Origin of the sequence: Pseudomonas sp. NKUCC02_KPG, assembly GCF_019345465.1 — a bacterium.
Classification (GTDB): Bacteria; Pseudomonadota; Gammaproteobacteria; order Pseudomonadales; family Pseudomonadaceae; genus Aquipseudomonas.
Genome location: NZ_JAHKRC010000004.1, coordinates 285726 through 342090 on the forward strand (window position 1 = coordinate 285726; position 56365 = coordinate 342090).

Sequence of the window (56365 nt, forward strand, 5' to 3'; positions counted from 1 at the left end):
ACATCCCCTGCACAACCAGTGCCGACATTAAAGTGTCATCTGCCGGGCTTAAATTGGCTCAGGTATTGCTGACCTAGACCAACCCACCGCAAAAGAGCAATAAAACCCAGCGTTGAAAACGCCCAAGGAGCTTCGGATGAAACGGTTTTTCCTGGCATCACTGTTAGGTTCAAGCATCGCCCTGTGCACATCGGCCATGGCCGCCGATGTGGATTTAAAAGCCCTGGAAGCCGCAGCAAAGGCAGAGGGAACGGTCAACAGCGTCGGCATGCCCGATGACTGGGCCAACTGGAAAGGCACGTGGTCAGATCTGAACAAGCTCTATGGCCTCAAGCACATCGATACCGACATGAGTTCGGCCCAGGAAGTGGCCAAGTTCGCCGCTGAAAAAGACAACGCCAGTGCCGACATCGGTGACGTAGGCGCGGCCTTCGGCCCGATTGCGGTGGCCAAGGGCGTGACCCAGCCGTACAAGCCGACCACATGGGACCAGATCCCGGACTGGGCCAAGGACAAAGACGGTAACTGGGCGCTGGCCTACACCGGCACCATTGCGTTTATCGTCAACAAAAAGCTGCTGCACGGCTCTGAAGTTCCAACCAAGTGGGCTGACCTGAAATCCGGCAAATACAAGGTTTCCATCGGTGACGTCAGCACCGCAGCGCAAGCCACCAACGGCGTACTGGCTGCTGCACTGGCCAATGGCGGCAGTGAAAAGAACATCCAGCCTGCCCTGCTGATGTTTGCCGACATCGCCAAGCAAGGCCGCTTGTCATTGGCCAACCCGACCATCGCCACCATGGAAAAAGGTGAAGTGGAAGTGGGCGTGGTCTGGGATTTCAACGGCCTGAGCTACAAAGCCAAAATGGTCAACCCGGATGACTACGTGGTGCTGATTCCATCGGACGGTTCGGTGATCTCGGGCTACACCACCATCATCAACAAATACGCCAAGCACCCGAACGCGGCCAAGCTGACTCGCGAATTCATCTTCAGCGATGCCGGGCAAACCAACCTGGCGCGGGGCAATGCACGGCCGATTCGTGCCGAGCACTTGAAGCTGCCTGATGACGTTCAAGCCAAGCTGCTCTCCAACGATCAGTACAAAAACGTGACCCCGATCAAGGACGCTGACGCCTGGGAAAAAACCTCCAAGGCCCTGCCGCAACTGTGGCAGGAAGAAGTCATCATCAATATGCAGTAACCCGCTGAACCAAGACCTGTAGTCGCTGCCAAGGAACGCAGGCTGCGAGCCTTTGATTGCGAAAGGCTCGCAGCCTTCGTTCCTCGGCAGCGACTACGCAGTTGGCATGCTACTTCTGTTTGCGGAGTCGCCGGACATGAAACACAACGTTATCCTGGTAGTCCTCGATGGCTTGAATTACGAGGTAGCCCGCCAGGCGATGGGCCATCTGCAAGCCTACGTCGGGGCGGGTCGTGCTGCACTCTACAAGCTCACTTGCGAATTGCCCGCGCTGTCACGCCCTCTTTACGAGTGCATCCTCACCGGCGTGCCGCCGATTGAAAGCGGCATCGTGCACAACCATGTGTCGCGCCTGTCCAACCAGCGCAGCGTGTTCCATTACGCTCGCGACGGTGGCCTGAGCACGGCCGCCGCGGCTTATCACTGGGTCAGCGAACTGTATAACCGCTCGCCATTTGTGATGGTCCGGGACCGCCATACCGTTGCCGCCGATTTGCCGATTCAGCACGGGCACTTCTACTGGAGCGATCACTACCCCGACTCCCATTTGTTCGCCGACGCCGAAAGCCTGCGTCTAGCGCACACACCGAATTTCTTACTGGTTCATCCCATGAACATTGATGATGCCGGGCACAAGCACGGCCTCGATACCCCGCAATACCGCAACAGTGCACGCTCGGCCGACATCATTCTGGCCGACTACCTGCAAGGCTGGCTGCAGGCCGGTTATCAGGTGTTGGTGACAGCCGATCACGGCATGAACAACGACCGCTCACACAACGGTTTGCTGCCCGAAGAGCGTGAGGTCCCCCTGTTTGTACTGGGCGATGCGTTCAGCCTCAACCCGGATGTCACCCCCAAACAAACCGAGTTGTGCGGCACGATCTGCGAATTGCTGGGTGTGACCCATGACAAACCGTTGTGTCGCGACCTGCTGAGGCCAGCGCCATGAGCCGTGGCAAATGGCTTGCGTTGCTGTGCCTGGTGCCCTTCGCCGTTTTTTTTATCGTTTTTCAAATTGCCCCGCTGGTGTGGGTGCTGATCCACAGCGTGCAATCTGAAGAAAGCGGCTGGGGCATGGCCAACTTCATCAAGATCTTCAACTCGAAATTCTACTTGCAAGCCATCCAGCACAGCCTGGAGATCAGTTTCTGGTCCAGTCTGTTCGGCATTGTGATCGCCATACTGGGCAGTTACTCCTTGCGCAAGGTGGATTCGCGGCTGCGCAATTTCGTCAACGCGTTCGCCAACATGACCAGCAACTTCTCCGGGGTTCCGCTGGCCTTCGCCTTCATCATTCTGCTGGGGTTTAACGGCAGCATTACGATCATGCTCAAACAGGCCGGGATCATTGAGGATTTCAACCTTTACTCCAAGACCGGCCTGATCATCCTGTACACCTACTTCCAGATTCCCCTCGGCGTACTGCTGCTTTACCCCGCCTTTGATGCCGTACGCGAAGACTGGCGCGAGTCGGCGTCCTTGCTGGGGGCCAGCAGTTGGCAGTTCTGGCGCCATATCGGCCTGCCCGTCCTCACCCCGGCATTGCTCGGTACTTTCGTGATCCTGCTGGCCAACGCACTGGGCGCCTACGCCACGGTGTATGCATTGACCACGGGCAACTTCAACGTACTGCCGATCCGTATTGCTGCAATGGTCTCGGGGGATATCAGCCTGGACCCGAACATGGCCAGTGCCCTGGCGGTGATTCTGGTGGGGTTGATGACCCTGGTGACCCTGGTGCATCAGTGGCTGTTAAAGAGGAGCTACCATGTCGCGCGCTGAATCGGGTTCCCCCGGCATTTACCACCGCAGCGTGGTCTGGCTGCTGTTTCTGATCTTGTTGCTGCCGCTGCTGGGCACACTGATTTATTCCATTTCCAGCAGTTGGTCAGCGACCATCATGCCCAGCGGTTTTACCTTCAAGTGGTATGACCAGCTCTGGAGCGACCCGCGCTTCCTGAAGGCCTTCGGCCAGTCGCTGCTGGTGTGCGTTGCTGCGCTGGTGCTGTCCGTCGTTCTGATCCTGCCGCTGCTGTTTGTGGTGCACTACCACTTCCCCAGGCTCGATGCGCTGATGAACATCCTGATCCTGCTGCCTTTCGCCGTACCGCCAGTGGTGTCATCGGTGGGCCTGTTGCAGCTCTACGGTTCAGGCCCGCTGCAAATGGTCGGTACCCCCTGGATTCTGATCGGCTGCTATTTCACTGTAGCGCTGCCCTTTATGTACCGGGCAATTACCAACAACCTGCAGGCAATCAATCTGCGCGACCTGATGGACGCAGCCCAACTGCTGGGTGCCAGCACCTGGCAGGCGGCGTTTTTGGTGGTGCTGCCCAATTTGCGCAAAGGCTTGATGGTTGCCCTGCTGCTGTCGTTCTCGTTCCTGTTTGGCGAGTTTGTGTTCGCCAATATTCTGGTGGGCACCCGCTACGAAACCTTGCAGGTGTTCTTGAACAACATGCGTAACAGCAGTGGCCACTTCACCAGCGCCCTGGTGATCTCCTATTTCCTCTTTGTATTGGTGCTGACCTGGGTTGCCACCTTCCTGAACAAGGACAAAAGCCAATGAGCTTCGTCAGCGTCGAACACCTGCAAAAATCCTATTCCGGCACGGCGATTTTCAGCGATATCAACTGCAGCATCGCCAAGGGCGAGTTCGTGACCCTGCTGGGGCCATCCGGTTGCGGCAAGTCCACGCTGCTGCGCTGTATCGCGGGATTAACGCCCGTGGACGGTGGCAAAATCCTGCTCGATGGCCAGGACATCGTGCCGCTGAGCCCGCAAAAGCGTGGCATCGGCATGGTGTTTCAAAGCTATGCGCTGTTCCCCAACATGACCGTCGAGCAAAACGTCGCGTTCGGCCTGCGCATGCAGAAGGTCAGCACTGATGACAGCAACAAGCGCGTGGCCGAAGCATTGCAACTGGTGGAACTGAATGATTTTGCCAAGCGCTACCCGCATCAGCTGTCGGGTGGTCAATGCCAGCGCGTGGCCCTGGCGCGCTCGCTGGTCACGCGTCCGCGCCTGTTGCTGCTGGATGAGCCGCTGTCGGCGCTGGATGCGCGAATTCGCAAGCACTTGCGCGAGCAAATCCGCACTATTCAGCGCGAGCTGGGCCTGACCACGATTTTCGTCACCCACGACCAGGAAGAAGCACTGGTCATGAGCGACCGGATATTCCTGATGAACAAGGGCCACATCGTTCAAAGCGGCAATGCCCAAACCCTCTATGCCGCGCCAGTGGATGCATTCGCCGCCGGGTTTATCGGCAACTACAACCTGCTGGACCCCGAAACTGCCAGCCGCCTGCTGCAACGCCCGATCAACAGCCGCATCGCCATACGCCCTGAAACCGTGGGTCTGAGCCTGCAGGGCGAACTCGACGGGGTGATCCTCAACCACAGCCTGCTGGGCAACGTCATCCGCTACCGGGTAGAGGCACGTGGTGTGCAACTGATCGTCGATGTACTCAACCGGGCACCCGGTGATCTGTATCCGGATGGTCAGCGTGTGGCGCTGTCCATCGATTCAAGCACCCTTTGTGAGGTAGCCTGATGTTCTTGAATTCACTGAAGAGCGAGTTGCGCTGATGGCTTTGGCAATTTTTGACCTGGACGAAACCCTGATTCATGGCGACTGCGCCACCCTGTGGAGCGAGCAGATGGGCCGCCTGGGCTGGGTTGATCCCGCGTCGTTCATGCAGCGCAACAACGAGCTGATGGACGCCTACAGCCAAGGCAAGCTGGCCATGGAAGAGTTCATGGCCTTCAGCCTGGAACCGTTGATAGGCCGCACCCCCGAAGAGGTTGAACACTTGGTCGGGCCGTGGGTTGAAGACTTCATCGAACCGATCATCTTCAGCGACGCCACAAGAACCATTGCGGCCCATCGCAAGGCAGGGGACCGGATCCTGGTGATTTCGGCCTCGGGCACCCATCTGGTAAAGCCGATTGCAGAGCGACTGGGGATCGATGAAGTGCTGGGGATCGAGCTGGAAGTTGCACACGGCTTTTACACCGGCAACACCGTGGGAACCTTGACGTACCGCGAAGGCAAGATCACGCGCCTGCTGGAATGGCTGGATGAGCAGGAAGAAAACCTTGAGGGCGCGAGCTTTTACTCCGACTCACGCAATGACTTGCCGCTGCTGCTCAAGGTTGATCACCCGCACGTGGTGAATCCTGATCCGGTATTGCGTGAACAGGCAGAAAAAGCCGGGTGGCCGATCCATCACTGGAAGTGACACCTCAATACCTGTGGGAGCGGGCTTGCTCGCGATACAGACGCCGCGCCTTGTCAGGCACGCCGGGTCGATACCATCGCGAGCAAGCCCGCTCCCACCAGGATCAGCTCAGGCTGCTGTCTATCACCAGCACCAGCTTGCCCGACACCTGATTGCTTGCCAGTTCGGCAAATGCCGCCTGAGCCTCTTCAATCGGAAAGGTTTTGGCCAGTTGCGGGCTCAAGCGACCTTCAGTGAACAATGGCCATACCTGCTGCCCCAGATCACTGAGCAGGTCAGCCTTGAATTGATCGCTGCGGCTACGCAGAGTCGAACCCAGCAGCTGGATACGCTTGCCCAGTACCAGTGCCAGATCCAGTTCGGCCTTGCGACCGCCCATCAAGCCGATCAACACCCAACGCCCGTCCAGCGCCAGCAACTTGAGGTTGGACTCGGCGTAATTGGCGCCCACCGGGTCCAGTACCACATCGAAAGGCCCCATGGCCTTGAGGCTGTCCAGCCCCTCGGTACGCACCACACCGCCCTGTGCACCCAACGCCTGACAGTAAGACAGACGATCAGCCGAACCCACAGTGACCCAGCACGGGCTGCCGAAGGCCTTGCACAGCTGAATGGCCGCTGAACCAACACCGCTTGCGCCGGCATGCAGCAGCACTTTTTCACCTGGCTGCAAAGCGGCCAGCTGGAACAGGTTCAGCCACGCAGTGCTGTACACCTCAGGCAAGGCTGCCGCTTCGATCAGCGACAGACCTTCAGGCACTGGCAGGGCGTGACGGGCATCGACCACCACCTCTTGCGCCATGCCGCCGCCCGCCAGCAGCGCGCAAACCCGGTCGCCCACCTGCCAAGACGAACCCGGCCCCACTTCAGTGACCACTCCGGAGCACTCCAGGCCCAACACCTGACTGGCGCCCGGCGGCGGCGGATACAACCCGGCGCTCTGCAACAGATCGGCCCGATTGAGCCCCGCAGCCGCCACACGAATTCGAATTTGTCCTACATCACATGCCGGGCTTGGCTCTTCAACCCATGTCACTTGACCTTCAACGCCTTGCAATGCTTTCACAGTGCCTCCATAGTGAGTCTGGACTGAGCCCGGAGCTGTTGCGCCGGGCTTTTTGCATTATGCGACCGGTCCTTGATGGAACCGGCGACTTCAAAGACGGCCTAATATGCGTTATCAATTGCCCCCGCGTCGAATCAGCATGAAGCATTTATTCCCTAGCACCGCACTTGCCCTATTCATTGGCCTAGGCGTTTTGCCGTTTTCGGCCAATTCGTTCGCCGCTAACAGTTGGGATAACCTTCAGCCCGATCGTGATGAGGTAATTGCCAGTCTTAACGTTGTTGAGCTGCTCAAGCGCCATCATTACAGCAAGCCGCCACTGAATGACGCGCGCTCCGCGATCATCTATGACAGCTACCTGAAGCTGCTTGACCCTTCTCGAAGCTATTTTCTGGCCAGCGATATTGCCGAGTTCGACAAATGGAAGTACCAGTTTGACGACTTCCTGAAAAGCGGCGACCTCAATCCCGGCTTCATCATCTACAAGCGCTACCTGGACCGCGTCAAATCACGCCTGGACTTCGCCCTTGCAGAGCTGAACAAAGGCCCGGACTCTCTGGACTTCACGGCTCGCGAAACCTTGCAGATTGACCGCAAGGACGCTCCGTGGCTCAAGACCGAAGCCGAACTCAATGACCTGTGGCGCAAACGCATCAAGGACGAAGTCCTGCGCTTGAAGATCGCTGGCAAAGAGCCTGCAAAAATTCAGGAGCTGCTGACCAAGCGTTACAAGAATCAGTTGTCGCGCCTTGATCAGACCCGCAGCGAAGACATCTTCCAGGCCTACATCAACACCTTCGCCATGTCTTACGATCCGCACACCAACTATCTGTCGCCAGATAACGCGGAGAACTTCGACATCAACATGAGCCTGTCGCTGGAAGGCATCGGCGCCGTGTTGCAGAGCGATAACGACCAGGTGAAAATTGTCCGGCTGGTGCCCGCGGGCCCTGCCGACAAGACCAAACAGGTCGCACCGGCTGACAAGATCATCGGTGTTGCCCAGGGCGACAAGGAAATGGTCGACGTCATCGGCTGGCGTCTGGACGAAGTGGTCAAATTGATTCGTGGCCCTAAAGGCTCCGTGGTGCGCCTGGAAGTGATTCCGGCCAGCAACGCGCCGAACGACCAGACCAGCAAGATTGTGTCCATCACCCGCGAAGCGGTGAAGCTTGAGGAACAGGCTGCCAAAAAGTCGATCCTCAACCTGAAACAGGATGGCAAGGACTACAAGCTCGGCGTCATCGAAATCCCGGCCTTCTACCTGGATTTCAAAGCGTTCCGCGCTGGCGACCCGAACTACAAGAGCACCACCCGCGACGTCAAAAAACTGCTGACCGAGTTGCAGAAAGAAAAAGTCGATGGCGTGATTATCGACCTGCGCAACAACGGTGGCGGCTCGTTGCAGGAAGCGACCGAACTGACCAGTCTGTTTATCGACAAGGGTCCGACGGTTCTGGTGCGTAACGCCGACGGCAAGGTGGACGTTCTGGAAGACGAAAATCCGGGCGCGTTCTACAAAGGCCCGATGGCGTTGCTGGTCAACCGCCTCTCGGCTTCAGCTTCGGAGATTTTTGCCGGCGCCATGCAGGACTACCATCGCGCGCTGATCATCGGCGGCCAGACGTTCGGCAAAGGTACGGTGCAAACCATCCAGCCACTGAACCACGGCGAGCTGAAACTGACTCTGGCCAAGTTCTACCGGGTTTCCGGTCAGAGCACCCAGCATCAGGGCGTACTGCCTGACGTTGCCTTCCCGTCGATCATCGACACCAAGGAAATCGGCGAAAGCGCACTGCCTGAAGCCATGCCCTGGGACACCATCCGCCCTGCCATCAAGCCGGCGTCTGATCCGTTCAAGCCTTACATTGACCGGCTCAAAGCCAACCATGATGCCCGCGCGACCAAGGATGCCGAGTTCATCTTTATCCGCGACAAGCTGGCCCTGGCCGAGAAGTTGATGGCCGAGAAAACCGTCAGCCTGAACGAGGCCGAGCGCCGTGCACAGCACGCCGATATCGATGCCAAGCAATTGGTGATGGAGAACGCTCGCCGTCAGGCCAAAGGCGAAGCACCGCTCAAGGAAATGAAGAAAGAAGACGAAGATGCGTTGCCGGTAGAGCCTGAAAAGACCAAACCGGAAGATGACGCCTACCTGAGTGAAACCGGGCGGATTCTGCTGGACTACCTCAAGCTCAGCTCGCAAGTGGCAAAGAAGTAAATCAAGGCTGAAAAAAAAGGGCGGGCCGCGTTATGCGTCCCGCCCTTTTTATTGGCTATTGGTAAAGCCGGGCCAGTTGCGGATCAGCCAGCAATCCCGGGCCACCGTCCTGATACAACATCGCCAGCTTGTGCGCGGCCAGTGGATGTCCCGCCTTTACCGCCATCGTCCACCAGCGCGCCGCTTCTGCAGCATCCGGGGTCTTGCCGAGCGAACCCGCCAGGCTGAAAACACCCACTTGATAAGCTGCCTTCGCGTCGCCGCTCAACGCCGCCAGACGCAACAGGCGTACGCCCTCCTCCTTCGCTCCAAGGCCTTGACCGCGAAAGGCCAGAATGTGCCCGTAGAAGCTTTGGGCACGGGTATCGCCCAGGTTGGCCATACGTGCAAACTGCCCTTCCATCCAGCCCCAGACGCGCGGCTGGCGCACGCACCAGGGCCAGCGAAACAACTTGCGCGCCAGCCAGTAGCTCAGGCGCGCCTTAAACCGCCAGAGCACTCAAGCCTCCTCGTGCTCATAAGCATGCTCAAACACGCGCACCACCTCTGAGGCATGCCATGACGCGGCGGCAATGCCATCCGGCGGGCCGGGAAAACGCCCAAGCCGCTCAACGCACTCAAAAAAGCCCGTGCGTGGCAGACGACTTGCGCCCTGGCTGATCACCAGCGAACTGCGCAAGGGCTGCTCGGCCTTGGCATCCATCGCCGCTAGGTGCTCAAGTGCTGCGGTAAGGGTCAACATTGCAGGGCTCGGTAATTGCAACCGTTCCAGTAGCGCACGGTAAGTCAGCAAGTGGCGCTGTCGGCGCGCCTGATCGAGCTCAGCCAACAACCCATCCCAGTGTTGACGACTGATGCGAACGCTCATGGTGCTTCCCTCCAGCCCGGGATACCAAGCTCCCAGGCCAAGCTTCGACGAATGGCGAGGTCGGGGAGACGCTCACCGGTTTCTATCATTCCCAGATAGGACGGACTGATACCGACTGTGCGAGCCAGCACTTCAAGGGCCAGGCCCTTGTTCTCGCGCAGGCTGCGCAGTTGATCGAGTCCGGGATGCACCTGCTCGGGGGCAGATGCCTGCAGTACAGGGTCAGGCGCTGCAGTTCGCTCCTTGAGGCCTGCAGCCTTGAGCAGCGCCTGATAACTTTCCCATGAAAGAACGGCGTATTCAGGCTCACCATTACGCTTGATGATTTGAAGATCCATTACTAAACCCCGTCAGACTTTTAAATAAATCGAGTCAGAACTTTCCCTTGAAGCTTAATCCTATCAGCCACCAAGGTCTCTCGGGTTTTCACTCGCAAGTGAAATTTTTGTGAAAACAGCCCTGAACGCCCCACCGGGAGGAAAATGTTATCCACACAAATTGTGGATAACCTTGTGAACAGAGCTGTTTTTTAAGGCTGAAAGGCCCGTCCCATAAGGGCTGGAGTCAGATCGGGCGTTTTTTACACACATAAAAAAACCCATAAATTCATTGACTTGGCAGTCAGCAACCACTAGCCAAGGGAACTTATGGGCGATTTGAAAGGGTGCAGGACAACACTGACGCAAACAAAAACCTGACTGCAGATACGACAACGCCCCGTCGAGACGGGGCGTTACGCGTACAACATGCTACTTACTTGGCAGCGTCTTGCTCTGCTTTGGCAGGATCTTTGATGCCCAGCAGTTCCAGATCGAATACCAGCACCGAGTTGGCCGGGATCGACGGGCTTGGGCTTTGTGCGCCGTAGGCCAGTTCGCTAGGGATGTACAGCTTGTACTTCTCGCCAACATGCATCAGTTGCAGACCTTCAACCCAACCCGGGATCACGCCGCTAACCGGCAGATCAATCGGGCTGCCGCGCTCAACCGAGCTGTCGAACACCTTGCCATCAATCAATTTGCCTTCGTAGTGAACAGTCACCACGTCGGTGGCTTTAGGCTGAGGGCCATCGGCTTTCTTGATGACTTCGTACTGCAGGCCAGAAGCGGTAGTGACAACACCTGCTTTCTTGCCATTTTCTTCCAGGAATTTTTTGCCAGCAGTAGAAGCTTCTTCGCTCATCTTGGTCAGACGCTCTTCAGCACGTTTCTGCAGTGCTGCAAACGCTTCGATCAGCTCATCGTCCTTCAGCTTTTGCTCTTTCTTGCCGACGGCATCTTCGATGCCCTGGGCTACGGCCTTGGAATCCAGATCATCCATGCCTTCTTGAGCCAGGCTTTTACCCATGTTCAGGCCAATGCCGTACGAGGCTTTTTGCGCTGGAGTTTTCAGCTCTACGCTGGTCTGCGAATCACAACCCGCCAGTACCAGGCTTACCAGAGCCACAGCTGCCGCCAACCGATGCTGTTTCATGCTATTTCCTTGTTCATGCGCCAAATGGGCAATCGAATAAAGCCGCGAGCTTATCAGGCGGCCGCGACCAATGGCTACCGGCATAAGAGGGGCGAAATGCCGATAAGTTCATGCATTAATAACAATTCACGATTACAGCAACTTTTATTAACACATCTGTAAACCCGACAATGCCATCGGGTCACTTGATGCCTGCCCCTACCTGAGGCATAAGGCTGTAATTATTTTTACAAGGAGCGTTACTGTGCGTCTGTTTTACCGTGTTCTGCTGGGACTGCTGCTGGCGTTGGTCCTGGGGCTTGGCCTGGTGATCTACTTCATTGCCAACCCAAAACTGCCTGCCTACGAGCCCCCTCAGCAACTGCACTATCTGGATCAGTGGACCCCTGCCGAACGCCAGACCTATTACTACACCCCCCAGGGGACCCAGGTTAAAGGCCTGCATTACGACTGGTTCAGCGCCCTCGAACTGCCCTTTTCAAAACAGCCTTTCGCAGCGCCCGAGTATCTGGCGCGCTTCGGGTTTCTGGTCGATCCCAAGCAACAGGCCACTACCGCCAACCCGGGCAACCTGCCAGTGGGCTTTACTCGCCACCAGAACCCGGGCAGCCAGGTCGAGTACCTGGACATCACCTGCGCCGCCTGCCACACCGGTGAACTGCGCTACAAAGGCCAGGCACTGCGCATCGATGGTGCCCCGGCACAACACGTGCTGCCATCCAGCGTACCGACCTTGCGCGGCGGCAGTTTTGGTCAGGCGCTGGTAGCCAGTCTCGCCGCGACCTACTACAACCCCTGGAAATTCGAACGCTTCGCACGCACGGTGCTGGGCGAGCAGTACGAAGCTCAGCACAAACAACTGCGCAAAGACTTCAAGGCATCCCTGGATACGTTTCTGGCGGTGGCCTGGAATGACACCCATCGCGGCCTCTATCCCACACTCGAAGGGCCGGGCCGTACCGATGCTTTCGGAAGGATCGCCAACGCCAGTTTCGGTGATGCCATTTCCCCGTCCAACTACCGCGTAGCCAACGCTCCGGTTGACTATCCGCACCTGTGGGATATGTGGACGTTCGACTGGGTGCAGTGGAACGGCTCGGCCAAGCAGCCGATGGCACGCAATATTGGTGAAGCCCTTGGTGTTGGCGCCACCCTGAATTTTTTCGATGAGCATGGCCAGCCACTGCAGGGCGATGCCCGCTACCCGTCGAGTGTTCGGGTAAACGACTTGCACCTGATTGAAGAGACCCTGCAAAAACTCAAGCCCCCGGTCTGGCCCGAGGCACTGTTCGGCAACATCGATCGCCCCCTGGCAGCCAAAGGCCGTGCGCTATTCAACGAAAACTGCGCCGGGTGTCATGTACCACCGGTGGTCGAGGAGAATGGGCGCCTGGTCAAGCAGCTCAAAATGTTGCCGGTCGAGGTCATCGGCACCGATCCCAATACCGCGAACAACATTGCCGACAATCGATACGATCTGAGCCCCTTGCAGTGGGATCCGGCTGAACTGGCTGGCATGAACGTGGATTTGTACCCCAAAACCGATACGCCTCTGGACATGAGCAAACTGTCAGTGGCCAAGGGCCTGGCCTACGTCACTGCGTTTGTTGAAAAACGGGCCTACCATGACGCCAGCATTGGCCCACAAGAGCAGGCGCGTCTCAACGGTTTCGGCCTGCCTATCGGTGTTCTGGAAGTGCGTGCCTACAAGGCGCGGCCCCTCGACGGGATCTGGGCCACTGCGCCCTTCCTGCACAACGGCTCAGTGCCTACGGTGTACCAACTGCTTTCGCCACAGGCCGAGCGCGACCAGACCTTCTATCGCGGCAGCTTTGAGTACGACCCGCGGCATTTGGGCTACCGCACCGAAGCCTTTGACGGTGGTTTTGTGCTCGATACGCGTATCAGCGGCAACCACAACAGCGGGCACGAGTTCCGCCCCGGCCCTCGCGGCAATGGCGTCATCGGACGCCTGCTGCAACCCGAAGAGCGCTGGGCGTTGCTGGAGTACTTGAAAGTGCTCGGCGGGCCCCTTGAACACCCGTTGCCCAACGAATGAAGTTTGTTCGACACACCGAAGATTTCCCTAAAAGGATGTTTGCATGCTGACCGCTTTCTGGCTTCGACTCGGCAAATGGCTGGGCACGTTACTGCTGGCACTGATCGCTCTGGGGTTGCTTGGCTGGGGATTGGCCACGGGCTGGTACGCCTGGCAGCATCGCGGCCCGGTCTCGGCCCAGGAACAGATCCCCGCGGGTGAAGCCGCCATGACCCAGGACACTATCCAGACGGCGATCAGGATCGTTGACCAGCACCGCGAGAACACCCGTTATCTGCGCGATGCCCACGCCAAGGCCCACGGCTGCGTCAAAGCCCAGGTCCAGGTGCTCGACGATCTCGATCCGGCATTGCGCCAGGGCGTATTCACCGCACCGGGTAAAACCTGGCAAGCGGTGATGCGTCTGTCCAATGGCAATGCTTACCCGCAATTTGACAGCATCCGGGATGCCCGGGGGATGGCGATCAAGTTGCTCGACGTACCGGGGGCTCAGTTACTGCCAAGCCAGCAAGGGCGTGGCGAACAGGATTTTGTCATGTTCAACCATCCCAACTTCTTCGTCAGCGACGTAGCCGAATACCGTCAGAACATCGGTGCCCAGGCAGATGGCAAAAAGGTGCTGGCCTTCTTCCCGTCGTGGGATCCTCGCAGCTGGCAGGTCCGTCATTTGTTTATCGCCCTGGCGACACTGGCACCCGCCCCCGCCAGCCCCACGCAAACCACGTACTTTTCAGTGTCGCCCTACAAGTTCGGCACGGCCAATGCCAAATACCGTGTGGCCCCCGACCCTGAGAGCTGCCCGGTATACACATTGCCGGCGCAAAATGAGGCACTGCCCAATTTCTTGCGCAATGCCTTGAACCAGCAACTTTCCACCGACCGGGTACCTGCCTGTTTTGTCTTGCAGGTGCAACGCCAGAACGCCAATCGCTTCATGCCGATTGAAGATACGAGCATCGAATGGAAAGAGTCTGACGCGCCCTTCGAGACGGTGGCACGGGTCAGGATTGCCCCTCAGGACTTCGACACCCCAAGCCAGAATCTGGCGTGTGACAACCTGTCGTTCAGCCCGTGGCATGGCATCGAAGAGCATCGTCCGATTGGCGGGATCAACCGCCTGCGCAAGGCGGTGTATGACGCCGTGAGCGAGTATCGGCATACACGCAATGCGCAGCAATAACATGCCCGGATAAATGTAGGAGCGGGCTTGCTCGCAATGAAGGCGACGCGGTCTTTGAATCAGATCGCGTCGATGCCATCGCGAGCAAGCCCGCTCCCACAGGATTTGGCGCACGCTGTAATTAAGATATCTCCCACACTTAAAAATTATATATCTGTCATACGCACAACTTGACACCCATCAAACAGCACATAATGTGCCGCTCACAAAAACAACGAACAACGCACCGCACATCCAAGCCCCCTAATTAGCCACTATGCGCAACAAGTTGCACACTTGAATGTGGATAACCCTGTGAATAGATCCTTGTAACTCCTGCAAATCTTGATGTACAGCCAAGTGCGCAAGAAGTTGCACACTACTGCGCAACTTCTTGCGCACTTTTATCGGTACTTTTCATTACGCCAGCAAATTAAATCCAACTAGCAACACTACATCCCTGATAAACAAAGACTTTATTTTTTCTGGCATGGGCTTTGATAGCAAATAGGAGCCCGCCATTAAAAAAGCCTGCGGGTTTCTATATTGATCAGTAAGGAAATCATCCATGGCAACGCCAGCGTATATGTCCATCAACGGTACCAAACAGGGTCTGATTACCGCCGGTGCTTTCACCGCCGACTCGGTCGGCAACACCTATCAGGAAGGTCACGAAGACCAGGTCATGGTTCAGGGTTTCAGTCACGAAGTGATCATTCCTCGCGATCCGCAATCGGGTCAACCGACCGGTCAACGCGTTCACAAGCCGGTCAAGATTACCAAGGTCTTCGACAAGTCTTCGCCGCTGCTGCTGGCTGCACTGACGTCCGGCGAGCGCCTGACTGAAATCACTATCGAGTGGTATCGCACTTCATCGGCAGGCACTCAGGAGCACTACTTCACCACCAAACTTGAAGACGCGATCATCGTCGACATCAAGGACTACATGCATAACTGCCAGGACCCGTCGAATTCGCACTTCACCCATCTGGAAGACGTTGAGTTCACCTACCGCAAAATCACCTGGACCCATGAAGTGTCCGGTACTTCCGGTTCTGATGACTGGCGCACCCCAGTTGCAGGCTGACACTGACTGAGTGTTTCACGGTATCAATCGTTGTTTAACGGTTGATACCGCTCATGACTTTTTGAGGGTCAGGCTTGAGGAAAAAAACATGTTCAATCCTGCTAACGAAACGCTGTTCACGCTCACTATCGAAGGGTTTGAACACGATCTGCGCGTGCTTGAGTTTCAAGGGCCGGAGGCCATCAGCACACCGTTTGCGATCAAGGTAGAACTCGTCAGCGAACGCCCGAATCTTGACCTTGAAAGCATGCTTCACAAACAAGCTTTTCTGGCTTTCAACAACAGTGGTAACGGTATTCATGGGCAGATATATCGTATTGCCCAAGGCGATTCGGGCAAACGTCTGACACGTTACAGTCTGACGCTGGTCCCGCACCTTGCCTATCTAAGGCATCGCACCAATCAGCGTATTTTCCAACAGCGCACGGTTGCGCAAATCATCAGCAAGATCCTTGAAGAACACGCAATCCTTGGCGATGCCTACCAGTTTCGACTGAACGCGATCTACCCGCCGCGAGAATACTGCGTTCAGTACAACGAGTCGGACTTGCACTTCATCCAGCGCCTGTGCCGCGAAGAAGGTATTCATTACCACTTCGAACACTCCAGGCAGGCCCATTTACTGGTGTTCGGCGATGACCAGACGGGGTTTCCCCAACTGGACAAACCCACCGCCTACCTGCAGGACAGCGGCATGGTGGCCGATGAACCTGCCATCAAGCACTTCAACCTGCGCGTTGAGGCCCGTACCAGTCGCACCACGCGCAGGGATTACAACTTCGAGAAAGCCGGCTTTACCGTCCAGGCCGCCCACAACCCTGAAGCCCAGAGCCCTCAGCCCGATCTTGAGGACTATGACTATCCAGGTTTGTTCGTCCAGGGTGAGCGCGGCAAGCCCTTGACCCGGCGCGCCCTTGAGCGTCACCGAGCCGATTACCGTCAATCCGAAGGCAACAGCGATCAGCCAACGCTGGTCAGCGGGCACTTCATGTTGCTCAGCGAACACCCGCGCAAAGAGTGGAACGCGCTCTGGTTACTGACTGAAGTCCATCACCAGGGCTATCAGCCGCAGGTACTGGAAGAGAGCATCAGCCATGCCCCCTCACCTGATTCAGAACAGCTTGAACAGGGCTATCGCAACCGTTTCGTGGCAACGCCCTGGGATGTGTTTTATCGCCCGCAACAGCCATACCCCAAACCCCGCGTGCTGGGCAGCCAAACGGCCCTGGTCACCGGGCCAGCCGGCGAAGAGATCTATTGCGACGCCTATGGCCGGATCAAGGTCAAGTTCCACTGGGACCGCGAAGGCAAGGCTGATGACAAGTCCAGCTACTGGCTACGGGTGGCCTCCAGTTGGGCGGGCGGCAGCCACGGCGGGGTCACGATTCCGCGGGTCGGGATGGAGGTGCTGGTCACCTTCCTTGAGGGCGACCCCGACCGGCCCGTGGTCAGCGGCTGCCTGGCCAATAGCCTGAACCCGGTGCCTTATGAGTTGCCAGCACACAAGACCCGCAGTGTCTTGCGCAGCCGCAGTTCACCGGGAGGCCGGGGTTTCAACGAACTGCACCTTGAAGATCGCGCCGGTCAGGAGCTGATCTATCTGCGTGCCCAGCGCGACATGGAACAGAACATCGGGCATGACAGCCGCCTTGAAGTTGGCAACGAGCGCCATGAAACCATCAAGGGCAACAGCATCGCGGTGCTCGAAGCGCAGGACCAGCGCACTGTAACGGCAGATCGAAAAGTCGCGCTCCAGGCCAGCGACTACTTGCAGGTCGCCAGCAGCAGCCATACCCGGGTCGGGCAGACCGTGGTCGTGGAGGCAGGTCAGGAAGTTCACCTCAAGGCCGGAGCCAATCTGATCCTGGACGCGGGTGCCAGCCTTACCTTGAAAGCCGGGGGGCACCACCTGGTCATCAGCCCCGCAGGCATCTTCAGCAGCACCCCGATTGAAACCGGCGGCGCCCCCCTCAGCGGAACGGCGGCGGTGTCGCTATTGCCCGACTTGCTGGGGCTCTCAAGCATTCCGTCCTTGCTTGATCCGGAGGCTACAGACGCCCAGGCAAACGAGCCCCCTGCGTCGCCCAAAGGGGTGTGCAAGGGCTGCTTGCTGGCTGCACAGGCCAGGGCCGAGGCATTAGTGGCGCAGTAACACTTCATCAGCGAACCTCTTGAAACAAGGAAGCAACATGTCAACAACCGCAAAGGACTGGTTTCAACTTTTGACCGTAGAAGCCCGCAAGGCGAAGCTCGACCACCTGGATGTTCTGATCGACTGCACGACACTGCCTGCCCAGCTATTGCCGCCTCTGCTTGAACTGACACCGGCGCCTGCCAGCGCCTGGTTGTTCGAGCAAACGCTGGAGCACGAAGTGGCCCGTTTTGGCCCACTGCTGCTGCGCATCGAATTGACCCATGAGCAACAGTGCGCCGGGCTATTTGCGCTGCTTGAAGCGGTACACCACGACTTTTGTGTGCTGGCACTGACCAGTCGCTGGCCTTTCGACGCCTTGGTCGCGCACTTGCGTGGGGCTACCCGGGCTTGCTGGAACCAGAATACGTGCAGCGGTGTACTGCGTTACTACGACACCCGCCTGTTCAAGTCTTTTTGCGAACAGCTTGATCCCCCTCAACTCAAGTTGTTTCACGCCCCGGTGAGCCGGTGGCACTGGATCGATCGCGACAACAAAGCTGCAGCGCTATCAGGGTTCGACACCCGCCCGGGCGATCAGGCTGCGCAAACCGGCATGAGCCTGAGCAATGAGCAAGTGCTGCACTTGCAAGCTGTCAGCGCGGCACTTCGCTGGTTCAAGGAGCACGCCAAGACGCCCCATGAGCATGGCTTCACTTCACGCGAAGCCATGATTCGTTGCCTGATTGAAATCCATCTGGATATCAGCCGGCAGAAACTGGAAAAACATGAACACGAAGACTTTATTGCCTCGGCGCTGAGTACCCACCTTCCAATCACCTCGACCTGGCACAAGGCCCACTCGTGAGTCGCTTGCCTCTTTTGCTGTTAATCAGCGGTCTCTCGCTACAGGGCTGTGCCGACTCCATACCTGACCGGTTAGGCGCGCCAATCGAGGGCTATAGCCATACCTCGGCGGCGATCAACCGGTTTTCGGTGAATGGCAATGGCGGACCCAATCTGGCGCCCTACGGATACGGCGGCGGCCAAATGTGCTGCGCCACGCTTCCCGTGAAATGGCACCCCGGCTTGACCGTGGTTGTCGAGTGGGAGAAAGACCCTGATCCGCACGCCTCTGCACATTGGCCGCCCCTTGGGACCGATGGCTACCGGGCTGTCTACAAGTTGCATGCGGCCAAGTACACCCGCCATCGCGCCGTTGTCGCAGTGGCTCCGTATGAAGAGCTGGGGGCAATAGATGTGCATTTTCTGCCCTGTAATCAGGTGGCTGTATCAGCCGTTGCCGCTCTTCCCGGCCAGCCGGGTTACCCATTTAATTTCCCTCAAAAAATGCAGGAGCCCGCCACATGTCCGAAACCATGACTCGCTCACTGCTGGTGATGTTTATCGCCGGGATGGCGCTACAGGGCTGTGCCGACTCCCTGCCTGACCGCCTCGGCGCGCCAATCGAGGGCTATAGCCATACCTCGGCGGCGATCAACCGGTTTTCGGTCAATGGCAATGGCGGGCCCAATCTGGCGCCCTACGGATACGGCGGCGGCCAAATGTGCTGCGCCACGCTTCCCGTGAAATGGCACCCCGGCTTGACCGTGGTGGTCGAGTGGGAAAAAGACCCTGATCCGTATGATTCCGCCAACTGGCCCAAGCCCCGCTATTCCGATGCCTGGTTCAAAGCCGCTCGAGAGAAAGAAGCTCAATACACCCGCCATCGTGCCGTTGTAGCAGTGGCGCCGTATGAGGAGTTGGGGCTTGTAAACGTGCATTTCTTACCATGTAACCAAGTTGCGGTATCAGCTGGAGCGACCTATCCCGGCCGGCCGGATTATCCGTTTCATTACCCTCAAAAAATGCAGGAGCCTGCCACATGTGCGAAACCATGAAACCGCGCCCCAAAAGATCCACTGGCGAATTTCTCAGCCTGACCCCCGACTTCAAAATGGGCGGGCTTCTCCCGCAAACAGCGGGAGATGTGCTTTTCAATTATCGAAAGCAACAGCAAGCCTTCGACCCGTTCGAACAACAAGCAATGGACGCTGCTCATGCAGCCGGATGGGCTTACGCGGGCCGGCCCTGTATGCAAATCGTGACGATCACCCTTTGCTTTGACGGCACCAACAACCATGAACCGACGGACAACCTGGCTTTACCTTCGACCACTACCAATGTGGCACGTCTGTTTCATGCGAGCTTGGGAGACTCTGAACATGAAGCCGAGCAGAGAGAGGGTTTTTATCGCTATTACATGCAAGGCGTCGGCACCGAGTTCAAGGAAATAGGCGAATTCAAACCGGATAGCCAAGGTTTGACGATGTCGACAGGCGGCGAGAACCGGATCAACTGGGGGCTGACCCGTTTGATAGATGCACTGAAAAAAGCGTGCAATCAAAAGCCTCCGACCATGTCCGAAAGCTACGCCCTCGTACAAAAAATGGGCACCAGTCTCACCGAAGATATGCTCGCAGCTTCGGTCTTCAAAAACAGCTATACCCGCCGCCAAGAAGTACTGGCCCAGCCCCTGGCCGAACTCAAAGCCCAGATCGACGCTGCCCATGCCGGCAAGACCATCCCGACCATCAAGGCTGTACGCCTGTTCGTGTACGGCTTTTCACGGGGCGCCGCCCAGGCTCGGGCATTTGCCAACTGGCTGGAAGCCCTGACCAAGGTCGAAGTGGAAGGCACCACCTGCTACCTGTTTGCCGGGCTGCCGATCAAGATTGTGTTCATGGGGCTGTTCGACACCGTGGCCTCAGTGGGTATCCCCTATCTGGCGCCATTTGCCGCAGGCCACATGGGCTGGGCCGACGGCACCCTGCGCCTGTCCGACTCCGAAGAATTTCTGGAGCGCTGCGTGCATATGGTGGCAGCCCACGAGCAGCGCAGTTGCTTCCCCCTGGACTCGATCCGGCGCCAGGCCAACCCCGACGATCCGGACTGCCTGTCCACCTATCGCAGCGGCACCAGGGAATACATCTACCCCGGCATGCACTCCGACGTTGGCGGCGGTTATCCGCCCGGCGATCAAGGCAAAGCTGCAGCAGGTGGAAAAGAGGTGCTATCGCAAATTGCCCTGCACCATATGTATGACGAAGCCTACAAAGTTGGCGCGCCGTTGCAGGCACCTCCAGAAGCTTTCAACATGGCATTGAAACATGATCGACCTTGGCTGGTGATGAGCGACTCAACGTCTATCGAATTCCAGGTCGACCCCACCTTGATCGAACGTTTCAACACCTGGCTTGACAATATGGACAACGGCCCGCTGGAAGAGGTCATGGCCCGCGAGGCCGGAGTGATTACCGGTTGGCGCATCAGCCGTTACGCCATGAACTGGATCAAGTGGACGAGTCTCAATCGGCGGGTGCTGCAAAACGGCCCCGCGAGCGATATGAACGGCGACGAAGTCGACGCGTTCGAGGCCCTGCACGCCATGCAGCTCGAAGAAGATGCCGCCATGCGCGCTGGCTCTAAAGCGCCGGTCTGGTCCGAAGCCGAACTGGCGTCGCAAAAAAAACATCAAGCCACAAAAGAGGCTTATGAAAAGCGCACCGGCACCCAACCTGCCGCCTCGTTCAACACCAGCAAAGTGTTCGAGCCCAACCTGGATTATCGCCAGTTGCGCAACGCCATGGCCGACTTTCGGCGCGACTACGTGCCGGAGTGGAACCTGACCTTGAGCGAGATGATCAGCTTTGGCACCCTCGCCAACACCCTGGTGGGCGGGCTGGTGTATATGACCAACGGCCAGGATGAGGCCGAGCACTATGCCAAACTGCGCCAGGCCGGTGAAGAGAATTACGCCCTGCTGTTCGGCGCCAACGGCAAGCCGGTGAACGACAAAGCCTGGGCGATCGTGGGCCTGTTTGACGAGCATGTGCATGATTCCCGCGCCTGGTTCATGAACGCGGCCTTGAACGAGCGGGAGGTGTTCAGCGACTACTTTCGGTACCGCGGGATCTTCTTCGACACTCAATCCAACAACGAACTGTCGCTGCTGGTGAACTTTGGGCGCGTGGTGGGCGTGGCCCTGGCGGTGGCCAGTGTCGGCCTGACGATCAGGCGCCAGAACCCGCGTTATCTGGTGGGGCTGATTCTGCCAAGCCTGGGCACCCCGGTGCTTCGCGGCAAGGTGGAGTTCCCGTTTATCAATGCGTTTGACACCGTGACCCGCCTGTCACTGCCGATGATCGAAAACATAGAAACCGTATGCGCCTTTACCAAAAACACCGGCGACGCGGTGAAAGCGGCCCAGGCGCTGCCCGTGCCACCTGCATTGACCGAAAAAACCGCCACTACGGATAATTTGATTTCGATCCTCAAGGCCGCGCAAGCACTTGAAGCCAACAACCTGCTGGAACACGCGCTGCAAACACAAACGCCCCAGGCTGAGCCAACCAGGGGCTGGCTGGATCAGGCAAAGGGCGTGGCGGGAAGCTTCTAACTGGAATGCTCACATAGGTCGTGACAAGCACCCCGCAGGCGCCGCACAAAGCCACACCTACGGGGTAAACGCTGCACTCAATGCACCGGCAGCTCGACCCCTTCAAACAGCTCTTCGAGCTCTTGCTTGTTGTGGCAGGCAATGGCCTTTGCCATTACTTCACGGGTGAGGTGCGGGGCAAATTTCTCGATAAAGTCGCACATGAATCCGCGCAGGAAGGTGCCACGGCGGAAACCGATCTTGGTGATGCTGGACTCGAACAGTTCGCTGGCATCCAGGACCACCAGGTCGTTGTCGAGCTTGGTGTCCACGGCCATTTTGGCCACGATGCCAACACCCAGGCCCAGACGTACATAGGTCTTGATCACGTCAGCATCAGCCGCGGTGAACACCACCTTGGGGGTCAGGCCGCGATGACTGAAGGCTTCATCGAGCTTGGAACGGCCCGTAAAGCCGAATACGTAAGTCACGATCGGGAATTCAGCCAGGGCTTCGAGGGTCAGCTTTGGCAGTTTGGTCAGCGGGTGACCTTGTGGCACGACCACGCAGCGATTCCAGCGGTAGCACGGCATCATCACCAGATCGCCAAACAGCTCCAGGGCCTCGGTGGCAATTGCAAAGTCGACGGTGCCATCAGCGGCCATTTCGGCAATTTGCATGGGCGAACCCTGATGCATGTGCAACGCGACATCCGGGTACTGCTTGATGAAATTGCTGATCACCGGCGGCAAGGCGTAACGCGCCTGGGTGTGGGTGGTGGCAATCGACAGCGTGCCTTTTTTCTCGTTGGAAAACTCTTGAGCGATCTGCTTGATGCTTTCGACCTTGCGCAGGATCTCGCCAGCCGTCGTGATGATGCGCTCGCCCGCCGGTGTCACTCGGGTCAGGTGCTTGCCACTACGGGCAAAAACTTCGACCCCCAGTTCGTCTTCAAGCAGGCGGATCTGTTTGCTGATACCCGGCTGTGAGGTGTAAAGGCTCTGTGCAGTAGCCGAAACGTTGAGGTCGTGGTGCGCCACTTCCCAGATGTAGCGCAATTGTTGAAGCTTCATATGCATCCCTCAAAGCTGATAGACGCCAAGGGTATCGGCGGCGATATATAACTATATGGAAGGTTGGAATAAGAAATCTAGAACTTTTTATCGTTTTTATCGATTCATCAGCCTTACACATCAGCGCTGCGCCGACGCTGTGTCAGCGGCACCAGATACACCGGCATCTGCGCCAGCTCGATCACCCTGGTTGCGGTTCGCCCCAAATGCGACTCGCCCCCCGTGGGCTGGGCGTGACTGCCCAGGATCAGCAGATCTACGCACAACTTTTTCGACTGCTCCAGAATGACCTGTGAGGGTTCACCCTGAATAACCTTGACCGAGCGAATCAGGGCCAGTTCCAACTCCCACCCTGCCAACTCCTCACGAAGATTCTCAAGGACACGCAATTCAATATTCGACAGCATGGTGTGCATGCCCTGGCGGTGCAGTTCGTTCAACGCATGCTCATCGAGATAACTCTGCAGGACTGACTCGGCAAACAGCCCCATGGGTTCGACTACATGCACCACAAACAGATCGGCGCCGAAGCTGCGGGCAAGCCCCAGCGCATGCTGCATTACAACGGGCGCATAAACGCCGAGGTCAGTGGCATAGAGAATTGAGCGAATCATGCGACCTTCCCGACAGCTTTGATGAACGAGGTAGATTCAGCTTAGCAGCGCCCGGACAACTACGAAGCCCCCTCGACCACCTGCATGCAGGCTTACTCGGGCACCGAATCCCGGGATTCATTGCTGATGCCGTGTGGAACATGACCGGTAGCGACAACCTGGCGCGCCCTTTCGCAATGACCCGCCTGATCATCAAAAAACACATCGGCAGCAAAGGCCTCCAGAAACGCCGACTTGTCCAGTCCTCCGAGAAACAGCGACTCGTCCAGGCGAATATCCCAATCGCGCAGCGTACGGATCACCCGCTCATGGGCTGGGGCCGACCGTGCGGTGACCAGAGCGGTACGAATCGGGCAGGCGTCATCAGGAAACTCGCGCTGCAGCAGGTTCAGCGCCTCCAGGAAACCCTTGAACGGCCCGCCACGCAGCGGGTTGCGGGCAGATTCGCGTTCAAGAGACTGAAAAGCCTCCAGGCCACCGGACTGGAAAACCCGCTCCGATTCATCGGAAAACAGCACCGCGTCACCGTCGAAGGCAATGCGCAACTCGTTGCTCTCGGCCCGCAGTGCACCCCCCGACAGGATGGTCGCCGCCGCAAAACCTGCATCCAGTGCACTGCGCACATCCTCGGCATGGGTCGACAAAAACAGGTCACAGCCAAAGGCATTGAGGTACGGATGGGGATTGCGCCCGCCGCTGAAGGTTGCACGGGAAATATCCAGGCCGTAATGCTGGATGGAATTGAATACCCGCAACCCGGTATCGGCACTGTTGCGTGATACCAGCACCACCTCGACCCGGTCACGCCCAAGGCTTGCGTTGAAACTGAGGAGCTTTTTGACCAGCGCGAAGGCATCCCCCGGCGCCAGTACTTCATCTTCATGCTCGATCTGGTATTGCCGGTAGGCCTCGATCCCCTTGTTCAGATACACCTGATGGCTATCACTCAAATCGAACAGGGCCCGAGAAGAAATGGCCAGCACCAGCTTGCCCTTTAAGCCTTTGCTCATGTTGCCTCCACAGGTTTCAAGCGGATTCGGACACCGCTTCACGGTAGCTCGTCAGGCTCATGCATCAAGGCGAGTCGAATATGGTGCGCCAGTTCGCCCTCACTCAGGCGGGACTTCAACTCACCGTAGAAGGCCCCGTCGTGCACCACAAACAGGGTGGGCAAATGAAAAATCTCGTAACGTTCGACCAGACCACCATTGTCACCGGCATCGATCCAGCACAACCGGTCAACGGGCAACTGCATAGCGGGCAACATGCGCCGCGCAGTACGGCAGGCCGAACAACCCGCGCTGGTGAAGATCACCAGTGAAGTCCCGGGCAACGCCAGCAGGCGCTGATCGGCATCAAAGTCTGTCAGTTCCATTTCAGTCACTATACTCAAAAGACAATACTAATTTGATGGCACTTGGAGTCAGCTTTCATGGGTCGTTTTTTACCTCACCCTGACGATATTCCCGTTGAGATAACGCGACGCAAACAACCTTCACTTTCGCGCCACAAGCTGCACTCTATCAGCCTCGCAGGCGTGTCGTGCAACACCGATAGAGCCTGGCGACGGGGTACCGCCGTCGACATGTACATGCCCACCCTGGGGGAAAGCGCACACTATCCGGGCTATATAGCCTGGTGCGAGAAACACCTGGACGGCTATCGCATCGGGGTGGCCCTGATCGACGAACAAGCGCTGTTCGGGGCGCGCATGGGCGAACAGATCTGCCAGATCGAGCACTACTCCCGCCTCCAGCAACAACAGAGTTCATGTCCGCAAGACCTGGAAGCCCTTGCCCTGGAATGGGTCAGCCACCACGCCGTAGAGTTCTCTCAGGCAACCCTGGATCACGCAATGGCGCAGGCGGTACTGGATTAAAGCTGTGCCTGCCCATTGTCGACTTACCGGATAACGCGTTAAGGTTCGGCTCCCCGATGCGCTCAATCAAGCTGTGCTCCGCCGCACGGGGATCGCTGGCGGCCGGCACCCGTGACCTGACGAGTAACACGATGGCTGATTTACCGATCGACGACCTAAACGTTGCCTCCAACGAAACCCTGATCACACCTGAACAGCTCAAGCGCGAAATGCCTTTGCGTGAAACGGCTCTGCAGACGGTGACCAAAGGGCGTGAGGTGATTCGCAACATCCTGGATGGCACTGACCATCGACTGTTCGTTGTCATCGGGCCTTGCTCGATCCACGATATCAAGGCTGCCCACGAGTATGCCGAGCGTCTGAAAGTGCTCGCCGCAGAAGTCAGCGATACGCTGTATCTGGTCATGCGCGTTTATTTTGAAAAGCCACGCACCACTGTAGGCTGGAAAGGTCTGATCAACGACCCGTACCTGGACGACTCGTTCAAGATCGAAGACGGCCTGCACATCGGCCGCAAGCTGCTGCTGGACCTGGCTGAAATGGGCCTGCCAACGGCCACTGAAGCCCTTGATCCGATCTCCCCGCAGTACCTGCAGGACCTGATCAGCTGGTCGGCCATTGGCGCACGCACCACCGAATCCCAGACCCACCGCGAAATGGCCTCTGGCCTGTCTTCGTCGGTAGGCTTCAAAAACGGCACCGATGGCGGCCTGACCGTTGCCATCAACGCCCTGCAGTCGGTCTCCAGCCCCCATCGTTTCCTGGGTATCAACCAGGAAGGCGGCGTGTCGATCGTTACCACCAAGGGTAACGCCTACGGCCACGTGGTATTGCGCGGTGGCAACGGCAAGCCGAACTATGATTCGGTCAGCGTTGCGCTCTGCGAGCAGGCACTGAACAAGGCGAAAATCCGCCCGAACATCATGGTCGACTGCAGCCACGCCAACTCCAACAAAGACCCGGCACTGCAACCGCTGGTAATGGAGAACGTGGCCAACCAGATCGTCGAGGGCAACCAGTCGATTATCGGCCTGATGGTTGAAAGTCACTTGAACTGGGGCTGCCAGGCAATCCCTAAAAACCTGGAAGACTTGCAGTACGGCGTGTCGATTACCGACGCCTGCATCGACTGGGCGTCCACCGAGAGCACCCTGCGCAGCATGCGCGCCAAGCTCAAGGATGTACTGCCCAAGCGTGATCGCGGCTAAAGCGCACTGACAGGTGGGAGCGGGCTTGCCCGCTCCCACGTTGGTTTCAGGTTATGTGTTCTCCAGCAACCGCTGACTCGCCACTCTCTGTTCCCGCCCCTTGGCCACCATCCAGCGATGAAAGTCGCGACAGTGCGCCTTGTCAAAAGCCCCCTTTGCACCCACCAGAAAATACGCCGAAGGCAAGGGCAAGCCGTGGGCGAACGGCATGATCAGGCGCCCTTGCGCCAACGCATCAGCCACCATCGAATACTGCGCCAGCACCACGCCCTGCCCCGCCAGCGCCGCATGGATCGCCATGGACGACAGTGAATAGACCCGATAACCATCACGCAGGCCTTCACAGTCCACCTGCCGGTCCTTGAACCAGTCGCGCCAGGACGGTGGCGACGCAAACTTGGGCAACCAGTCAATCGACATCAAGGGATACGCCAACAAGTCCTTGGGACTATTGAGCGCAGCGTCGGCGCGTAATAACTGCGGGCTCAGCACGGGCACCACGCAATCGCGGTACAGCTCGATAGCGTTTTCGCCCGCCACGTAATCGCCGTAGGTGAAACGAAAGTCGATGTCATACCCCTCAGTCGAGGGCTCGGCATGGCTGGCGTCGAGAAACACATTGAGCTGCGGATGCTCGTCCTGCCAGGCATAGACGTGGGGTGCCAGCCACTCCGAGAGCAACGACGGCAAAGCACTGATGCGCAGGTTGCTGGCATTTTTCGAGCGTTCGACCTCGGTCTGGGCAACGCGCAGACTTTCAAAAGCCGCAGCACAACTCTCGTGGTAACGCTGACCGGCAACGGTCAGGCGGATGCGCTTGCCGACCTTGTGGGTCAGGCTCAAACCCAGAGTGTCTTCCAGCAGCTTCATCTGCTGGCTCACCGCTCCTGCCGAAATCCCGAGGCGCCTGGCCGCCTCAACAATCCCGCCGAAACGTCCAACGGCTTCAAAAACCTGCAGGGCACGCAGGGAAGGCAAGCTGTTCATCAGCATCTCCTGAGGCAAATCGACGGGTTGATACTTTAGCTCAGCTATAGGAAGCCGCAGCTTTCACCCTCTTTTAGAAAAATGAAAGCCTCGTATTCTGGTCTTGCCACCCCCGCAGCAGAACGAGGAAATTTCCCACACGAATGTAACTCTACGTAACGACACACCGTTGTTGAGTGACATGTCCCGTGCATTCCTGGCCCTAGCCTATCCAGGCAACTGCTCTGGCACGCCATCCAGCGGAATTGGCCTGTAAATTGCTCATCATGTATATACAGGTACGATCAATGCACGACGTATTTGTAGCACGGTCATCACGCCGCCCCCGTCAGACAAAGGAAAATAAAAATGAAAAAACTTGTCCTCGCAGCTGTCTTAGCCCTGACATCCACCGGCATCCTGGCCAAGGACTTGACCGAGATTCGCTTCGGCGTCGACCCGACCTTCGCACCCTTCGAATCCAAAAACGAAAAGGGTGAACTGGTGGGTTTTGATATTGATCTGGGCAATGCCATCTGCGCCGAACTCAAGGTCAAGTGCAAATGGGTAGAGACCCCGTTCGACAGCAGCATCCCTGCATTGCGGGCGAAGAAATTCGACGCGGTGTTGTCGGCCATGACCGTTAACGAGCAGCGCAAAAAGAACGTCGCGTTCTCGGACCGTCTCTACAACTCCCCTAACCGATTGATCGCCAAAAAAGACAGCGGCTTGCTGCCGACCCCGGAATCGCTGAAAGGCAAACGCGTGGGCGTCGCCCAAGGCACCACTCAAGAGGCTTACGTCAAAGCCATCTGGGCGCCGCAAGGGGTGATCATGGTCACTTACCCCAACCAGGACCTGCTGTATCCCGACCTCGTCAGCGGCCGGATCGACGCCAGCCTGACCGATGCGGCAGTGGCCGATATCGGCTTCTTGCAAACCAGCAAAAACAACGGCTTCGCCTTCGCCGGCGACGCGGTGTCCAACATCGAGATCCTCGGCGAAGGCATCGCCATCGGTCTGCGCAAGGACGACCCGGTACTGCTCGAAGCCATCAACCGGGCATTGGCCGCCATGCACCAGGACGGCACCTACGACACGATCCAGAAAAAGTACTTCACCTTCGACATCTATAACTGAAGCCCGCGTCTGAACGGCGCCGGATCACCTGCATGCAGGTAATCCGGTGCCTTGCAGTTCACTTTCGTGCAACCGGTCTGCGGACCGTCGTTGCCCATGGAGCGACAGAACATGTTCTTACAGGGCTATGGCTCACTGATCGTCGACGGGACGCTGGCAACAATCCAGCTGGCACTGCTGTCGATGCTGCTGGCCGTCACGCTGGGACTGATCGGCGCGTCAGCCAAGCTGTCCAGGCAACCGGCCGTGCGCTACCTGGCAGCGGGCTACACCACGCTGATCCGTAGCGTGCCGGATCTGGTCATCATGCTGCTGCTGTTCTTCAGCCTGCAAATCTGGCTGAACAACCTCACCGAATGGCTGCAGGTCGAGCAAATCGATATCAACCCGTTCGCCGCCGGGGTACTGACCCTGGGCTTCATTTACGGGGCGTATTTCACCGAAACCTTTCGCGGCGCCTTTCAGTCCGTGCCGGCAGGCCAGCTTGAGGCAGCCGTGGCGTACGGCATGAATCGGCGCCAGGTCTTCATCCGCGTGCTGTTCCCGCAAATGATGCGCTTCGCGCTGCCGGGCATCGGCAATAACTGGCAGGTACTGATCAAGGCGACCGCGCTGGTGTCGATCATCGGTTTGATCGATATCGTCAAAGTCACCCAGGATGCCGGCAAGAACTCGATGGACCTGTTCTTTTTCAGCGTGATCGGCGGGCTGATTTATCTGGCCCTGACCACGGTGTCCAACGGTGTATTGATGTGGCTTGAGCGCCGCTATTCGGTCGGCGTCAGAGGTGCCCAGCTATGAACGAAATCATCCAGGAATACTGGAAATCCTACCTGTGGTTCGATGGGTATCAACTCTCGGGCGTAGCCATGACCTTGTGGCTGCTGGTTGCCTCTATCGCCATCGGCGGCACCCTGGCCGTGCCGCTGGCGATAGCCCGGGTATCGCGCAATCCGCTGCTGCGCCTTCCGGTGTGGTTCTACACCTACGTGTTTCGCGGCACCCCCTTGTACATCCAGCTGCTGATTCTCTACACCGGGATTTACAGCCTGCAGGTGGTGCGCGACCAACCGACGCTGGATGCATTCTTTCGCGAGGGCATCAACTGCACGCTGCTGGCCTTTGCCCTCAACACGTGCGCCTACACCACGGAGATTTTCGCGGGCGCCATCCGCGCCACGCCCTATGGCGAAATTGAAGCCGGGCGCGCCTATGGCATGTCCGAGTTCACCCTGTACCGGCGCATCATCTTGCCTTCGGCGCTGCGCCGCTCGCTGCCGTTCTACAGCAACGAAGTGATCCTGATGCTGCACTCCACGACGCTGGCCTTCACCGCCACGGTGCCGGATCTGCTGAAGGTCGCCCGCGATGTGAACTCGGCCACTTACTCCTCGTTTGAAGCCTTTGGCCTGGCCGCCGTGTTGTACGCGGTGATGGTCTTTACCCTGGTCTGGCTGTTTCGCCGCTGCGAAAACCGCTGGCTAGCCTTCTTGCAACCGCAGGCCCATTGAACCGGCGTCACCTGGAGAACATCGAGCATGTACAAACTCAGTATCGAAGGGCTGCACAAGAAGTACGGCAATCACGAAGTCCTCAAGGGCGTGTCACTCAAGGCCAAGGCCGGGGACGTGATCAGCATCATTGGCTCCAGCGGTTCAGGCAAGAGCACGTTTTTGCGCTGCATCAACTTTCTGGAACAACCCTGCGCCGGCAGCATCACGGTGAACGACGAACCCATCCGCACCCGGCAGGATCTGAACGGGGCACTGTGCGTGGCTGACCCGCGTCAGCTGCAGAAAGTGCGGACCAAGCTGGCAATGGTGTTTCAGCATTTCAACTTGTGGCAACACATGACCGTGCTGGAAAACATCATCGAAGCCCCGGTCCATGTGCTCGGCATCAAGCGCAAGGAAGCCATCGAGCGGGCGCGCCAATACTTGCACAAGGTGGGTCTGGCACCCGAGGTCGAAAGCAAGTACCCGTCTCACCTGTCCGGCGGTCAACAGCAGCGTGTGGCCATTGCCCGGGCACTGGCGATGGAGCCGGAGGTCATGCTGTTCGACGAACCCACCTCGGCCCTGGACCCGGAGCTGGTCGGTGAAGTGCTCAAAGTGATGCAGGCCCTGGCCGAAGAGGGCCGCACGATGGTGGTGGTGACCCATGAAATGGGCTTTGCGCGCAATGTGTCCAACCATGTGATGTTCCTTCATCAGGGGCTGGTTGAGGAGCAAGGCCCGCCGGGCGACGTGCTGGTCAACCCCAAGAGCGAGCGCTTGACCCAATTTCTTTCCGGGCGCTTGAAGTGAGCAGGCAAGTCGTTCAACAGGAGCAAGGCATGACCACAGGTTTCCCTTCACACCGCAGTTTTTCCCTCCAGCGTGAGCAGTTCCTGGCAGCGGCCAACGAGGCAGGCGCACAACTTTACGAGTACCCGCATCCACTTCGCGGCCCGTTCGGCGAGGCGCTTGGCACCGACGTTGCCCTCATTGGCAACCCCCAGGCAAAACACTTGCTGGTGGCCCTGAGCGGCACCCACGGTGTAGAGGGCTACTACGGCTCCGACTGTCAGCGCCAATGGCTGCACACCTTTGGCGAGCGCAGCCTGCCCGATGATGTCGCCGTGCTGATGATTCACCTGATCAACCCGTGGGGCACGGCCTGGATGCGCCGGGTCAACGAAGACAATATCGACCTCAATCGCAACCACCTGGACTTCAACCAGCCACCGCCCGACAACCAGGCTTACGAAGCGTTGCACGGGATCTACACCTGCGACCAACTGCGCGGACCGCAACGCGAACAGGTCGATGCCCTGCTCAATGCACGGGTTCAGCGCGACGGCTGGTCGGCGGTGATGTCGATTGTCGAAGCGGGCCAGTATCACCATCCCGACGGGCTGTTTTACGGCGGCAATGGCGCCAGCTGGTCGAATCGCACCTTGCACACGATCTTGCAGGAGCATGTGGCCCACGCCAGCAGCGTCATGTGCTTTGACCTGCACACCGGTGCCGGTGATTACGGCCATCCGATGCTGATGACCATCGCCCAGGCACCTTATCCGGCACTTGAGGATGCCCAGCGACTGTTTGGCCCGTGGCTGTTCACCCTGATGACCGGTGCTGGCAGCCACAGCGATACAGGCGTCGCCGCCACGGCTACCGGGTACACCTCGCAAGCGCTGATTGATGCCCTGCCGCACGTGCGGTTGATGCCGTTTGTGATCGAGTGCGGCACCTATCCCGGCGAGCAGATTCACGGGGTGTTGCGCGACGACCAGTGGCTGCACCTGCACGGTGACCTGTTCAGCCCGCAAGCCCGACAGATCAAACTCAAACTGCTGGAGCAATTCTTCCCGGCCGACCCTGACTGGCAAGAGCTTGTATGGGTGCGTACGCGGCAGATCTGGGAGCGGGCGCTAGCGTCACTTACCCGGTAGACCCTTGTCCTGTGGGAGCGGGCTTGCTCGCGATGGCATTAGCGCAGCGTGCCGGATGTGCCGTGTTGCTTGCATCGCGAGCAAGCCCGCTCCCACCGTTTTTTCGCGTATCCGACGCCTATCAGTTAAGAAAAACTAAAACACACAACAGTTTTAGACCTCTATTCTTACTCATGCGATGCCTCTTATTCTGGTCTCGTCCTCGCACAGGGCACCACCAGAATAATAAGGAGAGACCGCATGTTTATGCGCAACGCGTGGTATGTCGCAGCCAGTGAAACCGAGTTGGGTGAGGAGTTGCTTGCGGTCAAGCTGCTCAACGAATCTGTCGTGTTGTACCGCAAGGGTGATGGCACCCCGGTAGCCCTGGAGGATGCGTGTCCGCACCGCAAGCTGCCGCTGTCATTGGGCCGACGCAAAGGTGATGACATCGAGTGCGGCTATCACGGCCTGACCTTCGACTGCTCCGGCAGCTGCGTAAAAGCCCCTGGCAGCAGCCATGTGCCCAAAGGCGCCAAAGTGCGCAGCTACCCGCTGCAGGTGCGTTACGGCCTGATCTGGATCTGGATGGGCGACGCCGGACTGGCCGATGCCGACAAGATCTGTCACGTACCCGAGTGGGGCGATCCTGACTGGGGCCTGAACCGTGGCGACAGCATGATCATTCCTTGCAACTACCTGTACATGACCGACAATCTGCTTGATCCGTCCCATGTGGCCTGGGTCCACCAGTCCTCTTTCGGCAATGCCGCCTGCGCCCAGGAACCGCTGCAAACCACAGTGACCGATGTCGGCGTGATCGTTTCGCGCTGGATGCGTGACGTTGAAGTCGCGCCCTTCTATGCCAAGTTCGTCAAATTCAGCGGCCACTGTGATCGCAAGCAACACTACGAAGTCCACTACCCGGCCCAGGCCATCATCAAGGCCATCTTCACCCCGGCGGGCACAGGCAGCGATGACGGCGCGCTGCATGAGCAGGTATTCCTGATGAACTCCTACAACTTCATGACCCCCATCGACGACTCGAACACGCGCTACTACTGGTTTCAAGTGCGTAATTTCGACCAGGACAACGAGGACATTTCCCGTCAGTTTGACGAAGACGTGCGCCACGCGTTTGCCGAGGACCGGGTTGTACTCAGCGCTGTGCATCAGGGCATGACCCACAAGCGCAGCCCGAATATTGACCTGGCTTCCGACGCGGGGCCGCTGCGGTTTCGACGCAATCTCGCGCGACTGATTGCCCTTGAGCAACCCCAGGAACTGATTCCGCTGGTGTCCGCCCCGAATGCCGTGGAGGCCTGAGATGAGCACTCAAACACCGGGTTTCAGCGCCTGGCGGGTGATCGACAAGCAACCTGAAAGTGCAATCATCACCTCCTTCGTCCTGGCGCCCGCAGACGGTATCAGCCAGCTTGATTTTCGCCCCGGCCAATTCCTCACACTGCGCCTGACACTGACAGACCGCAGCACGGTGCTACGCAATTACAGCTTCAGTGCCGGCGCTACCAATGGGTGCCAGGTGCGGATTTCGGTCAAGCGCGAACCTGCGCCCTTCGACCAGCCCCATTTGCCCTCCGGGCTGGGCTCCAGCCATCTGCACGACTGTGTGCAGGTGGGAGACCTGCTGGAAGTGGCGGGACCGTCCGGCACGTTTGTGCTGGACGAGGTCAGCACCCGGCCTGTGCTGCTGTTCAGCGGCGGGGTCGGTCTGACACCGATGGTCAGCATGCTCCACACCCTGAGCCAGCAATCCGGCCGGGCCGTGCACTTTGTGCATGCCTGCGAGAACGGGGCGGTACATGCCTTGCGCGAGGAGGTCCTGGCGCTGGCCGACAGGCGCTCGGGCATTGCCGTGCATTTCTGCTACCGCAACCCGGCTGCAGACGACAGAGGGCGTTATCACAGCGAAGGCCTGATCACGCGCCAAACCCTGCAACAGTTGCTGCCACTGGACGATTACGATGTCTACCTGTGCGGTCCCCGTCCGTTCATGCAGGCAAACTGGCGCCTGTTACGCAGCCTCGGGGTCGCCAGGGAGCGTATTCACTATGAATTTTTTGGACCGGCCGCCGTGCTGGAAGAAGACGAAGTCAGTGCGGTTGCAGAAACCGCCATCGTCCCGACTGCTGCACGCACGGATGACAACACCCTGAGTGTCTGCTTCATGCCGTCCGGCACTCGGGTGATGTGGAATGAAAGCTGTAACTCGCTGCTGGAACTGGCCGAACAGGCCGGGCTGGAGCCCGCCTTCAACTGCCGTGCGGGGCTGTGCAACACCTGCCAGGTCCGGCTGCAGGAGGGCACCGTGGAGTATCTGGAAGAACCCCTGGATACACCCCAACCCGGTGACATCCTGCTGTGCTGCACACGCCCCACCAGCGCCATTACCGTGCAGTTGTAGCCAGACACAAAAACGCCGGGGCAAGCCCGGCGTTTTTATGAATCTGGTTTCAGGTATTGGCCTGAGGGCGCTTGTGACGCTCCATGTAACGTTCGACATACGAACATGAAGGAATCACCTCGTACCCCATCTTGTCGGCGTAATCGAGCGCCTGCTCCGTCAATGCTGCCGCAATACCCCGACCACGCAGGGCGTTAGGCACGAACGTGCGATAGATATCCAGAGTCTGCTTGCCCAGATCCATGTAGGTCAGGTAAGCACGATGACCGTCGACAGTGGTCTCAAACTGGTGACCTGCCTGGTCATGGTGGATAGACAACGCCTCGCTCATCATTGCTCCTTCGCGGGTCTTGTACCGTGACCCCTACCTTACTGTTGTTTTTCCGCCGAGGGAACTACTACGCCATCAGGCACGCGCTGCCAGCACAGAATGTGTGAACCGGCCTGATTAAAGAGTAGCCACTCTCAATGCAAATGTTCAATTCATGGGGTCGGCAATTGTCCGCAAAACAAGCCTGCTCAAACGTTTCGTCAGCCCGACAACCTTAAAGTAGCCCTGAACATTTCCGGAAGGTTGAGGCTATGACGTAGAACCACACTTAAAGTCACGTTGTGCCCTCAACGAGCACGCCCCTGACCGCACTCCAAACTGACTGTTTTACAAGCACAATCAGTTAAAGCTAGCCTATCAACAATGCTGACCAAATATTTTTTTTGGTTCTTGCGCTAGGTCATTTTACTTACTACAAGTAATGGGTACTATGTACGCCGGCTGTTTCCTCACTTTGAAGGAGCAGCTTTAATTAGAAAGTCCTTGAAGGGGAACACGATGAACAACGTTCTGAAATTCTCTGCTCTGGCATTGGCCGCAGTTCTGGCTACCGGTTGCAGCAGCGTATCTAAAGAAACTGAAGCCCGTCTGACTGCAACTGAAGATGCAGCAGCTCGCTCCCAGGCTCGTGCTGACGAAGCCTACCGTAAAGCTGACGAAGCTCTGGCTGCTGCTCAAAAAGCACAACAGACTGCTGATGAAGCAAACGAGCGCGCTCTGCGCATGCTTGAAAAAGCAAGCCGCAAGTAATAGTCCTTCGGGATTGTTATCAAGCCGACCTATTTATAGGTCGGCTTTTTTATTGCCTGCCGGCCACTAAGCAGGCAATAAAAAAGCCGCCGAAGGTATTAACCGCGGCGGCTTTTTATTGCGCGTTTTTAGTGCGTTTTACTGCACGTAATCCAGAGACTGGCCATCCGCCACTGGCGAATTGGATATGCCGATCTCTGCAGGTATACCGGTCTCGGCACCCACAACAGGGAACGCCTTGTCCTTGTCTATCTGGATGTTGTTTTCCAGGGCTTTGTGCTTGAGCAAAAAGTTCATGAACGCGGCGTACTTGTTTTGCAAGTCTTCAGGGGTCAAATGGGACTTGTCGCTGACGGCCAGCAGCGAGCCATCCTTGACGTTCAACGGCTCATGGACCTCAAGGAAGACCTTGCCGCCGCTGACACCAATCTTGTACGGCTCGTTGATGATTCGCACCGGTGTTCCGACAGGCACTATTCGCGACATTTCAAGGACGTTCTGGTTCAGCATACGGAAGCAGCCATGGCTGGTTCCGGTACCAATGCCGAACTTGGCGTTCGAACCATGGATCAGGTAACCCGGCATGCCAAGCGTGAACTTGAAAGGGCCCAACGGGTTGTCAGGCCCTGCAGGCACGACGTTGGGCAGCGGATCGCCATTTCTGGCGTGCTCGGCCTTGATCGAAGCCGGTGGCGTCCAGGTCGGATTGGGTGTCTTGGCGGTGATCTTGGTCTGGCCCAGAGGCGAGCCCCAACCTTCGCGGCCAATCCCCAGCGGGAAGGTGTAGACCTTGCTCTGGTCCTTGGGGAAGTAATACAAACGATATTCGGCCAGGTTGATCACGATCCCTTCACGCTTGCCCGGCGGCAGGATGAACTGGGTTGGCAACACGATATCGGTGTCGACGATCGTACCATCCAGGTTCTTCTTGACCGGCAACCAGGCATCCACTCCCGGGTTGGCTGCGATCATTTCCGAATAGCCCAGTTCGTACTTGTTTCCCAGATCAGCAAAGGAGTCTTCGTACTTGCCCTTGATGACCTGCACTTCGCCGACCACATCTTCGCCAGGCGGTGGCAGCGGGAATTCAAGCGCAACAGCGGGACCCGCAACACAAAGTGCGGCAACTGACAGGTAGCGGGTGACGGCAGGTAGGCGCGACAACATCCGGAACATCCTTCGCATAATCAACGGGGGACAAAAAAGGGAGTGTACACCGCGCCCACGGGGAGCGTGAGCCGGCTAGGGCATCAAACAGGTAACATCATAGTTCAAAGCGTAACTCTGGCCAGATAGGCTCGGTGCCACGCCGCTGGGACTCGATAATTGCCCTGCACAGCGGGCATAGCCGGTGGTCTTGAAAGACCTTGCGAGTGACATCCGACCAGCGCGGCTGGGCAGGCAGCAACGAGCCACACAACGTACGGTCAATGGTGCCTCCCAGCTCCAATTGACGCGTCACCAGATGCACCCGTACCTCCTGGCAGGCGAACAGATCGAGCTGTTCGTCAGGCTCGATCAGTTGATAGGCATATAAAGACCAGGCAGGACGCGACATCGGGGGCTCCAAATCGGGGGGGCGCCACCTTAGCCGAAACACTGCCACTAGAAAAGCATCAAAGCAGGGGTTTTAGCGCCGGCCACACATTATCCAGCAAAAGCCCCTGCGCCCCGACCGCCGGGTGGATGCGATCGGCCTGCATCAGCTCGGGCTTGCCCCCCACGCCCTCAAGGAAAAACGGCACCAGCGGGACGTTTTTTTCCTTGCCCAGTTCGCCAAACACGGCGGCAAAAGCCTGGGTGTAGCGCGCACCGTAATTGGGCGGCAACTGCATCCCCAGCAACAGCACCTTGGCACCCGCCTGCCTGGAGGCGTCAATCATGCCTGCAAGATTTTGTTTCAATTGCGCTGGCAACTGGCCACGCAGTCCATCGTTGCCACCCAATTCGACAATCACCACATCGGGTTTATGCTCTGCAAGCAGCGCAGGCAGGCGCGCAAGCCCTCCAGCGCTGGTGTCACCGCTGATCGAAGCGTTGACCACCTGGTCGTCGTATCCTTGCTCCTTGAGTCGCTGTTCGAGCAAAGACACCCATCCCAGACGGGTATCCAGTCCGAAAGCCGCGCTGATACTATCGCCAACAATCAGTATTGTTCCCGCCGTTGCCGTCTGCGCCATGCACATCAGGGCCAGAGCAGCACTTAAAAACCACACACGCATTGGATTCTCCATGGGCGAAAGTATTCTCACCGCGCAGAACCTTAGCAAAGTGGTTCCCAGCGCGGAAGGCGAGTTAACCATCCTGCACCCCTTGAACCTTGAATTGAGCAAGGGCGACAGTCTGGCGATTGTCGGCGCATCCGGCTCGGGCAAGTCCACCTTGCTGGGTTTGCTGGCTGGCCTGGACCTGCCAAGCCAAGGTGAAGTGATTCTGGCCGGTCGGGCCCTGAGCACTCTGGACGAAGACCAGCGAGCCCGGGTTCGGGCCGAACACGTGGGTTTTGTGTTCCAGTCGTTCCAGTTGCTCGACAGCCTCAACGCCCTGGAAAACGTCATGCTGCCCCTGGAGCTTGAGGGCCGAAAGGACGCCCGCGAACATGCCCGCCATTTGCTGGAACGGGTCGGCCTGGGCCAGCGCCTGAGCCATTCACCGCGCCAGCTTTCCGGCGGTGAACAACAGCGAGTCGCCATTGCACGGGCATTTGCGGCCAACCCGGATGTGCTGTTTGCCGATGAACCCACCGGCAACCTGGACAGTCACACCGGCGAGCGCATCACCGATCTGCTCTTCGAACTGAACAAGGAACGCGGCACCACCCTGGTGCTGGTGACCCACGACGAACGCCTGGCCCATCGCTGCCGTCGCCTGATCCGCCTTGAAGCTGGCCATCTGGTCGGCCCTCTGGAGCCCTGATGGCACGCCTGCCGCTGTTGCGCCTGCTAAGCCTTGCCGTACGCCAATTGCTGCGCGATGCCCGCGCAGGCGAGTTGCGCGTGCTGTTCTTTGCCCTCCTGGTTGCGGTCGCAGCCAGCACCGCCATCGGTTACTTCGGTGCCCGCCTCAATGGCGCGATGCTGTTGCGCGCCACCGAGTTCCTGGGCGCCGACCTGGTGCTTGATGGCAGCTCCCCGGCCCGTGAAGAGCAAATCAAGGTCGGCACCGACCTGGGACTCAAGCACGCTCGCGTGGTCGAGTTTGCCAGCGTGATCGCTACCGACAACGGCATTCAGCTGTCCAGCATCAAGGCGGCAGACGATGCCTACCCGTTGCGCGGCGAACTGAAAAGCGCCCCTCAACCCTATGCCGAAGAACAACCCGGCGGTGGCCCCAGACCCGGGGAAGCCTGGGCCGAAGCCCGACTGCTGACCGCCCTGGATCTCAACATCGGCGATCAAATCGATGTCGGTTCAAAAACCGTACGCATTTCCCGCGTACTGACTTACGAGCCTGACCGCGCCGGCAATCTGTACAGCCTTACCCCACGGGTGCTGATCAACCTGGAGGATCTGGCCGCCACCGGGATCGTCCAACCGGGCAGCAGGGTCACCTATCGCGAACTGTGGCGAGGTGAAGCGCCAGCCCTTGAATCCTATCGAGGGTTAATCAAACCCGGCCTGGACCCCAACCAGCGCCTGCTGGACGGCCGTGATGGCAATCAACAAATCGGCGGGGCGCTGGGCAAGGCCGAGCGCTACTTGAACATGGCCAGCCTGGTGGCGGTCCTGTTGGCGGGCGTGGCCGTGGCGTTGTCTGCAACGCGCTTTGCCAATCGCCGCTTCGATGCCAGTGCCCTGCTGCGCTGCCTGGGCCTGTCGCGGCGCGAAACCCTGTGGCTGTTCACCTTGCAACTGGCCGTGCTCGGGCTGCTGGCCAGCCTTGCAGGCGCCGTGCTTGGCTGGCTGGCCCAGCTCGGACTGTTCGCCCTGCTGCACGACCTGCTGCCCTCTGACGTGCCGCCCGGCGGCCTGATGCCGGCGATCGCCGGGATGGGCACCGGGCTGGTGGCGCTGGCAGGTTTCGCATTGCCGCCACTGGCTGCACTGGGTCGCGTACCGCCGCTGCGGGTCTTGCGACGCGACATGCTGCCGATCCCGGCCAGCACCTGGACCGTCTACGGTGCGGCGCTGCTGGCACTGGGCCTGATCATGTGGCGCATGAGCCTCGATCTGGTGCTGACGTTCGCCCTGCTGGGGGGTGGCGTGATTGCCGCGCTGGTGCTGGGCGGCATCCTGCTGCTGGGTCTGCAAAGCCTGCGCCGCCTGCTGGCACGCGCCTCGCTGCCCTGGCGCCTGGGGCTGGGCCAGTTGCTGCGCCACCCGCTGGCAGCCGCGGGCCAGGCACTGGCCTTTGGCCTGATCCTGCTGTCGATGGGCCTGATCGCCCTGCTGCGCGGCGAACTGCTCGACACCTGGCAAAACCAGTTGCCCAAGGACGCGCCCAACTACTTTGCCCTCAACATCCTGCCCGCCGACAAGGACGCATTCGGCGCCCACCTGATGACCCTACAGGCTCAGGCTGCGCCGCTGTACCCGGTTATTCCGGGGCGCTTGATCAGTATCAATGGCGAGCCGGTGCAGGACATCGTCAGCAAGGACTCCAGCGGCGATCGGGCCATTCAGCGCGATTTGAGCCTGACCTGGGCGGCCAACCTGCCTGCGGACAACGAATTGACCGCAGGCACCTGGTGGACCCAACAGCCAGCCGCCGATGTACCCGGCGTCTCGGTCGAAGCCAAAGTCGCCGAAAGCCTGAAGCTGAAATTGGGCGATCGCCTGATCTTCACCGTGGCCGGGGTCAACCGTGAAGCACAGGTCACCAGTTTGCGCAGCATCAACTGGGACAACTTCCAGCCCAACTTCTTCATGATTTTCCAACCCGGCACCTTGCAGGACTTGCCGGCCACCTACCTCACCAGCTTTTACCTGGCACCGGGGCACGACAAGGAAATCATCGAGCTGTCGCGCCGCTTTCCGGCCGTGACCATTCTGCCCATCGATGCCCTGCTTGAGCAGTTGCGCAGCATCCTGGCGCAAGTGACCATCGCCGTGGAATACGTACTGCTGTTCGTGTTGGCAGCGGGCATGGCGGTGCTGTTTTCCGGCTTGCAGTCCACCCTGGACGAACGCATTCGCCAGGGCGCCCTGCTCAGGGCATTGGGAGCCGAGCGGCAGTTGCTGATCAAGGCCAGGCGCATCGAGTTCGGCCTGCTGGGTGCCACCAGCGGCTTGCTCGCAGCGTTAGGCGCCGAGCTGGTCAGCCTGGTGCTTTACCGCTTTGCGTTTGACCTGCCGTGGTCCCCGCACCCGTGGCTGCTGCTGTTGCCGGTGCTGGGCGCCTTGATGGTGGGGGCAGCAGGCGTGTTTGGGACGCGCAGAGCGCTCAATGCCAGCCCGCTGACAGTGTTGCGCGAGGGCTGATAGACTCGCGCCCTCCTCTGCACACGGATTGCCCATGAGCCGCTATCGCCCTCCCCGCCCTGCCGGCACCGCGCTGATCACCCCTGAAGGTGAAGCGCGGATGCGCGCCGAGCTGCACGAGTTGTGGCACGTGCGCAGGCCCCAGGTGACGCAGTCTGTCAGTGAAGCCGCAGCCCAGGGCGACCGCTCTGAAAACGCCGAATACACCTACGGCAAAAAAATGCTGCGCGAGATCGATAGCCGCGTGCGCTTCCTTACAAAGCGCCTTGAAAGCCTCAAGGTGGTCAGCGAAAAACCCAGCGATCCGAACAAGGTTTATTTCGGCGCCTGGGTCACCATTGAAGATGAAGACGGCAAACAGTCGCGCTACCGCATCGTCGGGCCCGATGAGCTTGACCTCAAGCAAGGCCTGATCAGCATCGACTCCCCACTTGCCCGGGCGCTGATCGGCAAGGCGCTGGATGCCGAAGTCCAGGTACAGACACCCACCGGGGAGCAGTGGGTGTACATCGTCGCGATTGACTACCCGTAGCGCTCAGGGTGCCGTGGCCTGTCGGTACTGACGCGGGGTGAAGCCGGTCAATGCCTTGAACTGTCGGGTGAACGCGCTGTGGTCGGTGTAGCCGCACTGCAGGGCAACTTCAGTGATGGGGATATCGGTCAGCAACAGCCGATGAGCATGCTCCAGACGAACCTTCTGAATCATCTGCCGCGGCGTAAGGTGGAACACCCGCTTGCAGTACCGCTCCAGTTGCGCCACTGAAATCCCGGCAATGCGCGTCAACTCGCCCAGGGTCACGCGACGGTTGAAATGCAGGCGGATGTGCTCGTCTACCGCCGCCAGCCGCTGATAGGCCGGGTGAGTGTCACTGGCCGACTGCAGGTCAACCGAAATCCCGGCCAGGCCGATGATTGCACCGTCCCGGTTGTACAGGGGGCGCTTGTGCGTCAGGCACCAGCCCGGCTCCCGGCTCCCGTACAAATGCAGTTCCAGCTGATCTTCCAGTACCAGCCCCTGCTCCAGCACGCGTCGATCCTGTTCGGTATAGCCAGGCCCCAATTGCTCAGGGAATACCTCAGCGCTGGTTTTGCCCAGCAGGGGTTGCAACTGCTTCAAGCCGCAACGCTGCACCAGCGTGCGGTTGGCCAAGACGTAGCGCGCCTGAATGTCCTTGATAAAGATCGCGGCATTGGGAATCACATCCAGCATCGGCAGCAAAAGCGCCACGCCTGACAGCAACTGTTCAAGGGTCTCGGGACGACTCAGGTCGCTCCCCTGGCACAGGGTTGCAAAAGCATTCTGCGTCATGAGTCTCACTCCAAAACTGCACAACCTGTGCGAAACCGGCCTTGGGCCATTGTGCCGATTTCGTCATCGGCATCAACCGAAAAGATCAATCGCAAACCTCTTCAGGCCTTCAATCTAAAGACATCGCATACCTCCCGGCCGCTGCTCTCTTCTAATGGATAGGTTTATGAAGCAGGTACATATCATTGACTCACACACCGGCGGCGAACCCACCCGCCTGGTGATCAAAGGTTTTCCACAACTGTCCGGTCATACCATGGTCGAGAAGCGCGATGCCTTGCGCGACCAGCATGACCAGTGGCGCCGGGCTTGCCTGCTGGAGCCTCGCGGCAATGATGTACTGGTCGGCGCGCTGTATTGCGAACCGGTTTCGCCAGATGCCACCTGCGGCGTCATCTTCTTCAACAATGCCGGCTACCTGGGCATGTGCGGGCACGGCACCATAGGCCTCGTTGCATCGCTGCACCACCTGGGCCTGATCGAGACCGGCGTGCACAAAATCGACACCCCGGTCGGCCCGGTCAGCGCCACCCTGCATGAGGATGGCAGCGTGACCGTGGGCAATGTGCCCGCTTACCGCTACCGCAAGCAGGTGGCCGTTGAAGTACCGGGGCACGGTCAGGTGTTCGGCGATATCGCCTGGGGCGGCAACTGGTTTTTCCTGGTTTCCGATCATGGCCATGCCCTCCAACTGGACAACGTCGAAGCCCTGACCGAGTACACCTGGGCGATGCTCAAAGCCCTGGAGGCCCAGGGTATCCACGGCGAAGACGGCGCCCTGATCGACCACATCGAACTGTTTGCCGACGACGACCAGGCAGACAGCCGCAACTTCGTCATGTGCCCGGGCAAGGCCTACGACCGCTCCCCATGCGGCACGGGCACCAGCGCCAAGCTGGCATGCCTGGCGGCCGATGGAAAACTGGCTCCAGGCCAGCCCTGGGTGCAAGCCAGCATTACCTCCAGCCAGTTCGTCGGCAGCTACCAGTGGGAAGGCGAACGTATCCGCCCGTTCATTACCGGCCAGGCCTTCATGACCGCCGACAGCACGCTGCTGATTGACGAAAAAGATCCTTTCGCGTGGGGCATTTAAGCCCCCGGTTCCACACCCGTCCGAATAAACGACTCCAGGAGTTACAGCAATGAGCGACAACATTTTCACCGGCTGCATGCCTGCCCTGATGACCCCTTGCACCGCCCAGCGCAAGCCGGATTTCGACGCCCTGGTCGCCAAAGGCCGCGAACTGATCGACATCGGCATGAGCGCAGTCGTTTACTGCGGCTCAATGGGTGACTGGCCTCTGTTGACCGAGGCCGAACGTCAGGAAGGTGTGGCACGACTGGTGGCTGCGGGCATCCCGACCATCGTCGGCACCGGCGCCGTAAACAGTCGCGAAGCCGTGTCCCACGCAGCGCACGCAGCCAAGGTAGGCGCCAAGGGCCTGATGGTAATTCCGCGACTGCTGTCCCGCGCAGCCTCGCCTGCTGCACAAAAAGCCCATTTCGCCGCCATCCTGCAGGCGGCTCCAGAGCTGCCGGCGGTGATCTATAACAGCCCTTATTATGGCTTCGCCACCCGCGCCGACCTGTTCTTCGAACTGCGCCGCGAATACCCGAACCTGATCGGCTTCAAAGAGTTCGGCGGTGCTGCCGACATGCGTTACGCCGCCGAAAACATCACATCCAAGGACGATGACGTGACCCTGATGGTCGGTGTCGATACCCAAGTGGTCCACGGTTTCGTCAACTGCAACGCCACCGGCGCCATCACCGGTATCGGCAACGCCCTGCCACGGGAAGTGCTGCAACTGGTAGCCCTGAGCAAGCAGGCCGCCACCGGTGATCCCAAGGCCCGCCGTCTGGCCCGCGAGCTGGAAGCCGCCCTTGGCGTGCTCTCGTCATTCGATGAAGGCACCGACCTGGTGCTCTACTACAAGCACCTGATGGTGCTCAATGGCGACACCGAATACACCCTGCACTTCAACGAAACCGACGCGCTCAGCGATGCCCAGCGCCATTACGCCGAGAACCAGTACACCCTGTTCCGCCAGTGGTACAAAAACTGGTCCGCAGAACAGAGCGTCGCCTGAGGCTTCGCCACACCCTCAAGCCCGCGGCGCACATCAGGTGCGCCGCCTTGCTCGCGCCCCACCCCATTTTCCCGGGAACACGTCATGACTCTGACAGGCAACATGCTGATCGGTCAGCAAGCCATCACCGGTAGCGGCGAAGCCCTGGCACAAGGCTTTGTGGCCTCCCTGACCCAAGGGGCTGGCCAGTTTTTCACCAACCCGGGGCTGGTCATTGCCCACCAAGGCCCCGCTCTGGGTCTATTCATCAGCGCCGCAGCCGAGCGGGTAAAGAAAGCCGGACGCCTGCTGGTCAACGGCTGGCCTACCGGGGTTGAGGTGTGCGACGCGATGGTCCACGGCGGTCCTTTCCCGGCCACCTCGGACAGCTTGTTGCCCAGCGCACTCAAGCATGACAATCCTCTGCAACTGCGTCGCCTGCTCGATGGCCACAGAGAAGCCCAACCCAATGCCTGATCATTTCAGCTCGAACAGCGCGCACCCGACCCCTGACATCGCAGTGGTCGGGGCTGGCATTATCGGCGTCGCCTGCGCCCTGCAGCTGGCGCGCCAGGGCCTGCGGGTGGTGGTCATCGACCAACAGGAACCGGGCCAGGGTGCTTCATTCGGCAATGCCGGGCACCTGGCAACCGAACAGGTATTCCCGATTGCCGACCTGTCCATCCTCAAGCGCTTGCCCGCCATGCTCATGGACCCGATGGGCCCCCTGCGCCTGGACTGGAAATACATGCCCCGCGCCCTGCCCTGGTTTACCCGCCTGCTGCTGAACCTGCGCCCGGCGCCATTCCAGCGCACCGTCGCCGGTATCCGCGCCCTCAACGAGAGCAGCCTGCAGGCCTGGCACCGGCTGCTCGACGGCATTGACTGCCCCGGTCTGATGAGGGAGGACGGCTCGTTACTGGTCTACGAGCGACCTGAATCGCGCCCGGCGCTCGAAGCACTTCAGGCGCGCATGCGTCAGCAACAGGTACCGGTCGAGTTCTGGCAGGCCAGGGCGGTACACGAGACCGCACCGCAACTCAGCGAGCAGATTCAGGGCGGGTTGTTTTTTCCGGCTACCGGGCATTTTATCGACCCCTACCGCGTGGTCTGCGAACTGGTGAACGCCGCCAAAACCTGTGGTGTGCAGTTCCTCAAGCAACCGGTCACGGGCGGGCAACTGAGCGAGGCCGGCGTGAACCTGGTCACCCCTCAGGGCCGGGTGACGGCCCGGCGGGTGGTGATCGCCTGCGGTGCCCACTCGGCGAAACTCACTGCCGAGCTGACCGGCAAAAAGGTCCCTCTGGATACCGAGCGCGGCTATCACCTGATGCTGCCCCACGAACATGACCGGCTGCCTTTTGCCGTCACCTCGCTGGAGCGCAAGTTCATCATGACCCCGATGACTGACGGTCTGAGGCTGGCGGGTACAGTTGAGTTCGCAGGGTTGCAGGCGCCACCGAGCATGGAGCGCGCCTGGCAGCTGCATCGACTGAGCAAAGGGTTGTTCCGTCGGGACTTGAGCGCAGAAGCCGCCACTCCCTGGATGGGCTTTCGGCCGTCGCTGCCAGACTCGTTGCCGATCATCGACACCGTGTGCGACGGCAAGGTGCTGCTTGCTTTCGGTCATCAGCATCTGGGCCTGACCCAGGCAGCGGTGACTGCAGAAATGATTACGCAGTTGGCATTGCCCGGTAGCTCCCGTGATTTACCGGCACTGGAGCCCTACCGCCTGGATAGATTCTGAACCACGAAGCCTGTCGCTACTTTGTTGCTTGAAAACACTGTAACTCTGAAACCCCGTGGCCCTGTAGTCGCTGACGAGTAGAACGAGGCTGCGTCCGAGCGCGCAGCGGTCGTAAGCCCTGAATACGCGCTATACCTGACACATCGAGCCGCAAGGTTTACGACGGCTGCGCCGCCGAACGCAGCCTCGCGGAGCTCGTCAGCGACTACAGGGTTTCAGGTGGATTCAACGCAGGGTTATCAGCCCCTGGCGGCATACACGGGTCAGGTGGTGAATCACTCGCTCGGCATCATCGGCGCCGGGGGACTGGATCACTGCCAGGTCGAAACTGTCAGCGGCAAATCGCGCCAGCTGATCACCCTCTTCCACAAACTGGATCAAAAACGCAGTAGCCCGCCCCTTGCGACGCGGCCAGCCGTCCAGGCAACGCAGCAGTGTGGGCTGGTGTTTACCGCCCAGGAGGATTTTTGGGTTGCGCAAGGCAGGACTCGCCGAGATCGGCGCAAGACGTACTAGGGGACGTGGGTGACTCATGTATCGGTTCTCCGCCTCAAGATTCTGCGTGGCAGGTGAGAGGCATCACCGAACCAGCGCTTTAGCGGTATTTCGAGGCGTGCTTCAAGCCTCTTAGACGGTCCCTGGACCCTCTGGCGCCCCGCAAGTAGCTGTTTAAATCGGCGCAAGAAAACATCCTAGATAAACCGGCTTACAACTGTCAACAATCCAGTAAAACGAAAAAGGCCCGCGCTGGGCGGGCCTTTTGGCGAACATTCGGTTTTCAGTCGGTTATCGCACGGTCAAGGGACACCTTGCCTGCACCTTCGAACAATACCGCAATAGTGCCGCCCAGCAGGGCCAGGGCAAATTCATAACCGTTGTTGGCCATGAACAGACCGTTGTGGATATGCACCGAGAAAATCGCCACCAGCAGGGTGAACGTCAGGCCCAATGCCGCAGGTCGCGCCAGCAGCCCCACGATCAGCGCCAGACCACCCAGAAACTCGGTACCGCCCGCCAGCGCTGCCATCAGCGTGCCCGGTGCCAGGCCGATGCTTTCCATCCATTGCGCGGTTCCTGCCAACCCCCCGCCGCCAAACCAGCCAAACAGTTTTTGCGAACCGTGAGCAGCAAAGATGATGCCTACGAAGATACGCAAAACAGTCAAACCATAACCTGCGCGGCTGCCCAGTACGGTATGGATCAATTTGCTCATGGTGGAATCCTTTAGGTAATCAGTTGGGGAATGCTCGCCATACTAATCAGTTTTTATAATGTTAAAAGTCGAATAAACCCAAGATAACTATCAGTTTATTCGATTACTTGCGTGAAGCCAGTTCAGCTTTTGCGGGTTCCAGGGAGTCGCGCTCCCGATCAAAGGCCAAATAGTATTTATTCACGCTATTAACATAGCTGACAGCGCCCATTCCCACCTGCTCCATGGCAATACGTTCAACCTGAAAGAACCATTGATTGGGGTTCAATCCGCGCCGCCGGGCCTCGGCCCGCATGCCTTGTACTCGCTCGGGGCCCATGTTGTAGGCCGCCAGGACAAAGGCCATGCGCTCGCGCTCGTTGAGTTTGGGGCTGGCAAAGAACTTGCGACGGATCAACGCCAGGTACCGGGCACCGGCCTGTACATTGTTATCGACGTTTTGAATATTGTTGACCCCCACCCGTTGCGCCGCAGAGGGGGTGATTTGCAACAGCCCCGTCGCCCCGCCAACGCCCTTGGCATTCGGGTCAAGGGTAGACTCCTTGAACGCCAGTGCCGCCAGGTTCAACCAGTCCATCCCCTGCTGCCGGGCGTGCTTTTGCAACACCGGACGCAGTTTTTCAAGCTTCTGCCGGTCGGCTCGGGCCAAAGGGTTATGCACCCGGTACAAGCGGCGATAAACCCGCTCAAACGCCACATCCTGATCGGCCGGTGCCTTATAGCCGTCCAGAAAGCGGTCGATACTGGCACGCAACATCGAGGCATCACGGCGCACGTACCAGCGCATCGCTTCGGGTTCGCTGACCAGCACCTTGCGGTCAAAACGCAGCTTGGGCATCAACGTGGCCCAGCGCTCGGCAATCGGGCGCTCAACGATAGTCAGGTGAAAAATGCCTGCCTGCACCATTTCCAGCACATCTTCCACGGCCAGAGTCGGGTCTACCCATTCGATCCTGACCGGCGGCAATTTGCGCAGCGCCAGCTTTTGATTGATCAAATTGACCGCGGCACCCGCTGCACTGCCCGTGGTCAACGCCACCGTGCGTCCCGACAGTTGTTCCAGGAGGGTAAAGCGGCGCTCGCCCTTGACCCCCACCAGCAGCAACGGCACATCGTCGACGATCGGGTCACTGGCGCTGATGGCGCGGGTGGGCTTGAAATCGATCAGTTCCCCCGGCGCAACCACATCGCCTTCTCCACGGGACAAGGCCCCGAGAAGCTGGTCCTTGGCTTTGGGAATGATCTTTAGGGTGACTTCCTGGCCGTCGCGGGCATGGCTGTTGAGAAAGCGTTCATACGCCCGCAGACGGTGGTATTCAACGCCAATGGCCTGGCCTTGCACTTCACCCGAACTGTTGCGGCTTTGATTGACCAGCACCCGCAGCACCTGACTGCTGCGGATTTGCGCCAGATCGCGGACCTGACTCGGCTGCCCGACCTGCAAGGGTCCGGCCAGTCGTGCCAGTGCCGGGAGCGGCATCAGCATCAGGCACAGCGCAATCAATAGCGTCGGTCTTGTCATCCGTTCTCCGGAAAGAATACAGCCCAGCACCCTGTCGGATTAACCGACAACCGGTTGCCCTTTTTGGGGCTTTTAAGCGCTGGAAACAGCGCGCAAAACAGTCAATGCGCCCTGAAGAAAACCGGGCATTGCGTTGTTGCGGCATTCAAAGACAACCATAACTGTCTGTAGTTCTTGGTTTTTCTTATAAATCTACAGCTCTGATATGCTTCGCGGCTTGTGGCCTGAGGTAGCACCATGCAACTCATCGATATCGGCGTCAACCTGACCAATCCAAGCTTCGACGGCAAACACCAGGCGGTCCTGGACCGTGCTTACGCGGCCGGCGTGTGCCAATTGGTGCTGACCGGCACCAGCGTTGAAGGCAGCGAACAGGCCTTGCAACTGTGCCGCGAGCTGGATGAAAGCGGTCAGCGACTGTTCTCCACCGCCGGCATTCACCCGCACTCGGCCAGTGACTGGAACGGCGACAGCGCCCGACACTTGCTTGCCTTGCTCAAGGAGCCCGGTGTGTGCGCCGTCGGTGAGTGCGGCCTGGACTTCAACCGTGACTTCTCGCCCCGTGCCCAGCAGGAAAAAGTGCTGGAAGAACACCTGGCAATGGCTGTTGATCTGCAGTTACCGGTTTTTCTGCATGAGCGCGATGCCAACCAGCGGTTACTGGAAATCCTGCGCGACTTCCGCGATCGCCTGCCCGCCGCCGTAGTGCACTGTTTCACCGGCGAGAAAAAGGCGTTGTTCAGTTATCTGGATCTGGACCTGCACATCGGCATTACCGGCTGGATCTGCGACGAGCGCCGCGGCACCCACTTGCACCCGCTGGTACGGGACATCCCCCGGGGTCGCCTGATGCTGGAAAGTGACGCGCCCTACTTGCTGCCCCGTACCTTGCGGCCCAAACCGAAAAATGGCCGTAACGAACCGGCTTACCTGACCGACGTGCTTCGTGAAGTGGCCGTGCATCGTGGCGAGAGCGAACAGGACCTGGCTGAGCACACCACCGCGTGTGCCCGGGCGTTTTATGGGTTGCCGGTGGTCGCCTGATCTGAGTAGTCGCTGACGAGGAACGAAGGCTGCGAGCTTTCGCCAGCTCCGCAGTCGTTGCACAACTATCAGGACTGCGTTTGGGAATGTATCCGGGACACTTCACCAAAAAGCTCGCAGCCTTCGTTCCTCGTCAGCGACTACGAAGTTTGTCTAACCCGCAGGGTTGACCCACATCAACAAGATCGTCACTGAATAGCGGCACAATGATGGCACCTTACCAATATTGTTTGCGCCAAATCAGAGAAGACCTCCCATGGGTACCTGGCTTAGCAACATCTCGCTCAAATACAAATTCTGGGCCGTCAACGGGGTGGCATTTGTCACCACCCTGCTGCTGGTGCTTTACGCCGTGCAGCTTGAGCAACAATCGCGCAGCGCCGCCGCCCAGGCCAACGCCCGGGACCAGGCGCACTTGCTCAAGGCATGGCCCGCCGGGCAACCCTTGCCTGAAACCCGGCACTTGCTGCGCCTTGAACCCAACCAGATCGCCAGCGTCGACGATCAACCCCTGCCACAGCTAAACAGCGCCAAGGGCTGGATTTCGATCAATCCCATGCCGCTGTTCAGCCACGATCTGTTGTTGGGCGCCGATGTGCTGACCCGCGATGACGGACAAAAAATCGCGGTACTGGCCTATACGCCAAGCCTGGCCCAGGTATTTGTCGAGCGACTGCCCAACTATGCAGGCGCAGTGCTGATCCTGATGCTGGCCATGCTCTGCGCCTCGCAATTGCTGATCCGCTTCCTGCTTAGCCAGCTCAATACCCTGAAAGACGTGATGTTGCATGTCGAGCAAACCGGCGATCTGTCCGCCCGGGTTCCCTTGGCCTGTACCGATGAAGTCGGGCAGATGGCCAGCGCCTTCAACGCCATGCAGGCCGGCTACCAGCGCGTGGTCAATACCGTGGCCGAAACCGCCGCGCAACTGGATGCCGGTGCCGCCCGCCTGGCCAGCAGCATGGACGAGGTACGCCACGGCATGCTCGGCCAGCAAAGCGAGACGGACCAGGCCGCCACCGCGATCAATCAAATGACGGCCACCGTCTATCACATTGCGCAACACGCGGGCGCCACCCGCGACCTGTCACAGACAGCAGACAACCTGGCCGGCAGCGGCCAGCAGGTGGTCAGCCGCGTGCAGCAATCCATCGCCAGCCTGTCCACCGGGGTCCAAACCACTGCCGAGATGATCCAGCAACTGGCCCAGGACAGTCAGAAGATCAACAGCGTCGTCAGCGTGATTCACAGCATTGCCGAACAGACCAACCTGCTGGCCTTGAACGCAGCGATTGAAGCCGCTCGCGCAGGCGAAATGGGCCGGGGCTTCGCCGTGGTCGCCGATGAAGTGCGGCATTTGGCCAAACGCGTGCAAACCTCCACCGACGAAATCACCACAATGGTCTCGGCCCTGCAGGCGGGCACCCGTGACGCGGTGGACTTCATGCAGGAAAGCTCGTTCAAGGCCGACGACTGCGTACAGCAGGCCCAGGAAGCGGGTGTGGCCTTGGCCGAAATCACCCATGCCGTGGCGCAGATGCGTGAAAGCAACACGCAGATTGCCGTGGCTGCCGAGCAGCAAAACCAGGTGGCAGAAGAGATGAACCGCGCAGTGGTGAGCATCCGTGATGTCACCGAAAACACCGTGCAACAAACCGTCGAGTCGGCCACCACCAGCAATGAGCTGGCAACCCTGGCCGCTCAACTGAACATAGCCATTGGTCAGTTAAAACTATAAGGCCAATAGCCATTGTTGATTCGCCGTGGGGCGGCCATAAATCTATGATTTGTTTATCCGGTTCAGCGACAACTGAACCCTCGAACAAGGAGAGCAATCATGGGCAAACGTCATCCAAACTTACCGGCCTGGCAATGGCGCTCCAACCCGCAAAGCCATCAGGGCAGCACGCATCAGGCGATCAACCTGATCGCGATCCCCATTATGGTGGTGGCCTTTCTACTGCTGGTGTCGGGCGTGTTCAGTGAAAACGCCACGAGCGCGGTGATCGGCCTGGTTGCCTTGTTTGCGGCGCTGATCCTGCAACACCAGGGCCGCACGCAAGAGAACAGCCAGACCTTCTGATCAGCCGAAGACGGCTACGGTCTGGCGACTGATTGCAATCAGCTCGCCACCCGGCGCCCACAGGTTGGCCGCCACATGGCCGTAGCCGTCACGGGCATGCTCGATGACCGCCAGGTACTTGCACCACTCCAGCGTGCTGGCCTTGGGCAATGGCTGCACAAATTCGATGGTCCAGGTCAGCGTGCTGCCCGCTGTCGGCTTGTTCAGCAGTGGCAGCAGCGCAGGTGGCCAGGCATCGACCAGTGCCAGCAAGTGGGTTTCAGTCAGGGGTTCGTCCTGAACCTCCCCGGCAAGACGCACCCAACCCCCCATTTCGCGCGTCCCGCGGCCCGTAAACGGCAATGCGCCAACGGCCCAGGCCATGGACAGGTGCCCCATGAACTCCGGGGTGATGCCCTTGATGCAGGGCAAGAGCGGGCACTGCGCCACCGCTTTCATTTCCGGGGCCGGTACGCTGTCGACGCTCACCGCTGATTCCCTCGACGCGCCAAAACTGGCTTGCACCAGCGTCATCACTTGACCGTTCTGCACGGCCCGGCCTACGACCTGGCTGACGGCCCGGCCTTCGCGCAACACCTCGACCTCAAAGCTGATTGGCACATCGGCGGCAACCGGACCCACAAAGCTCACTGCCAGCGAGCGCAAGGCCCGCTCGACAGACACATGGGCGCGCATGGCTTCGTACTGCAAGGCCACCACCAACCCGCCGAAGCTGGCACGTCCCTGCCCCCAGTCTGCCGGGATTGTGACGTTCAGGGGCGTGTCGCGCACCGCCGCAACCAATTCGCAAAACTGCATGAGCACCTCAAAACAGAAAAATATGACGGGATACTACCCATCGATCTGACTCTGCACAGTGCTGAATCGGACAAATATCAGGAGTGAAAGCACGCCGCACTCAATTTGATCAGCGCCTTGTCAGCCCGTTTTTCACCCCGTTCAAGGGTTGCCTGCCATTGAGCAACACAGGGCTGCAAATCGGCCTGCTGCTCGGCTTGCAACAACCACTGCCAGGCATCGTGCCACTCACCCAGGGCCTGTTGCGCGCCCTTGAGTCGCGTCACCACCAGAGGGGGTAACTGATTCAACTCAGGGTAAGCCTCTGCGGCGTAGCGCACGCGCTTGATCAACAACCTGACACGATGGCGGTCATGGCCCGGATCATTGAGGGCGGCCTCCAGGGTTTGCCACTGTTTTTCCAGCACCTTTTCGATCCGCTTACGCAAACCGCGCAACATGTTTTCACGCTCGGCGGCCCGCAGAAAGCGCGGAAACACATCAAGGATCATCAACAGCTGAGCCAGCTGCTCGCTGTCAGCCACCCGGGCGTAACTGCCGGACAACTGTTGCAGGCGCCGTTGTGCCTGAGTCGGGAAGCCCTGCTGCTGCAAGTGCGCCGCCAGCACCTCAAGGTCGCGCAAGGGGGTCGTCAATGTGCCCACCTGGGCCGCCGACATTTCCAGTTGCACCACGCCCGGCAACCCGCGCAATGGCCGCAGCAGGCTGCGCAAACGGCGAACCGTGGTGCGCAGATCATGCAGGGCCTCAGGGTCCGTGTCGGCTTCAAGACGCGCCTGGCAGGCCAGCAGCCTGACCTCCAGACGCACAACGTTTGCAACAATCCGGTCAACCAGCTCAGACATCCTCACCCTCCACCTTCACTGCGCCGGCTCAACGTCCGGCGCGGGATTCACGAATATAGAAACGTGCCTTCTCGGCTTTTTTGGTGCAACCCTCAAAGGCTTCGAATTGCTGCTGGGTTTTGGCTGCGGTCAGCAAGGACAAGGCCTTGGAGTAGCTGACAGTACCGGCAAAACCTTCCGCCTTGGCCAGGTCCAGCTCATGCCAGGCCGCATCAAGGTTGGTCGCACACGTATCACGGTACGCCTTGGTGCCCGCACAACCTGCCAATGCCAGTGCAATCAACGGCACACAAATCCATGCTTTCATGTTGTTTTCCTCAGGAATAAAGGTTCAGTGCAGTCTCAGACGAACAACCCGACTAAAAGTGCCACAACGCCACAATCAAAAAACAGACAGCACCTACCCATCATGGCTACAAGGCACTAGCCTAGCTTGTAGATACGCGTTCATGCCAAAAGCTGTCACTCAGGGCCACAAAAAGGCATTGTGGGTCATTGTCAGGCAAAGGTTGGGCTCATGAAAAAACGTATTGCATTGGTATTGGGCTCAGGTGGCGCACGGGGCTATGCCCATATTGGCGTGATTGAAGAGCTTGAGAGCCGGGGCTATGACATTGCCTGCATCGCCGGTTGCTCCATGGGCGCGGTGGTGGGCGGGATCTACGCCGCAGGCAAACTTGATGTGTATCGAGACTGGATTCAAAGCCTGGATTACCTCGACGTGTTGCGTCTGGTGGATGTCAGCTTTCGACTGGGAGCGATTCGTGGCGAAAAAGTCTTCGGCCAGATCCGCAACATGGTCGGCGAAATCAATATCGAAGACCTGCGCATCCCCTACACCGCCGTCGCCACCGACCTCACCCATCAGCAGGAGATCTGGTTTCAGGAAGGCTGCCTGCACCAGGCCATGCGCGCCTCGGCGGCGATTCCCAGCCTGTTCACACCGGTGATGCAAGGCAACCGCATGCTGGTCGATGGCAGCCTGCTCAACCCGCTCCCTATCGTGCCGGTGGTCTCCAGCCATTGCGACCTGATCATCGCCGTCAACCTGAATTCATCCCACCCCAGCAACTACCAACTGCCTGTCATCCAGCGCCCTGCCGCGTTCAAAGGGCGCTTTGACAACCTGATGACGTCCCTGGGTTCGCGCATGCCGTTTCGCAACAGGCACGCCGAGCAATTGCTCAATCTGGAACAGGAGATGCTCAACCCGCTGGTCGAGCCCCTGACCAATCCCTGGCTTGACTCGGCGCAACCTGCCCGCCCTGCCGCCGCCCAAGGCTCGCCCAAGTCGGCCACCGGATCGGTGATCGTCGACAACGTCGGCCCGGCTTCGCTGCTGGACTTGATCAACCAGAGTTTCGAGGTGATGCAAACCTCACTGGCGCAATACAAGATTGCCGGTTACCCGCCCGATATCCTGATCAACGTGCCCAAGCGGGTGTGCCGGTTTTTCGAGTTCTACAAGGCTCAGGAGCTGATTGCACTGGGGCGCATGATTGCCAGGGACACCCTGGACCGTTACGAAAGGGACGAGGCGTCCAACAACCGATAACCGACCCCGGCCTCGGTCACGATAAACCGGGGCCGGGTCGGGTCATCCGCCAGTTTCTGGCGCAAATGGCCGACAACGATCCGCAGGTAATGGCTGTTCTCGACATGGGTAGGGCCCCAGATATCCTTGAGCAATTGCTGCTGGGTGATGACCCGTCCGGGATGGCGCGCCAGTTGTGCCAGCACCGCGTACTCCTTGCGCGTCAGCGCCACTTCGATACCGTCGAGCAACACCCGGCGAAAGGCCAGGTCAACGGTCAACGGGCCGAGTTCAAGCGCCGCCTCCTGAGCCTCACCCGCGGGAGCCTGACGCAGCAACGCACGAATCCGCGCCAGAAACTCCTGGATACCGAAGGGCTTGGTCACGTAATCGTTGGCCCCGCCGTCCAGCGCCTGGACTTTCTGCGCTTCACTGGCGCGCACCGACAGAACCAGTACCGGAATGCCGGACCACTCGCGCAACTCACGCAGTACCTGCTGGCCGTCCATGTCCGGCAAGCCCAGATCAAGCACCATCACGTCGGGTCGCTTGAGGGCCGCCTGGCTCAGGCCCTCGGCGCCGGTCGCAGCCTCAAGCACGGTGTAGCCCTGGGATACCAGACTGATCCGCAGGAACTTGCGAATCTGCGGCTCATCATCGATGACCAAAATAGTCGCGCTCTGGCTCATGGCTTCGGATCGTGGCAAAGGAATGGCCCCAGAGTATCAGTCTTCACGTTCCGGTCCTTCATGCTCAAGGCCCGGCTGCGCGCTGACCGGCAGATACAAGGTGATGCACGTGCCCTGCCCGGCAATGCCGTCGCCGACCGTGATACGCCCGCCGTGGGCGCCTACCATGCCCTGGCAGATGGCCAGGCCGAGCCCGGTGCCCTGCCCGCCGCGATCGCCACGGGCAGCGGTGTAAAACATGTCGAATATCTTCGCCCGATCTTCCTCCGGGATGCCCGGCCCCTGGTCACTGACGGCAAACCACAGCTCACCCTCGTCTGCGCCAGCCGTCAGTTGCAG

Annotated in this window: 57 protein-coding genes and 2 pseudogenes (1 of these 59 running past the window's edge); 36 read left to right on the top strand and 23 right to left on the bottom strand. The window is 59.1% G+C overall.

Features of this window, described 5'->3' with window-relative positions:
• The first annotated feature begins 136 nt into the window (after positions 1-136).
• The 6 genes from KO536_RS07565 to KO536_RS07590 all read left to right on the top strand — a co-directional run bounded on the left by KO536_RS07565 (position 137) and on the right by KO536_RS07590 (position 5450).
• Entirely contained in the window at positions 137-1204 is a 1068-nt protein-coding gene (locus KO536_RS07565; protein WP_133078124.1) for an ABC transporter substrate-binding protein, read from the top strand.
• A gap of 136 nt (positions 1205-1340) precedes the next feature.
• Positions 1341-2156, top strand: a complete 816-nt coding sequence (locus tag KO536_RS07570; protein WP_219261572.1) for an alkaline phosphatase family protein — start codon at positions 1341-1343, stop codon at positions 2154-2156.
• Positions 2153-2989 carry an ABC transporter permease subunit gene (locus KO536_RS07575; protein WP_019827637.1) on the top strand — a complete coding sequence of 279 codons (837 nt, stop codon included), beginning with the start codon at positions 2153-2155 and terminating at the stop codon, positions 2987-2989. The genes KO536_RS07570 and KO536_RS07575 overlap by 4 nt, the downstream gene beginning before the upstream one ends.
• Positions 2976-3776 carry an ABC transporter permease gene (locus KO536_RS07580; RefSeq protein WP_219261573.1) on the top strand — a complete coding sequence of 267 codons (801 nt, stop codon included), beginning with the start codon at positions 2976-2978 and terminating at the stop codon, positions 3774-3776. Before KO536_RS07575 ends, KO536_RS07580 begins: the two co-directional genes overlap by 14 nt.
• Complete coding sequence (locus KO536_RS07585; protein ID WP_133078121.1) at positions 3773-4762, top strand: ABC transporter ATP-binding protein; 990 nt, start codon at positions 3773-3775, stop codon at positions 4760-4762. The genes KO536_RS07580 and KO536_RS07585 overlap by 4 nt, the downstream gene beginning before the upstream one ends.
• 34 nt (positions 4763-4796) lie before the next feature.
• Positions 4797-5450 (top strand): HAD family phosphatase, encoded by a 654-nt coding sequence (locus tag KO536_RS07590; protein ID WP_133078120.1) that lies wholly within the window; start codon positions 4797-4799, stop codon positions 5448-5450.
• Positions 5451-5553: 103 nt separating this feature from the next.
• Here KO536_RS07590 and KO536_RS07595 read toward each other — a convergent pair whose 3' ends face one another.
• A complete protein-coding gene (locus KO536_RS07595; RefSeq protein WP_219261574.1) occupies positions 5554-6516 on the bottom strand; it encodes a zinc-binding dehydrogenase in 963 nt (320 codons plus the stop codon).
• 139 nt (positions 6517-6655) lie between these two features.
• Between KO536_RS07595 and KO536_RS07600 the strand changes: the two genes are divergently transcribed.
• Complete coding sequence (locus tag KO536_RS07600) at positions 6656-8737, top strand: carboxy terminal-processing peptidase (protein ID WP_219261575.1); 2082 nt, start codon at positions 6656-6658, stop codon at positions 8735-8737.
• 55 nt (positions 8738-8792) lie between these two features.
• Here KO536_RS07600 and KO536_RS07605 read toward each other — a convergent pair whose 3' ends face one another.
• From KO536_RS07605 to KO536_RS07620, 4 genes are all read right to left on the bottom strand, one after another.
• The gene (locus tag KO536_RS07605; protein WP_219261576.1) at positions 8793-9236 is read right to left on the bottom strand and encodes a tetratricopeptide repeat protein; all 444 of its coding nucleotides are present in this window, start codon (positions 9234-9236) and stop codon (positions 8793-8795) included.
• A complete protein-coding gene (locus KO536_RS07610; protein WP_133078116.1) occupies positions 9237-9605 on the bottom strand; it encodes a hypothetical protein in 369 nt (122 codons plus the stop codon). It abuts the gene before it with no gap.
• On the bottom strand, positions 9602-9943 hold the full coding sequence (locus KO536_RS07615) for a helix-turn-helix transcriptional regulator (RefSeq protein ID WP_133078115.1): 342 nt from the start codon (positions 9941-9943) through the stop codon (positions 9602-9604). The genes KO536_RS07610 and KO536_RS07615 overlap by 4 nt, the downstream gene beginning before the upstream one ends.
• Positions 9944-10358: 415 nt before the next feature.
• Complete coding sequence (locus KO536_RS07620) at positions 10359-11078, bottom strand: FKBP-type peptidyl-prolyl cis-trans isomerase (protein ID WP_219261577.1); 720 nt, start codon at positions 11076-11078, stop codon at positions 10359-10361.
• Positions 11079-11322: 244 nt separating this feature from the next.
• Here KO536_RS07620 and KO536_RS07625 point away from each other — a divergent pair, with 244 nt between their 5' ends.
• The 8 genes from KO536_RS07625 to KO536_RS07660 all read left to right on the top strand — a co-directional run bounded on the left by KO536_RS07625 (position 11323) and on the right by KO536_RS07660 (position 21973).
• On the top strand, positions 11323-13137 hold the full coding sequence (locus KO536_RS07625) for a di-heme-cytochrome C peroxidase (RefSeq protein ID WP_219261578.1): 1815 nt from the start codon (positions 11323-11325) through the stop codon (positions 13135-13137).
• A gap of 43 nt (positions 13138-13180) precedes the next feature.
• The gene (locus tag KO536_RS07630; RefSeq protein ID WP_219261579.1) at positions 13181-14317 is read left to right on the top strand and encodes a catalase family protein; all 1137 of its coding nucleotides are present in this window, start codon (positions 13181-13183) and stop codon (positions 14315-14317) included.
• Between the two features lie 547 nt (positions 14318-14864).
• Positions 14865-15383, top strand: a complete 519-nt coding sequence (locus KO536_RS07635) for an Hcp family type VI secretion system effector (RefSeq protein ID WP_219261580.1) — start codon at positions 14865-14867, stop codon at positions 15381-15383.
• 88 nt (positions 15384-15471) lie between these two features.
• Entirely contained in the window at positions 15472-17535 is a 2064-nt protein-coding gene (locus KO536_RS07640) for a type VI secretion system tip protein VgrG (RefSeq protein ID WP_219261581.1), read from the top strand.
• 37 nt (positions 17536-17572) lie between these two features.
• Positions 17573-18382 carry a DUF4123 domain-containing protein gene (locus KO536_RS07645; RefSeq protein WP_219261582.1) on the top strand — a complete coding sequence of 270 codons (810 nt, stop codon included), beginning with the start codon at positions 17573-17575 and terminating at the stop codon, positions 18380-18382.
• Positions 18379-18897: a DUF3304 domain-containing protein gene (locus KO536_RS07650; RefSeq protein ID WP_374105695.1), complete on the top strand. Its 519-nt coding sequence runs from the start codon at positions 18379-18381 to the stop codon at positions 18895-18897. The genes KO536_RS07645 and KO536_RS07650 overlap by 4 nt, the downstream gene beginning before the upstream one ends.
• Positions 18882-19415: a DUF3304 domain-containing protein gene (locus KO536_RS07655; protein ID WP_219261583.1), complete on the top strand. Its 534-nt coding sequence runs from the start codon at positions 18882-18884 to the stop codon at positions 19413-19415. The genes KO536_RS07650 and KO536_RS07655 overlap by 16 nt, the downstream gene beginning before the upstream one ends.
• On the top strand, positions 19412-21973 hold the full coding sequence (locus KO536_RS07660) for a DUF2235 domain-containing protein (RefSeq protein WP_257622838.1): 2562 nt from the start codon (positions 19412-19414) through the stop codon (positions 21971-21973). The genes KO536_RS07655 and KO536_RS07660 overlap by 4 nt, the downstream gene beginning before the upstream one ends.
• Before the next feature lie 77 nt (positions 21974-22050).
• On the opposite strand, the gene cysB is transcribed toward KO536_RS07660, so the two are convergent.
• The 4 genes and pseudogenes from cysB to KO536_RS07680 form a co-directional block, all read right to left on the bottom strand.
• Complete coding sequence (cysB, locus tag KO536_RS07665; RefSeq protein WP_133079379.1) at positions 22051-23025, bottom strand: HTH-type transcriptional regulator CysB; 975 nt, start codon at positions 23023-23025, stop codon at positions 22051-22053.
• A 113-nt stretch (positions 23026-23138) separates the two neighbouring features.
• Positions 23139-23639 (bottom strand): universal stress protein, encoded by a 501-nt coding sequence (locus KO536_RS07670; protein ID WP_133079378.1) that lies wholly within the window; start codon positions 23637-23639, stop codon positions 23139-23141.
• 92 nt (positions 23640-23731) lie between these two features.
• Positions 23732-24649, bottom strand: a complete 918-nt coding sequence (locus KO536_RS07675) for a 5'-nucleotidase (protein WP_219261585.1) — start codon at positions 24647-24649, stop codon at positions 23732-23734.
• A 38-nt stretch (positions 24650-24687) separates the two neighbouring features.
• A pseudogene (locus KO536_RS07680) lies at positions 24688-25073 on the bottom strand (thioredoxin family protein).
• On the opposite strand from KO536_RS07680, the gene KO536_RS07685 reads away from it, so the two are divergent.
• Together KO536_RS07685 and KO536_RS07690 are read left to right on the top strand one after the other, a co-directional pair.
• Entirely contained in the window at positions 25072-25518 is a 447-nt protein-coding gene (locus tag KO536_RS07685) for a PilZ domain-containing protein (protein WP_133079375.1), read from the top strand. The pseudogene KO536_RS07680 and the gene KO536_RS07685 sit on opposite strands and share 2 nt — an antisense overlap.
• Before the next feature lie 131 nt (positions 25519-25649).
• Positions 25650-26726: a 3-deoxy-7-phosphoheptulonate synthase gene (locus KO536_RS07690; RefSeq protein ID WP_133079374.1), complete on the top strand. Its 1077-nt coding sequence runs from the start codon at positions 25650-25652 to the stop codon at positions 26724-26726.
• 51 nt (positions 26727-26777) lie between these two features.
• Here KO536_RS07690 and KO536_RS07695 read toward each other — a convergent pair whose 3' ends face one another.
• On the bottom strand, positions 26778-27713 hold the full coding sequence (locus KO536_RS07695) for a LysR substrate-binding domain-containing protein (RefSeq protein WP_219261587.1): 936 nt from the start codon (positions 27711-27713) through the stop codon (positions 26778-26780).
• Between the two features lie 348 nt (positions 27714-28061).
• Between KO536_RS07695 and KO536_RS07700 the strand changes: the two genes are divergently transcribed.
• The 7 genes from KO536_RS07700 (at position 28062) to KO536_RS07730 (ending at position 34672) form a co-directional block, all read left to right on the top strand.
• Positions 28062-28832: an ABC transporter substrate-binding protein gene (locus KO536_RS07700; protein ID WP_133079372.1), complete on the top strand. Its 771-nt coding sequence runs from the start codon at positions 28062-28064 to the stop codon at positions 28830-28832.
• A gap of 111 nt (positions 28833-28943) precedes the next feature.
• Entirely contained in the window at positions 28944-29633 is a 690-nt protein-coding gene (locus KO536_RS07705) for an ABC transporter permease (RefSeq protein WP_219261614.1), read from the top strand.
• Entirely contained in the window at positions 29630-30343 is a 714-nt protein-coding gene (locus KO536_RS07710; protein WP_219261588.1) for an ABC transporter permease, read from the top strand. The genes KO536_RS07705 and KO536_RS07710 overlap by 4 nt, the downstream gene beginning before the upstream one ends.
• Positions 30344-30370: 27 nt before the next feature.
• A complete protein-coding gene (locus KO536_RS07715) occupies positions 30371-31138 on the top strand; it encodes an ABC transporter ATP-binding protein (protein ID WP_219261589.1) in 768 nt (255 codons plus the stop codon).
• Between the two features lie 29 nt (positions 31139-31167).
• Positions 31168-32268 carry a DUF2817 domain-containing protein gene (locus KO536_RS07720; RefSeq protein ID WP_219261590.1) on the top strand — a complete coding sequence of 367 codons (1101 nt, stop codon included), beginning with the start codon at positions 31168-31170 and terminating at the stop codon, positions 32266-32268.
• A gap of 240 nt (positions 32269-32508) precedes the next feature.
• Positions 32509-33573 (top strand): aromatic ring-hydroxylating dioxygenase subunit alpha, encoded by a 1065-nt coding sequence (locus tag KO536_RS07725; RefSeq protein ID WP_219261591.1) that lies wholly within the window; start codon positions 32509-32511, stop codon positions 33571-33573.
• Position 33574: 1 nt separating this feature from the next.
• Positions 33575-34672: a 2Fe-2S iron-sulfur cluster-binding protein gene (locus KO536_RS07730; protein WP_219261592.1), complete on the top strand. Its 1098-nt coding sequence runs from the start codon at positions 33575-33577 to the stop codon at positions 34670-34672.
• Positions 34673-34721: 49 nt separating this feature from the next.
• On the opposite strand, the gene KO536_RS07735 is transcribed toward KO536_RS07730, so the two are convergent.
• The gene (locus KO536_RS07735) at positions 34722-35003 is read right to left on the bottom strand and encodes a GNAT family N-acetyltransferase (RefSeq protein ID WP_019827604.1); all 282 of its coding nucleotides are present in this window, start codon (positions 35001-35003) and stop codon (positions 34722-34724) included.
• A 498-nt stretch (positions 35004-35501) separates the two neighbouring features.
• Here KO536_RS07735 and oprI point away from each other — a divergent pair, with 498 nt between their 5' ends.
• Positions 35502-35753 (top strand): outer membrane lipoprotei OprI, encoded by a 252-nt coding sequence (oprI, locus tag KO536_RS07740; protein WP_003172710.1) that lies wholly within the window; start codon positions 35502-35504, stop codon positions 35751-35753.
• A 138-nt stretch (positions 35754-35891) separates the two neighbouring features.
• Here oprI and KO536_RS07745 read toward each other — a convergent pair whose 3' ends face one another.
• The 3 genes from KO536_RS07745 to KO536_RS07755 all read right to left on the bottom strand — a co-directional run bounded on the left by KO536_RS07745 (position 35892) and on the right by KO536_RS07755 (position 37975).
• Entirely contained in the window at positions 35892-36920 is a 1029-nt protein-coding gene (locus KO536_RS07745; protein WP_219261593.1) for a L,D-transpeptidase family protein, read from the bottom strand.
• A 97-nt stretch (positions 36921-37017) separates the two neighbouring features.
• A complete protein-coding gene (locus KO536_RS07750) occupies positions 37018-37311 on the bottom strand; it encodes a hypothetical protein (protein ID WP_003446817.1) in 294 nt (97 codons plus the stop codon).
• 58 nt (positions 37312-37369) lie between these two features.
• Complete coding sequence (locus tag KO536_RS07755) at positions 37370-37975, bottom strand: arylesterase (protein ID WP_219261594.1); 606 nt, start codon at positions 37973-37975, stop codon at positions 37370-37372.
• 10 nt (positions 37976-37985) lie between these two features.
• On the opposite strand from KO536_RS07755, the gene KO536_RS07760 reads away from it, so the two are divergent.
• The 3 genes from KO536_RS07760 to greB are packed head-to-tail and all read left to right on the top strand — an operon-like array spanning position 37986 to position 41705.
• Positions 37986-38669 carry an ABC transporter ATP-binding protein gene (locus KO536_RS07760; RefSeq protein WP_133079363.1) on the top strand — a complete coding sequence of 228 codons (684 nt, stop codon included), beginning with the start codon at positions 37986-37988 and terminating at the stop codon, positions 38667-38669.
• Positions 38669-41173, top strand: a complete 2505-nt coding sequence (locus KO536_RS07765) for an ABC transporter permease (protein WP_219261595.1) — start codon at positions 38669-38671, stop codon at positions 41171-41173. Before KO536_RS07760 ends, KO536_RS07765 begins: the two co-directional genes overlap by 1 nt.
• Positions 41174-41207: 34 nt before the next feature.
• Positions 41208-41705: a transcription elongation factor GreB gene (gene greB / locus KO536_RS07770; RefSeq protein WP_133079361.1), complete on the top strand. Its 498-nt coding sequence runs from the start codon at positions 41208-41210 to the stop codon at positions 41703-41705.
• 3 nt (positions 41706-41708) lie between these two features.
• Here the strand turns inward: greB and KO536_RS07775 are convergent, their stop codons facing one another.
• On the bottom strand, positions 41709-42482 hold the full coding sequence (locus KO536_RS07775; RefSeq protein ID WP_219261596.1) for an AraC family transcriptional regulator: 774 nt from the start codon (positions 42480-42482) through the stop codon (positions 41709-41711).
• A 166-nt stretch (positions 42483-42648) separates the two neighbouring features.
• Here KO536_RS07775 and KO536_RS07780 point away from each other — a divergent pair, with 166 nt between their 5' ends.
• The 4 genes and pseudogenes from KO536_RS07780 (at position 42649) to KO536_RS07795 (ending at position 46298) form a co-directional block, all read left to right on the top strand.
• Positions 42649-43575 (top strand): 4-hydroxyproline epimerase, encoded by a 927-nt coding sequence (locus KO536_RS07780; RefSeq protein WP_219261597.1) that lies wholly within the window; start codon positions 42649-42651, stop codon positions 43573-43575.
• A 49-nt stretch (positions 43576-43624) separates the two neighbouring features.
• Positions 43625-44572 carry a dihydrodipicolinate synthase family protein gene (locus KO536_RS07785; RefSeq protein WP_133079358.1) on the top strand — a complete coding sequence of 316 codons (948 nt, stop codon included), beginning with the start codon at positions 43625-43627 and terminating at the stop codon, positions 44570-44572.
• A pseudogene (locus KO536_RS24510) lies at positions 44573-45028 on the top strand (hypothetical protein); the annotation flags it as partial.
• Positions 45021-46298 carry an FAD-binding oxidoreductase gene (locus KO536_RS07795; protein WP_133079356.1) on the top strand — a complete coding sequence of 426 codons (1278 nt, stop codon included), beginning with the start codon at positions 45021-45023 and terminating at the stop codon, positions 46296-46298. The pseudogene KO536_RS24510 and the gene KO536_RS07795, both read left to right, overlap by 8 nt.
• Before the next feature lie 225 nt (positions 46299-46523).
• Here the strand turns inward: KO536_RS07795 and KO536_RS07800 are convergent, their stop codons facing one another.
• From KO536_RS07800 to KO536_RS07810, 3 genes are all read right to left on the bottom strand, one after another.
• A complete protein-coding gene (locus KO536_RS07800; protein ID WP_133079355.1) occupies positions 46524-46832 on the bottom strand; it encodes a class I SAM-dependent methyltransferase in 309 nt (102 codons plus the stop codon).
• A 244-nt stretch (positions 46833-47076) separates the two neighbouring features.
• Positions 47077-47511, bottom strand: a complete 435-nt coding sequence (locus KO536_RS07805) for a DoxX family protein (protein ID WP_133079354.1) — start codon at positions 47509-47511, stop codon at positions 47077-47079.
• A 103-nt stretch (positions 47512-47614) separates the two neighbouring features.
• Positions 47615-49033: a transglycosylase SLT domain-containing protein gene (locus tag KO536_RS07810; RefSeq protein ID WP_219261598.1), complete on the bottom strand. Its 1419-nt coding sequence runs from the start codon at positions 49031-49033 to the stop codon at positions 47615-47617.
• Between the two features lie 237 nt (positions 49034-49270).
• Between KO536_RS07810 and KO536_RS07815 the strand changes: the two genes are divergently transcribed.
• From KO536_RS07815 to KO536_RS07825, 3 genes are all read left to right on the top strand, one after another.
• Positions 49271-50077 (top strand): TatD family hydrolase, encoded by an 807-nt coding sequence (locus tag KO536_RS07815; protein WP_133079352.1) that lies wholly within the window; start codon positions 49271-49273, stop codon positions 50075-50077.
• Between the two features lie 256 nt (positions 50078-50333).
• Entirely contained in the window at positions 50334-51815 is a 1482-nt protein-coding gene (locus tag KO536_RS07820; protein WP_219261599.1) for a methyl-accepting chemotaxis protein, read from the top strand.
• Positions 51816-51914: 99 nt separating this feature from the next.
• Positions 51915-52160: a terminase gene (locus KO536_RS07825; RefSeq protein WP_219261600.1), complete on the top strand. Its 246-nt coding sequence runs from the start codon at positions 51915-51917 to the stop codon at positions 52158-52160.
• Here KO536_RS07825 and KO536_RS07830 read toward each other — a convergent pair whose 3' ends face one another.
• The 3 genes from KO536_RS07830 to KO536_RS07840 form a co-directional block, all read right to left on the bottom strand.
• The gene (locus KO536_RS07830) at positions 52161-52958 is read right to left on the bottom strand and encodes an acyl-CoA thioesterase II (protein ID WP_219261601.1); all 798 of its coding nucleotides are present in this window, start codon (positions 52956-52958) and stop codon (positions 52161-52163) included.
• A gap of 77 nt (positions 52959-53035) precedes the next feature.
• Complete coding sequence (locus KO536_RS07835) at positions 53036-53803, bottom strand: CHAD domain-containing protein (RefSeq protein WP_133079348.1); 768 nt, start codon at positions 53801-53803, stop codon at positions 53036-53038.
• A gap of 28 nt (positions 53804-53831) precedes the next feature.
• Positions 53832-54110 carry a hypothetical protein gene (locus KO536_RS07840; protein WP_016780105.1) on the bottom strand — a complete coding sequence of 93 codons (279 nt, stop codon included), beginning with the start codon at positions 54108-54110 and terminating at the stop codon, positions 53832-53834.
• Positions 54111-54320: 210 nt separating this feature from the next.
• Between KO536_RS07840 and KO536_RS07845 the strand changes: the two genes are divergently transcribed.
• A complete protein-coding gene (locus KO536_RS07845) occupies positions 54321-55358 on the top strand; it encodes a patatin-like phospholipase family protein (RefSeq protein ID WP_219261602.1) in 1038 nt (345 codons plus the stop codon).
• On the opposite strand, the gene KO536_RS07850 is transcribed toward KO536_RS07845, so the two are convergent.
• Together KO536_RS07850 and KO536_RS07855 are read right to left on the bottom strand one after the other, a co-directional pair.
• Complete coding sequence (locus tag KO536_RS07850; protein ID WP_219261603.1) at positions 55325-56026, bottom strand: response regulator; 702 nt, start codon at positions 56024-56026, stop codon at positions 55325-55327. The two genes, KO536_RS07845 and KO536_RS07850, sit on opposite strands and share 34 nt — an antisense overlap.
• 36 nt (positions 56027-56062) lie before the next feature.
• Positions 56063-56365, bottom strand: partial view of a sensor histidine kinase KdpD gene (locus tag KO536_RS07855; RefSeq protein WP_133079345.1) — the end only. Its footprint extends 2364 nt past the window's final position; only the last 303 of its 2667 coding nucleotides appear in the window; its start codon lies off the right edge, out of view; it ends in the stop codon at positions 56063-56065.

Coding starts and splice junctions, on each gene's coding strand:
- KO536_RS07590 (WP_133078120.1), top strand. CDS start 4,797: ATGGCTTTGGCAATTTTTGACCTGGACGAAACCCTGATTCATGGCGAC.
- KO536_RS07815 (WP_133079352.1), top strand. CDS start 49,271: ATGCAACTCATCGATATCGGCGTCAACCTGACCAATCCAAGCTTCGAC.
- KO536_RS07735 (WP_019827604.1), bottom strand. CDS start 35,003: ATGAGCGAGGCGTTGTCTATCCACCATGACCAGGCAGGTCACCAGTTT.
- oprI (WP_003172710.1), top strand. CDS start 35,502: ATGAACAACGTTCTGAAATTCTCTGCTCTGGCATTGGCCGCAGTTCTG.
- cysB (WP_133079379.1), bottom strand. CDS start 23,025: ATGAAGCTTCAACAATTGCGCTACATCTGGGAAGTGGCGCACCACGAC.
- KO536_RS07580 (WP_219261573.1), top strand. CDS start 2,976: ATGTCGCGCGCTGAATCGGGTTCCCCCGGCATTTACCACCGCAGCGTG.
- KO536_RS07575 (WP_019827637.1), top strand. CDS start 2,153: ATGAGCCGTGGCAAATGGCTTGCGTTGCTGTGCCTGGTGCCCTTCGCC.
- KO536_RS07820 (WP_219261599.1), top strand. CDS start 50,334: ATGGGTACCTGGCTTAGCAACATCTCGCTCAAATACAAATTCTGGGCC.
- KO536_RS07745 (WP_219261593.1), bottom strand. CDS start 36,920: ATGTTGTCGCGCCTACCTGCCGTCACCCGCTACCTGTCAGTTGCCGCA.
- KO536_RS07690 (WP_133079374.1), top strand. CDS start 25,650: ATGGCTGATTTACCGATCGACGACCTAAACGTTGCCTCCAACGAAACC.
- KO536_RS07685 (WP_133079375.1), top strand. CDS start 25,072: ATGGGTCGTTTTTTACCTCACCCTGACGATATTCCCGTTGAGATAACG.
- KO536_RS07620 (WP_219261577.1), bottom strand. CDS start 11,078: ATGAAACAGCATCGGTTGGCGGCAGCTGTGGCTCTGGTAAGCCTGGTA.
- KO536_RS07710 (WP_219261588.1), top strand. CDS start 29,630: ATGAACGAAATCATCCAGGAATACTGGAAATCCTACCTGTGGTTCGAT.
- KO536_RS07840 (WP_016780105.1), bottom strand. CDS start 54,110: ATGAAAGCATGGATTTGTGTGCCGTTGATTGCACTGGCATTGGCAGGT.
- KO536_RS07825 (WP_219261600.1), top strand. CDS start 51,915: ATGGGCAAACGTCATCCAAACTTACCGGCCTGGCAATGGCGCTCCAAC.
- KO536_RS07805 (WP_133079354.1), bottom strand. CDS start 47,511: ATGAGCAAATTGATCCATACCGTACTGGGCAGCCGCGCAGGTTATGGT.
- KO536_RS07640 (WP_219261581.1), top strand. CDS start 15,472: ATGTTCAATCCTGCTAACGAAACGCTGTTCACGCTCACTATCGAAGGG.
- KO536_RS07750 (WP_003446817.1), bottom strand. CDS start 37,311: ATGTCGCGTCCTGCCTGGTCTTTATATGCCTATCAACTGATCGAGCCT.
- KO536_RS07695 (WP_219261587.1), bottom strand. CDS start 27,713: ATGAACAGCTTGCCTTCCCTGCGTGCCCTGCAGGTTTTTGAAGCCGTT.
- KO536_RS07635 (WP_219261580.1), top strand. CDS start 14,865: ATGGCAACGCCAGCGTATATGTCCATCAACGGTACCAAACAGGGTCTG.
- KO536_RS07780 (WP_219261597.1), top strand. CDS start 42,649: ATGAAGCAGGTACATATCATTGACTCACACACCGGCGGCGAACCCACC.
- KO536_RS07785 (WP_133079358.1), top strand. CDS start 43,625: ATGAGCGACAACATTTTCACCGGCTGCATGCCTGCCCTGATGACCCCT.
- KO536_RS07720 (WP_219261590.1), top strand. CDS start 31,168: ATGACCACAGGTTTCCCTTCACACCGCAGTTTTTCCCTCCAGCGTGAG.
- KO536_RS07715 (WP_219261589.1), top strand. CDS start 30,371: ATGTACAAACTCAGTATCGAAGGGCTGCACAAGAAGTACGGCAATCAC.
- KO536_RS07675 (WP_219261585.1), bottom strand. CDS start 24,649: ATGAGCAAAGGCTTAAAGGGCAAGCTGGTGCTGGCCATTTCTTCTCGG.
- KO536_RS07565 (WP_133078124.1), top strand. CDS start 137: ATGAAACGGTTTTTCCTGGCATCACTGTTAGGTTCAAGCATCGCCCTG.
- KO536_RS07755 (WP_219261594.1), bottom strand. CDS start 37,975: ATGCGTGTGTGGTTTTTAAGTGCTGCTCTGGCCCTGATGTGCATGGCG.
- KO536_RS07835 (WP_133079348.1), bottom strand. CDS start 53,803: ATGTCTGAGCTGGTTGACCGGATTGTTGCAAACGTTGTGCGTCTGGAG.
- KO536_RS07810 (WP_219261598.1), bottom strand. CDS start 49,033: ATGACAAGACCGACGCTATTGATTGCGCTGTGCCTGATGCTGATGCCG.
- KO536_RS07800 (WP_133079355.1), bottom strand. CDS start 46,832: ATGAGTCACCCACGTCCCCTAGTACGTCTTGCGCCGATCTCGGCGAGT.
- KO536_RS07845 (WP_219261602.1), top strand. CDS start 54,321: ATGAAAAAACGTATTGCATTGGTATTGGGCTCAGGTGGCGCACGGGGC.
- KO536_RS07760 (WP_133079363.1), top strand. CDS start 37,986: ATGGGCGAAAGTATTCTCACCGCGCAGAACCTTAGCAAAGTGGTTCCC.
- KO536_RS07725 (WP_219261591.1), top strand. CDS start 32,509: ATGTTTATGCGCAACGCGTGGTATGTCGCAGCCAGTGAAACCGAGTTG.
- KO536_RS07660 (WP_257622838.1), top strand. CDS start 19,412: ATGAAACCGCGCCCCAAAAGATCCACTGGCGAATTTCTCAGCCTGACC.
- KO536_RS07775 (WP_219261596.1), bottom strand. CDS start 42,482: ATGACGCAGAATGCTTTTGCAACCCTGTGCCAGGGGAGCGACCTGAGT.
- KO536_RS07570 (WP_219261572.1), top strand. CDS start 1,341: ATGAAACACAACGTTATCCTGGTAGTCCTCGATGGCTTGAATTACGAG.
- greB (WP_133079361.1), top strand. CDS start 41,208: ATGAGCCGCTATCGCCCTCCCCGCCCTGCCGGCACCGCGCTGATCACC.
- KO536_RS07585 (WP_133078121.1), top strand. CDS start 3,773: ATGAGCTTCGTCAGCGTCGAACACCTGCAAAAATCCTATTCCGGCACG.
- KO536_RS07670 (WP_133079378.1), bottom strand. CDS start 23,639: ATGATTCGCTCAATTCTCTATGCCACTGACCTCGGCGTTTATGCGCCC.
- KO536_RS07830 (WP_219261601.1), bottom strand. CDS start 52,958: ATGCAGTTTTGCGAATTGGTTGCGGCGGTGCGCGACACGCCCCTGAAC.
- KO536_RS07795 (WP_133079356.1), top strand. CDS start 45,021: ATGCCTGATCATTTCAGCTCGAACAGCGCGCACCCGACCCCTGACATC.
- KO536_RS07765 (WP_219261595.1), top strand. CDS start 38,669: ATGGCACGCCTGCCGCTGTTGCGCCTGCTAAGCCTTGCCGTACGCCAA.
- KO536_RS07610 (WP_133078116.1), bottom strand. CDS start 9,605: ATGAGCGTTCGCATCAGTCGTCAACACTGGGATGGGTTGTTGGCTGAG.
- KO536_RS07645 (WP_219261582.1), top strand. CDS start 17,573: ATGTCAACAACCGCAAAGGACTGGTTTCAACTTTTGACCGTAGAAGCC.
- KO536_RS07705 (WP_219261614.1), top strand. CDS start 28,944: ATGTTCTTACAGGGCTATGGCTCACTGATCGTCGACGGGACGCTGGCA.
- KO536_RS07630 (WP_219261579.1), top strand. CDS start 13,181: ATGCTGACCGCTTTCTGGCTTCGACTCGGCAAATGGCTGGGCACGTTA.
- KO536_RS07655 (WP_219261583.1), top strand. CDS start 18,882: ATGTCCGAAACCATGACTCGCTCACTGCTGGTGATGTTTATCGCCGGG.
- KO536_RS07730 (WP_219261592.1), top strand. CDS start 33,575: ATGAGCACTCAAACACCGGGTTTCAGCGCCTGGCGGGTGATCGACAAG.
- KO536_RS07600 (WP_219261575.1), top strand. CDS start 6,656: ATGAAGCATTTATTCCCTAGCACCGCACTTGCCCTATTCATTGGCCTA.
- KO536_RS07850 (WP_219261603.1), bottom strand. CDS start 56,026: ATGAGCCAGAGCGCGACTATTTTGGTCATCGATGATGAGCCGCAGATT.
- KO536_RS07700 (WP_133079372.1), top strand. CDS start 28,062: ATGAAAAAACTTGTCCTCGCAGCTGTCTTAGCCCTGACATCCACCGGC.
- KO536_RS07615 (WP_133078115.1), bottom strand. CDS start 9,943: ATGGATCTTCAAATCATCAAGCGTAATGGTGAGCCTGAATACGCCGTT.